The sequence below is a fragment of the Herbaspirillum autotrophicum genome (assembly GCF_001189915.1).
GTDB classification, from domain to species: Bacteria; Pseudomonadota; Gammaproteobacteria; order Burkholderiales; family Burkholderiaceae_D; genus Herbaspirillum; species Herbaspirillum autotrophicum.
Genome location: NZ_LFLS01000003.1, coordinates 1 through 57,671, shown reverse-complemented (window position 1 = coordinate 57,671; position 57,671 = coordinate 1). Strand labels below are relative to the sequence as shown.

The 57,671-nt window shown below is 57.5% G+C and carries 50 protein-coding genes (1 of these 50 running past the window's edge); 23 read left to right on the top strand and 27 right to left on the bottom strand.

From position 1 onward, the window contains the following. Window positions 1-463 carry the 5' end (the start) of a bifunctional [glutamate--ammonia ligase]-adenylyl-L-tyrosine phosphorylase/[glutamate--ammonia-ligase] adenylyltransferase gene (gene glnE / locus AKL27_RS02965; RefSeq protein ID WP_050461257.1) on the bottom strand. Its footprint begins 2,252 nt before the window's first position, so the window shows 463 of its 2,715 coding nt (coding positions 1-463); the start codon lies at window positions 461-463; the stop codon falls past the left edge of the window. 272 nt (window positions 464-735) lie between these two features. Here glnE and AKL27_RS02960 point away from each other — a divergent pair, with 272 nt between their 5' ends. Beyond that, complete coding sequence (locus AKL27_RS02960; protein ID WP_232310882.1) at window positions 736-4,815, top strand: YhdP family protein; 4,080 nt, start codon at window positions 736-738, stop codon at window positions 4,813-4,815. Between the two features lie 58 nt (window positions 4,816-4,873). On the opposite strand, the gene AKL27_RS02955 is transcribed toward AKL27_RS02960, so the two are convergent. From AKL27_RS02955 to AKL27_RS27510, 5 genes are all read right to left on the bottom strand, one after another. Further along, complete coding sequence (locus AKL27_RS02955) at window positions 4,874-6,373, bottom strand: TolC family protein (RefSeq protein WP_050461253.1); 1,500 nt, start codon at window positions 6,371-6,373, stop codon at window positions 4,874-4,876. Beyond that, window positions 6,363-7,706: an HlyD family type I secretion periplasmic adaptor subunit gene (locus tag AKL27_RS02950; RefSeq protein WP_050461252.1), complete on the bottom strand. Its 1,344-nt coding sequence runs from the start codon at window positions 7,704-7,706 to the stop codon at window positions 6,363-6,365. Before AKL27_RS02950 ends, AKL27_RS02955 begins: the two co-directional genes overlap by 11 nt. Then, window positions 7,703-9,868, bottom strand: coding sequence for a type I secretion system permease/ATPase (locus tag AKL27_RS02945; RefSeq protein WP_050461250.1), 2,166 nt, complete (start codon window positions 9,866-9,868; stop codon window positions 7,703-7,705). Before AKL27_RS02945 ends, AKL27_RS02950 begins: the two co-directional genes overlap by 4 nt. Before the next feature lie 246 nt (window positions 9,869-10,114). Then, window positions 10,115-10,279: a hypothetical protein gene (locus AKL27_RS27515; protein ID WP_157056769.1), complete on the bottom strand. Its 165-nt coding sequence runs from the start codon at window positions 10,277-10,279 to the stop codon at window positions 10,115-10,117. 34 nt (window positions 10,280-10,313) lie between these two features. Then, window positions 10,314-10,520 (bottom strand): hypothetical protein, encoded by a 207-nt coding sequence (locus AKL27_RS27510; protein ID WP_157056768.1) that lies wholly within the window; start codon window positions 10,518-10,520, stop codon window positions 10,314-10,316. A 41-nt stretch (window positions 10,521-10,561) separates the two neighbouring features. Between AKL27_RS27510 and AKL27_RS02940 the strand changes: the two genes are divergently transcribed. Further along, entirely contained in the window at window positions 10,562-11,089 is a 528-nt protein-coding gene (locus AKL27_RS02940; protein WP_157056767.1) for a hypothetical protein, read from the top strand. 35 nt (window positions 11,090-11,124) lie between these two features. Here the strand turns inward: AKL27_RS02940 and AKL27_RS02935 are convergent, their stop codons facing one another. Further along, window positions 11,125-11,415 (bottom strand): hypothetical protein, encoded by a 291-nt coding sequence (locus tag AKL27_RS02935; protein ID WP_157056766.1) that lies wholly within the window; start codon window positions 11,413-11,415, stop codon window positions 11,125-11,127. A 667-nt stretch (window positions 11,416-12,082) separates the two neighbouring features. Beyond that, window positions 12,083-15,208, bottom strand: coding sequence for a calcium-binding protein (locus AKL27_RS02930; protein ID WP_050461245.1), 3,126 nt, complete (start codon window positions 15,206-15,208; stop codon window positions 12,083-12,085). Window positions 15,209-15,550: 342 nt separating this feature from the next. On the opposite strand from AKL27_RS02930, the gene AKL27_RS02925 reads away from it, so the two are divergent. The 3 genes from AKL27_RS02925 to aroG all read left to right on the top strand — a co-directional run bounded on the left by AKL27_RS02925 (window position 15,551) and on the right by aroG (window position 19,237). Next, window positions 15,551-16,357, top strand: a complete 807-nt coding sequence (locus AKL27_RS02925; RefSeq protein WP_050461243.1) for a carbon-nitrogen hydrolase family protein — start codon at window positions 15,551-15,553, stop codon at window positions 16,355-16,357. A 34-nt stretch (window positions 16,358-16,391) separates the two neighbouring features. Then, a complete protein-coding gene (tldD, locus tag AKL27_RS02920) occupies window positions 16,392-17,852 on the top strand; it encodes a metalloprotease TldD (RefSeq protein WP_050461242.1) in 1,461 nt (486 codons plus the stop codon). Between the two features lie 314 nt (window positions 17,853-18,166). Next, a complete protein-coding gene (aroG, locus tag AKL27_RS02915; protein WP_050461241.1) occupies window positions 18,167-19,237 on the top strand; it encodes a 3-deoxy-7-phosphoheptulonate synthase AroG in 1,071 nt (356 codons plus the stop codon). A 90-nt stretch (window positions 19,238-19,327) separates the two neighbouring features. On the opposite strand, the gene AKL27_RS02910 is transcribed toward aroG, so the two are convergent. Next, window positions 19,328-19,813 carry a YajQ family cyclic di-GMP-binding protein gene (locus AKL27_RS02910; protein ID WP_050461239.1) on the bottom strand — a complete coding sequence of 162 codons (486 nt, stop codon included), beginning with the start codon at window positions 19,811-19,813 and terminating at the stop codon, window positions 19,328-19,330. An 80-nt stretch (window positions 19,814-19,893) separates the two neighbouring features. On the opposite strand from AKL27_RS02910, the gene murB reads away from it, so the two are divergent. Further along, window positions 19,894-20,919 carry a UDP-N-acetylmuramate dehydrogenase gene (gene murB / locus AKL27_RS02905; RefSeq protein WP_050461464.1) on the top strand — a complete coding sequence of 342 codons (1,026 nt, stop codon included), beginning with the start codon at window positions 19,894-19,896 and terminating at the stop codon, window positions 20,917-20,919. A 97-nt stretch (window positions 20,920-21,016) separates the two neighbouring features. Here murB and ppnP read toward each other — a convergent pair whose 3' ends face one another. The 6 genes from ppnP to AKL27_RS27505 all read right to left on the bottom strand — a co-directional run bounded on the left by ppnP (window position 21,017) and on the right by AKL27_RS27505 (window position 24,731). Then, entirely contained in the window at window positions 21,017-21,331 is a 315-nt protein-coding gene (ppnP, locus tag AKL27_RS02900; RefSeq protein WP_050461237.1) for a pyrimidine/purine nucleoside phosphorylase, read from the bottom strand. Between the two features lie 19 nt (window positions 21,332-21,350). Beyond that, a complete protein-coding gene (argG, locus tag AKL27_RS02895; RefSeq protein WP_050461235.1) occupies window positions 21,351-22,685 on the bottom strand; it encodes an argininosuccinate synthase in 1,335 nt (444 codons plus the stop codon). 59 nt (window positions 22,686-22,744) lie between these two features. Beyond that, window positions 22,745-23,143 (bottom strand): VOC family protein, encoded by a 399-nt coding sequence (locus AKL27_RS02890; protein ID WP_050461233.1) that lies wholly within the window; start codon window positions 23,141-23,143, stop codon window positions 22,745-22,747. Further along, on the bottom strand, window positions 23,140-23,403 hold the full coding sequence (locus AKL27_RS02885; RefSeq protein ID WP_083438838.1) for a DUF2798 domain-containing protein: 264 nt from the start codon (window positions 23,401-23,403) through the stop codon (window positions 23,140-23,142). Before AKL27_RS02885 ends, AKL27_RS02890 begins: the two co-directional genes overlap by 4 nt. Beyond that, window positions 23,400-24,314 carry an ornithine carbamoyltransferase gene (gene argF / locus AKL27_RS02880; protein ID WP_050461231.1) on the bottom strand — a complete coding sequence of 305 codons (915 nt, stop codon included), beginning with the start codon at window positions 24,312-24,314 and terminating at the stop codon, window positions 23,400-23,402. The genes AKL27_RS02885 and argF overlap by 4 nt, the downstream gene beginning before the upstream one ends. A 138-nt stretch (window positions 24,315-24,452) precedes the next feature. Further along, a complete protein-coding gene (locus AKL27_RS27505; protein WP_157056765.1) occupies window positions 24,453-24,731 on the bottom strand; it encodes a hypothetical protein in 279 nt (92 codons plus the stop codon). 57 nt (window positions 24,732-24,788) lie between these two features. Here AKL27_RS27505 and AKL27_RS02875 point away from each other — a divergent pair, with 57 nt between their 5' ends. Then, complete coding sequence (locus tag AKL27_RS02875) at window positions 24,789-26,927, top strand: TonB-dependent receptor (protein ID WP_050461227.1); 2,139 nt, start codon at window positions 24,789-24,791, stop codon at window positions 26,925-26,927. Window positions 26,928-27,001: 74 nt separating this feature from the next. Here the strand turns inward: AKL27_RS02875 and rsgA are convergent, their stop codons facing one another. Genes rsgA through AKL27_RS02860 form a run of 3 tightly spaced genes read right to left on the bottom strand, consistent with a single transcriptional unit; the run spans window position 27,002 to window position 29,528 of the window. After that, entirely contained in the window at window positions 27,002-27,898 is an 897-nt protein-coding gene (gene rsgA, locus AKL27_RS02870) for a ribosome small subunit-dependent GTPase A (protein ID WP_050461225.1), read from the bottom strand. Further along, on the bottom strand, window positions 27,895-28,254 hold the full coding sequence (locus AKL27_RS02865) for a 4a-hydroxytetrahydrobiopterin dehydratase (RefSeq protein WP_050461224.1): 360 nt from the start codon (window positions 28,252-28,254) through the stop codon (window positions 27,895-27,897). Before AKL27_RS02865 ends, rsgA begins: the two co-directional genes overlap by 4 nt. Beyond that, on the bottom strand, window positions 28,251-29,528 hold the full coding sequence (locus tag AKL27_RS02860) for a M48 family metallopeptidase (RefSeq protein WP_050461222.1): 1,278 nt from the start codon (window positions 29,526-29,528) through the stop codon (window positions 28,251-28,253). Before AKL27_RS02860 ends, AKL27_RS02865 begins: the two co-directional genes overlap by 4 nt. A 104-nt stretch (window positions 29,529-29,632) precedes the next feature. Between AKL27_RS02860 and orn the strand changes: the two genes are divergently transcribed. Together orn and AKL27_RS02850 are read left to right on the top strand one after the other, a co-directional pair. Further along, window positions 29,633-30,229, top strand: coding sequence for an oligoribonuclease (gene orn / locus AKL27_RS02855; RefSeq protein WP_050461220.1), 597 nt, complete (start codon window positions 29,633-29,635; stop codon window positions 30,227-30,229). Window positions 30,230-30,572: 343 nt separating this feature from the next. Next, complete coding sequence (locus AKL27_RS02850) at window positions 30,573-31,199, top strand: outer membrane beta-barrel protein (RefSeq protein ID WP_198155871.1); 627 nt, start codon at window positions 30,573-30,575, stop codon at window positions 31,197-31,199. A gap of 86 nt (window positions 31,200-31,285) precedes the next feature. Here the strand turns inward: AKL27_RS02850 and AKL27_RS02845 are convergent, their stop codons facing one another. Next, window positions 31,286-31,984, bottom strand: coding sequence for a UPF0149 family protein (locus AKL27_RS02845; RefSeq protein ID WP_050461217.1), 699 nt, complete (start codon window positions 31,982-31,984; stop codon window positions 31,286-31,288). 101 nt (window positions 31,985-32,085) lie between these two features. On the opposite strand from AKL27_RS02845, the gene AKL27_RS02840 reads away from it, so the two are divergent. Next, window positions 32,086-33,105: a serine/threonine protein kinase gene (locus tag AKL27_RS02840; RefSeq protein WP_050461215.1), complete on the top strand. Its 1,020-nt coding sequence runs from the start codon at window positions 32,086-32,088 to the stop codon at window positions 33,103-33,105. A gap of 27 nt (window positions 33,106-33,132) precedes the next feature. Beyond that, window positions 33,133-33,702: a DNA-3-methyladenine glycosylase I gene (locus AKL27_RS02835; protein WP_050461214.1), complete on the top strand. Its 570-nt coding sequence runs from the start codon at window positions 33,133-33,135 to the stop codon at window positions 33,700-33,702. A 94-nt stretch (window positions 33,703-33,796) separates the two neighbouring features. Here AKL27_RS02835 and AKL27_RS02830 read toward each other — a convergent pair whose 3' ends face one another. Next, window positions 33,797-35,230, bottom strand: a complete 1,434-nt coding sequence (locus AKL27_RS02830) for an NAD-dependent succinate-semialdehyde dehydrogenase (protein ID WP_050461213.1) — start codon at window positions 35,228-35,230, stop codon at window positions 33,797-33,799. Between the two features lie 150 nt (window positions 35,231-35,380). Next, the gene (locus AKL27_RS02825) at window positions 35,381-36,313 is read right to left on the bottom strand and encodes a LysR family transcriptional regulator (RefSeq protein ID WP_050461211.1); all 933 of its coding nucleotides are present in this window, start codon (window positions 36,311-36,313) and stop codon (window positions 35,381-35,383) included. Window positions 36,314-36,412: 99 nt separating this feature from the next. Between AKL27_RS02825 and AKL27_RS02820 the strand changes: the two genes are divergently transcribed. From AKL27_RS02820 to AKL27_RS02810, 3 genes are all read left to right on the top strand, one after another. Continuing rightward, window positions 36,413-36,994: a chromate transporter gene (locus AKL27_RS02820; RefSeq protein ID WP_050461463.1), complete on the top strand. Its 582-nt coding sequence runs from the start codon at window positions 36,413-36,415 to the stop codon at window positions 36,992-36,994. Beyond that, on the top strand, window positions 36,991-37,515 hold the full coding sequence (locus AKL27_RS02815; protein WP_050461209.1) for a chromate transporter: 525 nt from the start codon (window positions 36,991-36,993) through the stop codon (window positions 37,513-37,515). Before AKL27_RS02820 ends, AKL27_RS02815 begins: the two co-directional genes overlap by 4 nt. Window positions 37,516-37,579: 64 nt before the next feature. After that, a complete protein-coding gene (locus tag AKL27_RS02810) occupies window positions 37,580-38,239 on the top strand; it encodes a hypothetical protein (RefSeq protein WP_050461207.1) in 660 nt (219 codons plus the stop codon). A 52-nt stretch (window positions 38,240-38,291) separates the two neighbouring features. Here the strand turns inward: AKL27_RS02810 and AKL27_RS02805 are convergent, their stop codons facing one another. From AKL27_RS02805 to AKL27_RS02795, 3 genes are all read right to left on the bottom strand, one after another. Then, window positions 38,292-38,633, bottom strand: a complete 342-nt coding sequence (locus AKL27_RS02805; protein ID WP_050461205.1) for a zinc ribbon domain-containing protein YjdM — start codon at window positions 38,631-38,633, stop codon at window positions 38,292-38,294. A gap of 87 nt (window positions 38,634-38,720) precedes the next feature. Then, entirely contained in the window at window positions 38,721-40,985 is a 2,265-nt protein-coding gene (locus AKL27_RS02800) for an arginine/lysine/ornithine decarboxylase (RefSeq protein ID WP_050461203.1), read from the bottom strand. Between the two features lie 195 nt (window positions 40,986-41,180). Beyond that, entirely contained in the window at window positions 41,181-41,684 is a 504-nt protein-coding gene (locus AKL27_RS02795) for a dihydrofolate reductase (protein WP_050461201.1), read from the bottom strand. 370 nt (window positions 41,685-42,054) lie between these two features. Here AKL27_RS02795 and AKL27_RS02790 point away from each other — a divergent pair, with 370 nt between their 5' ends. The 4 genes from AKL27_RS02790 (at window position 42,055) to AKL27_RS02775 (ending at window position 48,960) form a co-directional block, all read left to right on the top strand. Further along, window positions 42,055-43,635 (top strand): glucan biosynthesis protein G, encoded by a 1,581-nt coding sequence (locus AKL27_RS02790; protein WP_083438836.1) that lies wholly within the window; start codon window positions 42,055-42,057, stop codon window positions 43,633-43,635. Next, the gene (gene mdoH, locus AKL27_RS02785; protein ID WP_050461200.1) at window positions 43,608-46,196 is read left to right on the top strand and encodes a glucans biosynthesis glucosyltransferase MdoH; all 2,589 of its coding nucleotides are present in this window, start codon (window positions 43,608-43,610) and stop codon (window positions 46,194-46,196) included. Before AKL27_RS02790 ends, mdoH begins: the two co-directional genes overlap by 28 nt. 30 nt (window positions 46,197-46,226) lie before the next feature. Further along, a complete protein-coding gene (locus tag AKL27_RS02780) occupies window positions 46,227-47,402 on the top strand; it encodes an efflux RND transporter periplasmic adaptor subunit (RefSeq protein ID WP_050461198.1) in 1,176 nt (391 codons plus the stop codon). 124 nt (window positions 47,403-47,526) lie between these two features. After that, on the top strand, window positions 47,527-48,960 hold the full coding sequence (locus AKL27_RS02775) for an efflux transporter outer membrane subunit (RefSeq protein ID WP_157056764.1): 1,434 nt from the start codon (window positions 47,527-47,529) through the stop codon (window positions 48,958-48,960). Window positions 48,961-48,966: 6 nt separating this feature from the next. Here AKL27_RS02775 and aqpZ read toward each other — a convergent pair whose 3' ends face one another. After that, the gene (gene aqpZ / locus AKL27_RS02770; protein WP_050461197.1) at window positions 48,967-49,665 is read right to left on the bottom strand and encodes an aquaporin Z; all 699 of its coding nucleotides are present in this window, start codon (window positions 49,663-49,665) and stop codon (window positions 48,967-48,969) included. Between the two features lie 492 nt (window positions 49,666-50,157). Here aqpZ and AKL27_RS02760 point away from each other — a divergent pair, with 492 nt between their 5' ends. Beyond that, window positions 50,158-51,132, top strand: coding sequence for a thymidylate synthase (locus tag AKL27_RS02760; RefSeq protein ID WP_050461195.1), 975 nt, complete (start codon window positions 50,158-50,160; stop codon window positions 51,130-51,132). 37 nt (window positions 51,133-51,169) lie between these two features. On the opposite strand, the gene AKL27_RS02755 is transcribed toward AKL27_RS02760, so the two are convergent. Then, on the bottom strand, window positions 51,170-52,093 hold the full coding sequence (locus AKL27_RS02755; protein WP_050461193.1) for a LysR family transcriptional regulator: 924 nt from the start codon (window positions 52,091-52,093) through the stop codon (window positions 51,170-51,172). Between the two features lie 183 nt (window positions 52,094-52,276). Between AKL27_RS02755 and AKL27_RS02750 the strand changes: the two genes are divergently transcribed. The 3 genes from AKL27_RS02750 to AKL27_RS02740 are packed head-to-tail and all read left to right on the top strand — an operon-like array spanning window position 52,277 to window position 55,255. Beyond that, entirely contained in the window at window positions 52,277-53,431 is a 1,155-nt protein-coding gene (locus tag AKL27_RS02750; RefSeq protein WP_050461190.1) for an ABC transporter substrate-binding protein, read from the top strand. Between the two features lie 35 nt (window positions 53,432-53,466). Beyond that, complete coding sequence (locus AKL27_RS02745; RefSeq protein WP_050461189.1) at window positions 53,467-54,222, top strand: class II aldolase/adducin family protein; 756 nt, start codon at window positions 53,467-53,469, stop codon at window positions 54,220-54,222. A gap of 43 nt (window positions 54,223-54,265) precedes the next feature. Next, window positions 54,266-55,255 (top strand): 2-dehydropantoate 2-reductase, encoded by a 990-nt coding sequence (locus tag AKL27_RS02740; RefSeq protein WP_050461187.1) that lies wholly within the window; start codon window positions 54,266-54,268, stop codon window positions 55,253-55,255. A gap of 28 nt (window positions 55,256-55,283) precedes the next feature. On the opposite strand, the gene AKL27_RS02735 is transcribed toward AKL27_RS02740, so the two are convergent. Beyond that, the gene (locus tag AKL27_RS02735) at window positions 55,284-56,180 is read right to left on the bottom strand and encodes a LysR family transcriptional regulator (protein ID WP_050461186.1); all 897 of its coding nucleotides are present in this window, start codon (window positions 56,178-56,180) and stop codon (window positions 55,284-55,286) included. A 181-nt stretch (window positions 56,181-56,361) separates the two neighbouring features. Between AKL27_RS02735 and AKL27_RS02730 the strand changes: the two genes are divergently transcribed. Further along, window positions 56,362-57,660, top strand: a complete 1,299-nt coding sequence (locus AKL27_RS02730; RefSeq protein ID WP_050461185.1) for an MFS transporter — start codon at window positions 56,362-56,364, stop codon at window positions 57,658-57,660. Window positions 57,661-57,671 lie beyond the last annotated feature (11 nt).

The following is a 57,671-nucleotide window of genomic DNA, read 5'->3' as shown; positions in this document are numbered from 1 at the left end:
CGTCTTCCGGATAAACGAAGATCAGATCGATGTCGGAAGACACATTCAGCTCACCGCCACCGAGTTTGCCCATGCCCAGCACGATCATTTCCTGCACGTCGCCGGACTCTTCGCCAATCGGCTGGCCGTGCACCGCGGTCAGATCCAGCATCAGCGCGCGCAAATGTTCTTGTACCGCGAAATCGGCAAAATCGCTCATGGTCCTGACCACTTCTGCCAGATCGGCCAGACCGCTCAGGTCGCGTTCGATCAGGGTGCAGATCACCAGATTGCGCAAGCGCCGCATGGCGGCATTGAGCGTGGCGCCGCCTGCGGTTTCCGTTTGTATCGCCCGGACAAAGAAATCCCGGTCCAGCGGCTGTACTGCCGACTGTTTTACCAGTCCGGCGCGTTTCGGATCGGAATTGGTCCAGCGGGAAAAGTAGCGGGAAGCGGCAGCACTGTTGAGGAGGGAATGAGTCACAGAGATCGTCAGGTTGGGTTGAATGAGATGGCGCTGTCTGCGACTGGCATCGGCAGCGGCGGCAAGCGGGATTGCCGGGCGCGAATCAAATGCCAGTTCAGGCGTCTTATAAGTGTTAACAGGGTCCGCAATTAGGTCAAAAGAGCGCTTCCATGCGATGATGTCATCCGTTTGTTTTATTCTACATTGAGTTTTTATTCTTGCCCTTGATGTCCGCAGATCAAAAAAACGCCTCGACCACGACCGCCCGCTTTGCGGCTTGCTGGCGAGTAATGCGAGACACGTTTTATCACGCCAACCGGGCCACCCGCTGCGTGCTGGCGATTACCTTCAAATTGCTGGTAGTCGGCTATTTTCTATTCTGCGCCTTGTTCCTGATGTTGCGCTACGTGATTCTGCCAGAGGTGGATCACTACAAGCCTGAAATTGAACAGATTGCTTCACGGGCAGTGGGGCGGCCGGTCACCATGGCGGCCATCGCCACGTCCTGGAGCGGCCTGCGGCCGCAACTGGCGCTGACCGATGTGGTGATCCACGATCAGGCCGGACAACCGGCGCTGAGCCTGCCGCACGTGTCGGCCACGTTGTCATGGAGTACATTGCTGGTCGGCAATCTGCGGTTCGAAAATCTGACCATCGACAATCCCGATCTGGCAATTCAGCGCAATGCCGCCGGCAAACTGTTTGTGGCCGGCCTGGCGGTCGATAACGGCGGGCACAGCGGTGCCGGGGCTGACTGGGTATTGTCGCAACGCGAAATCGTCATCAGAAACGGCAAGATCCGCTGGCGCGATGATTTGCGCAAGGCACCGGAACTGGCCCTCAATGATGTCACGCTGGTATTGCACAATAACTGGCGCAAGCATCAATTCGCCCTCAAGGCCACACCTCCGGCAGCCTTTGCCGCCCCGGTGGATATTCGCGCCAGTTTTTATCATCCCAGCTTTGCCTCCAGCATCTCCGATGTTTCACGCTGGAAAGGTACGCTTTATACCGATTTGCGCGATACCGACCTGAGCGTCTGGAAGGCCTATTTCGATTACCCGATCGACATCGCCCAGGGCCGGGGCTCGGTGCGTGCATGGCTGGACCTGGATCACGCCAAGGTCGCCAATTTCACCGCCGATCTGCACTTGTCGGATTTGTCGGCGCGGCTGGGCAAGGGACTGGAACCGTTGCAATTGAAGCAAGTCAACGGTCGCGTGTCTGCCAGCGAAGCAATGGGAGCGACGCCGCAAGACGGCGTACCCACATTTGGGGCCAACGGCCATGCCGTGACGCTGACCGACTTTTCGCTGCAAACCGATGATGGTTTCCTGCTGCCGGCCACCACCATCAGCGAGCGTTTTGAGCCGGCGACCAAGTTGCAACAAGAAAAAATGCGGGTGCAAGCCCGTTTTCTCGATCTGGAAACCTTGTCCAGTCTGGCTGCCCGCTTGCCGCTGACCGCATCGCAGCGGCAGTTGCTCAGTGATCTGGCGCCGCGCGGCCAGTTGAAAGACTTCAGTGTGCAATGGCAAGGCAGTTACCCGGATGTGGCGGCTTATCAGATTCGCGGCAGCTTCACCGGTCTCGGCATGAAGGCACAGGCACGACGGCCGGCGCAGGACAAGTTGCATGCCGCGGCACCGGCGATTCCGGGGTTTGCCAACCTGAGCGGACAGATCGACGCCAATGAAAAGGGCGGCACGCTGGGACTGGCAACCACCGACGCCGTATTCCGCTTGTCGGCCTATTTTTCCGATCCCGACATTGCGGTCGATAAACTCAACATGAATGCCCGCTGGACCTTTCAGAAAGACCAGCAATTGCTGTTTCAGATCGAGAACATGGACTTCGCGCAGGATGGACTGGCCGGCTCGCTGAGCGGGACCCATCTGATTCCGCTGCAAGGGAAATCGGTCGGCGCCATCGACATGAAGGGCCGCCTGAATGTACTGGACTTCAAGAAGGTCGGACGTTATTTGCCGGCGCAAACGCCGGTGCTGGTGCGCGACTGGGTAAGCAATGCGCTGGTGAATGGTCAATTGCACGATGCCGACGTGGTGCTCAAAGGCGATCTCGCCGATTTCCCGTTTCAACCGCTCAAGCCGGGCGATAAGCCGCGTGGCGAGTTCAGCCTCAATGGCAAGTTCGATGGCTTGACGATGAACTATTCGCCGTCGCATTTTGCGCTGGACGGCAAATCGCCGGAATGGCCGTTGCTGCAAGAAGCCAAGGGCACGCTTGCCATCAACCGCTCGCGACTTGAAATCAAGGCCGAGAGCGGCAAGACGCACGGTGTTGCCGTCAAGGATGTGAGCGCCGTCATTCCCGATTTGCTGGCGCATGAGTCCGTGCTGGAAATCGAAGGCAGCGCTGCCGGCGCCATGCAGGATTTCCTGCAATACGTGAGCGACAGTCCGGTGGCGCATTGGATCGGCAATTTTACCGAAGTCACCAAAGCCACCGGCAACGGCAAACTGCAATTGAAATTTCAACTGCCGCTGCACCACATGATCGATGCCAAGGTCGATGGCAATCTGCAATTCCTGAACAATGACGTCATGTTGCTGAACGGGCTGCCCACCATCTACAAGACCAGCGGCAAACTCGAATTCGATCAAAAGGGTTTTAATCTGAACGGTCTCAAGGGCCAGTTCCTGGGCGAGTGGGCCAATATTGCCGGCGGCACGCAACGGGATGGTTCGACGCTGGTCAAGGTGGATGGCGGCATGTCGGCTGAGGGGTTGCGCAAGAACTACAGCGAACCGGTGTTGCAACGCTTGCTGGAAAAACTCAGCGGTAGCACGCGGTATAACGCCACGATCAGCGTCAAGGGACACCAGCCTGAAATCATCGTGGAATCCGGTTTGCAGGGACTGGCGTTGAATTTGCCGGCACCGCTGGGCAAGACGGCGAGTGAAAACCTGCCGCTCAAGTTCGAACTGCTCGGTCTGGCCAGCGATGATCCGTTGGTCGAACGAGATGAACTCAAGTTATCGCTCGGGTCGGTGCTGGCCGCGCGTTATCAGCGGCAAAAAGCGCCGGGACGGCAAGCCGACTGGCGGGTTACCCGCGGCGGTATCGGGATCGAGCAACCGGCGCCGCTGCCCGACAGCGGGTTGATGGTGGCCGTCAATGCCAAAACTGCCAATGTCGATGAATGGGTCAGCTTCCGCTCAGCCGTAGTGGGCGAGGCTGACAGCAGCGAAGGCGGCGCTGCCTCGGGACTGAATGCCTATCTGGAACCGGATGCGCTGACGGTCAGGGCGACCGATCTGATCGTCATGGGCAAGAAACTCAACAACGTCGTGTTCGGTGCCTCGCATCAGCGGCGCACCTGGCAGGTCAATATCGATTCGGCGCAGATATCGGGTTATGCCACCTGGAACGAACCCAACCGTGGCCGTGGTCTGGGCAAGGTGACGGCGCGTCTGGCGGCGCTGAATATCCCGCAAAGCGCGGCGGCCGATGTCGGTGACATTCTGGAAGGCAATGGCACCACGACCCAGATTCCGGCGCTCGACATCGTGGCGGAAGATTTTCAATTGTTCGGCAAGAAACTCGGACGCCTGGAACTCAATGCCAACAACGTCGGCGTCAGCGTGGGCCGGGAATGGCGCATCAACCGCTTGTCGCTGGTCAATCCCGATGCCGAGTTCAAGGCAGCCGGCAACTGGATGGCGTTCGGCAACAGCAATACCTCGAATTTGACGTACGCACTGGATATCACTGATGCCGGCAAGCTGTTGGACCGGTTCGGCTTTCCGGGTGTAGTCAAGGGCGGCAAGGGCAAGCTCGATGGCGATGTCAGCTGGCGCGGTTTGCCGTTCTCCATGGATATCCCGACGCTGTCGGGACAGATTCACATGGATATCCACAACGGCCAATTTCTCAAGGTTGATCCGGGCGCGGCCAAACTGTTGGGAGTGCTGAACCTGCAAGCCTTGCCACGGCGTCTGATGTTCGACTTCCGCGATGTGTTCTCGGAAGGTTTTGCCTTTGACAATATCGTTGGTACGGCGTCCGTTTCGCAAGGTATCGCCAGTACCGACAATCTGAAAATGAGCGGCGTCACGGCCTCGGTATTGATGAACGGCTCAGCCGATATCGCCCGTGAATCGCAAAACCTGCATCTGGTGGTCATTCCCGAATTCAATCTGGGAACAGCGTCGGTGGTCGCATTGGCAATCAATCCGGTGGTCGGCGTCGGCACTTTCCTGGCGCAACTGTTTTTGCGCAACCCGCTGATGAAGTCGCTGACCTTTGAATACAATGTGACCGGGTCATGGAGTGATCCGGTGGTCGTCAAGCAAGAGCACAGCGGCACGGATGCCGGCGTTCAAGACAATGGCAAGTCCGACAAATAAGCGCTGCCGGTTGTTTCACGGCGCGGTTGCAGGCGCACTGAATGTTGCTGACGGAACGTCACTGCTGCGGGGCCCGGACATCATTGCGCCCGATCACCCCGGTATTGGCCAGCAGTTGCAGGCGGGCGGAACGCCACTCTGACAAACTTCTGATCCGTTCTTGCTGCGCGTCTGCCAGTGCCAGCTGCACGTTGAGCATGTCGAGAATATCTGCGATACCCCGGTCGTACTTGCGCCGTACGGTCTCCAATGCATCCTGAGCTGCCTCGATCAGTTTTTTGGACGTGTCCAGATTACGCAACGCGGCCACGGCATCAGCATGCGCCTTGGCGATTTCGCTCAATATCTGATTTTCGGTTTCCCGTACTTCCGTTTTTTTCTTTTCGATCCGGGCTTGTGCTGCGCGCACTTTGTAGGTACTCGCGAAACCATCGAACAATGGAATGTTGAGTGCCAGTCCGACCACCGATTCTTTTGAATGCACCGAAGACGCACTTTGACCGGGGCGGCCGTTGACGTAACGGCTGCCTGTAAAGTCCAGTGTCGGCAAACCTTCGGCACGCGCGGCAGTCAGATTCTCCCGCGCCGAGGCCAACTGCGCGCGCATCGCCAGCAACGCCGGATGCCGGTCCTGTGCCAGCGTCAGCCAAGCGCTCAGATCATGACGCAGCGCACTTTTCGCATCGACATAATCGGGCGCCAGGATCAGGCGTTGGGCGGCTGGCGATTGCACAGGAAAGCCCAAGGCAGTGACCAGAACCGACAACGATTTCCGGTATCGGCCAACAGCGCGGCTGCTTTCCAATTCCGCTTTGGCATGTGCGGTTCTGGCCTGCAAAGTATCGGTCCGGGCGCCGGCGCCGCGCGCTTCGCGCTTGCGGGCAGTCTCCCAGGTATGTTGCGCCAGGGTTTCGCTTTTTTCTTTGGCATCGTGATCCGCTTTCGCGGTTTGAGCGTCGAAGTAGGCACCAATGACATGCGCCAGGATTTTTTGCAGTACTGCATCATGGCTGGCCAATGCCGCTTCCAGTGAGGCATCGGCCGCACGGCGATTGGCACCGCGCGTACCGAAGTCGAGCAAACGCCACGTCAGCGTGAGGTAGCGGGAGTCGCTGGTGTGATCCGAATTGCCCGAAGAGTGCGATTGCGGATACGCGATTTTTTGGCGCGACCGGCTCATCCCCATGTTGAGCGCCGGCAGATAGGAGGCTCTTGCAGCGCCCACTTGCGCGGCCTGTATCTTGATGGATGCCCACGCACCTTGCACCTCCGGATGATGGCACAAGGCCAGATCGACGGCGACGGACAAGGTGAGCGGCTGGCCGTGGTCAAGATGGTCGTGCATGTCGGCAGCGCAACTGGCCGCTTGTGTATCACCGGGCAAGACTGTCGCTTGCTCCAGTTGTGGCGGCCTTGCCAGCAAGGGATCGGCAAAAGGCGTAGTCAACAAGTCGGCCCAGTCGCTCGCCCGGACATTGCTGCTGGCGCTGATCGCCGCACTCAACAGTATCGCGATCAGCCAATACCGGCAGTATGTCAAAGGGGAATCAACGTTCATGAAGCGCTTCCCGCTGATGCCGCATCAATGGCGAAAGCACATACGCGATGATGCGCCGGGTCCCCGTTTTTATTTCGACATTGACCGCCATGCCCGCCGTCAGGGGCACTGTCTTGCCATCGATCACGATGTCGCTGTTGTCGAGCATGATATTGGCAGAGTACATCAGACCCTGCTGTTCATCTTCCATGGCATCTTGCGAAACATGTTTGACGCTCCCATTGACGGTACCGTATCTGGTGTAGTCGAATGCATCGATCTTGACCCTGGCCTCCTGAGCAATGCTGATGAAACCGACATCCTTGTTTTTGAGAAATGCCTCGACTTCAACGATGTTTTCTTGCGGCACAATTTGCATCAGCGGTTGTGCAGCAGGTACCACACCGCCGACGGTATGCACCGTCAACTGTTGCACCGTGCCGTCCACCGGCGCCACCAGTTTCAGTAATCTGCTGCGTTCTCCTGCACGACGCTGATCTTGCGCGCTGGCAGCAATGATGCGGTTACCTTCGGTGATCGCATCATGGGCTTCTTTGCGGGTTTGCGCGAGCAGCGCTGCACGTTGATTTTTTACGTCCAGCAACAGACCTTCCAGATTTATTCTGGCCTGTTCTTTGTCGAGCCAGGCGTGCTGCGATACTGAACGATCCTGTACCAATGCGGCAAAGTCATCGGCCTGTTGCGCCACCAGCGGCAGCGCTCTGGTGTAGCGCGTGACTTCGCCGTCGAGTCGTTTCAGCCTGGCGTGAAAATCGCGATACAGGCCTTCCAGATGCTGTCTGGCGGCGTTCCATTGTTCTTTGCTGGCGCCTGCCACCGGAGGTAATGCCGGCAATTGCAGGCGATCTACGGCAGCATTCATCGATGTCGCGCGCGCTACTTGCAACCTTGCTTGCGTCACACTCTCCATGGCTTTGTCATGTTCGGCATCGCTGCTGCTGGAATCAAGTTCGATCAGCACCTCGCCGGCACGCACGCGTTGACCTTCGGTCACGTGCAGTGCCCGCACGCTGGCAACATCAATGGCTGCAATGGTTTTGGTGCGTGCCGTGAGGATGATTTTTCCGCTTGCATTGACAACAATATCAACCTTGCCAAAGACGGACCACAGCAACGTGCACACGACCAGTGCCATCAATATGCGTGCGGTCCAGCGCAAGGAAGGCGAGCCGGGGGTCTCTTGCAGGGCCAGGCCGGCAGGCAGGAATTCGGCTTCTTGTTTGTTGAAGAAGTCGGTCCGCATCGCATGGCGTCTGGTCCAGAAATGAAAAAAAACTGCGTGGTAGCGGTGCAGCAGTCCAATGGCGGCTTGCAGGCGGTGGCGCATGCTCATGGCGTCATCCCCGCAGGTGCAGGGGCGCCGGCACCCGCGGGGATGTGTCGTTGCGTGCTTTGCAAGTGGTACAGATGATGATAAATGCCATCGCCATTTTGCAGCAGTTCATCATGACTGCCGGTCTCGGCGATTTGTCCGCGCTCCATGACGATGATACGATGGGCATCGCGCACGGCACTCAGGCGATGGGCGATGATGAGAACCGTGCGACCAGTGCAAATCTGTCGCATGTTGTCCTGAATGATCTTTTCTGATTCGTAATCCAGTGCACTGGTGGCTTCATCGAAAATCAAAATGCGCGGATTGGTAATCAGGGCCCGGGCGATGGCGATGCGCTGACGTTGCCCGCCGGACAGACCGGTGCCGTTTTCACCCACCTGCGTGTCGTACCCCTCCGGCAGCTCGCAAATGAATGCATGCGCGCCTGCCAGTTTGGCGGCCTCAATGATGCGCTCGATCGGCAGCGCCGGATCGGACAGCGCAATGTTGTCTCGAATCGAGCGCGAAAACAGAAGATTCTCTTGCAACACGATGCCGATTTGGTGGCGCAGCGAGGCTGTATCGATGATCGCGATATCCTGGCCATCGATCATGACGCGGCCGCGATCCGGTATGTAGAGTCGTTGCACCAGCTTGGTCAGCGTGCTTTTGCCTGAACCCGAACGACCGACGATGCCGATGATTTCTCCCGCTGAAATCTTGCATTGCAGAGCGCGAATCACTTCCGGTGCGTCAGGACGATAACGAAATGACACGCGGTCGAATTCAATCGCGCCGGTCACGCGTGGCATACGTGTTTTATTGCCTGCAACCTCGGTGTTGGCATTCAGAATGTCGCCCAGCCGGCTCATCGAAATGCCGACTTGCTGAAAATCATTCCACAACTGCGCCAGCCGCAGAATGGGCGATGCCACCTGGCCTGCCAACATGTTGAATGCCACCAGTTCGCCCACGGTCATCTGGTTGTCGATCACCTGCAAGGCGCCCAGCCACATGATGACTGCAGTGGTCAGTTTGCCCACCAGACTGATGCCGCCATTGGCGACCAGACCGATGTTGGTGGTCGACAGACCGGCACTCACATAGGCTGCCAGTTGCCTGTCCCATGTCCGCTGCCAGCGCGGTTCCACGGCCATGGCCTTGAGCGTATCCATACCGCTTATTGTTTCGACCAGGAACGACTGATTTTCTGCGCTCTTGTTGAATTTGTCGTTGAGCCTGGCCCGCAGTAGCGGAGTGAATGCCAGCGACAGCGCCAGATAGAGCGGAATCGACAGCGCCACAATCAACGTCAGGGTCGGGCTGTACCACAGCATGACCGCGAAAAATACGAACGAAAACAATATGTCCAACACCAGCGTCATGGCATTGCTGGTCAGAAATGCGCGGATATTTTCCAGTTCGCGCACGCGCGCGACCGAGTCGCCCACCCGGCGCGCTTGAAAATAACTCAAGGGCAAGTGCAATAAATGTCCGAACAGCCGGGTGCCCAGTTCGACGTCGATCTTGCTGCTGGTATTGGCGAGCGCCGCACTGCGAATGGCGCTCAGCACGACCTCGAACAGAATCGCCGCTATCAGGCCGATGCCGATCACATTCAGGGTTTTCAAGGAGTGATGCACCAATACCTTGTCCATGACCACCTGAAAAAACATGGGGGTCACCAGCGCAATGATTTGCAACACAAACGAAATCAGTAATATTTCGCCCAGCGTTTTACGATATTTGATGACGGCCGGAATGAACCAGGTAAAGTCGAATCTGGACATGGCGCCGGCAAAGCTGGCTTTACTGGTGAAAAAGATCAACTGGCCGTTCCACAGGGTCATGAAACTATCGAGGGCGAGAATTTCGGGGGGCTGCCCCGGTCGTTGTATCAGTACCTGGAGTGACTCTGGCGTGCTGTCGATTTTGCCCAGCACAAAATAAGCACCGCTCTTGTCAATACCGATCGCCGGCAATGGCGCTCGCGCCAGCCGTGTGGGATGTTGCTGCACGCGCTTGGCTGTCAATCCTAGTTTTTTTGCCGCCAGCAGCACTGTTTCCGAGGTAAACGTGGCACTGCCAAATTGGTGGCGCAACTGTGTCGCGTCGGCACTGATGCCATGCAGTCTGGCCATCAGGATCAGGCACTGCAATCCGGTATCGGTATTGATCATGGGTGATGCTGCCGGCGCTACCGGCAGCTTGCAAGAAGTGTTGTTGATAGTGGATGGATGAAGATGCAACTACAACGGGCTGCGGTAGCGGCCACGTTGCTTTTCATGCAGGTCTTGGCCGCGACCACATTGCAGTCGCGGGCAGTCCTCCTGTTTTAATGCGGTCTCTATATGAGGTTAGTTGGCTTAAAGTTAGTTGTTCGGGCATGGCATATCCTTTCGAGGTGAAAAAAAGAGAGCGTCAAACTACGGCTGGTCGACAAAAGGCGCGTCGGCGTTAAACTGCAACGCCGATTCATCGGCGTTGAAACTCAAGATCAGATTTCGTAAGTTATGTTGTATTTCCCGCCACTGTGGCAGCTTGCTGCGGGTGTAGCGCACGTGAATCTCCGCCTGCATGTCAGGTGTCATGCAGAAAACTTGTTTGCACGAGGTGGCTTGTCTGTTAGGAAGATGCCGGCACATAAAACATATGGTCAGGATTTTTTTTTGATGTGCCGTCAGGCTGGTAGCCAGATAAATCAAATGTAACCGGGTCGAACGTCGGTGAATTCTGGCGTGCGTTATAGAAACTCACCGAAACGCCAATCAAAAGTGCCGCCAGAAATAGTGCGACAGGCAGGCCAATGAACCAAAGAAAAAATGTTTTCATGGTCGAAGATTGATGAGTGAAATCCGGAAGAGGATGAATATTTGCATGCTCTTCCGTTGATAAACCGACTCGATGGAAAAATCGCGAAAACTATCGCTATTTTTCTAGATGAATGTTTCTTGATTTCTGGATTTGATGATGCTGCTCGACGTGATGCGATCTTGTACGCGACGGCGATGTTGGCTGCGCAGAGGAATGTCCGGTTGCTGGCTGTGTGTGGAGGGCGAGAGGTCGGACTACGGCTGGCCGACAGAAGAGGCACCTGCATTCAACTGCAACGCTGCCTCATCGGCTTTGAAACTCAGGATCAACTGCCGCATCTTGTGTTGTATTTTCCGCCATTGCGGCAGCTTGCTGCGGAGGTAGTGTACGTGAATTTTCGCCTGCATGTCGGGTGTCATGCTGAGTCGTTGTTCACCCGAGGGGGCTTGCTGATCAAGAAGATGCATATTGTGACATCTAACGTAGGTATCCACGTCTTCCGGTGCATTGCGGTGGACAAAGCGCCTTTTATTTCAGGCGGGTGGATGATGCCGGGGGGATTTGCAAGCTTCGAATATAAGAGGTGACCTTCTTATCAATCTCCGGAATTTCAGAAAGTTCTCTAGGTGAACGAAAACCTGATTTCGATGCTGGAATTTATTTTTCTGAAGGCACGAAAAATACCTGGGCCATGAAGTGCAGGAATGGACTGCACGACGATATCTTCGTTATCAAATCCTTTGAAAAGATAATAAATGTACTGATCCCACGTCCCAACTACTTTGCCATTGAAAATTGTCATGCCCAAAGAAACTTCATGGGGGGGTCTGGACTCTATTTCTTTTAAATACCACGCTATTTTCTTGTTATAACCAACTGATCTTGTAACGAGAACACGCACGCTATCTTTCATCTTTTCTTTTTCCAACGTCTCGAAATTAGACAGGTCAAAGGTCAAAGAAAAAAATCATCTTTTCTCTTTTCGTATCCCACAGAAAAATCTCCCCAATATCTTGTCGGTACATAAAAATACATTCAGGATTTTTTTCTGATGTGCCATCAGGCCGGTAGCCAGACAAATCAAATGTGACGGGGTCGAATATCGGGGAATTCTGACGTGCGTTACAGAAACTCACCGAAACGCCAATGACAAGTGCCGCCAGAAATAGCGCGACAGGCAGGCCAAGGAATCAAAGAAAAAATGTTTTCATGGTCGAAGATTGATGAATGAAATCCGGAAGATGGTGAATATTGACAGGTTCTTTATCTGGCAAGCCGAGGGGATGAAAGAATCGCGAAAACTACTCATTTTTATCTGAATGAACATTCCGTGATTTCTGATTTTTGATGTCGCTTGGTGGAAAAAGGCGCTTTGATTGATGAGATGGCTGCCGGTTGATGCACGGCTCACCGTCGACGCTGCCGGTCAGCATCAACGGCGTTATGTCACCGCACAATGCGGTGGACGTTACGGCCGGAAAATGGCAACCTGAACTGTTCCTTTTGCGCAGTTGCATGCGAACACTCATCTGCCAGAATCTTGGCTGGTTTGTCCGCCGTTGCCATCCTTTGTCTTGTGCTCAGTGCGATATGCTCAGCAACAGCTGGTCGTTGACGCGCGGTTCGTTGTTCCGGTGCATTTGTGCCGCCGCCGGTGGTGCAAATGCGGCCATCGCCTGCACCAGTTGTTCGACCTCGGTGTGGTGTATCACCAGGCCGTCGGCAGTCTGAATCCGTTCCAGCTGATGCTGTTCACCCCGATACCAATCTTTGACGACAATTTGATCGGTGCTATCCATCACGTCGATGTGTAAATCGTCTCCGACATGTGCAAACCACAGTGCGCTCTGGTCGATGTCTGTCAATTGCAGTACGTCGGTGTTGCCGGTCGCGGCGTCATGCTCCACGATCAGATCCCGCCCATCGCCGCTGGCAAACATATAGGTGTCATTGCCGGCGCCGCCGATCAGCGTGTCGTTGCCTTTGCCGCCGGTCAGCACATTATCGGCACGGTTGCCGGCGAGGATGTTGTCGAGGTCATTGCCGTCGGCGTTGATATTCTCTTCCCGCAGTTTGACCGGCGCGATGGTATAGATGCTATAGCCGCCGTGAATGCGGGCGCGATTCCATTCGCTTTGGGTGACATAGCGGGTCATGTTGCCAACCTTGTTGCCGCCGGAATCGGCAACATAAAAGCCCATGGTGTAGCCGTTGGCTGCATTGCAGACAACCCCGGTTACCGTGACCATATGAATGCTGCTGCCATTGAAAGCACTGACGCTGAAGTCGTTGTCCGGCCCCAGCATGCTGGCATCGATAGTAGCGATGACACCGCGCCCGCCCTTGATGAGGTTGGTAATGATCTGGACCCGGTCGTTGGTGAGATCGGCCCGGATGCCGTAACTCTTGAGCAACGCCAGTTGTTGCCAGTAGTTGGAACCGCCACGCTGGTCATTGCTCGCGAATGCACTCGTTACGGTCCATTGACGGTCAATCGCGCGCTGCACCACATCGGCTTCCGACAGGTCGAGGCCGGCTTGTCGCGCCAGATTGGCTACCGAGGTCAGGCCGCAAGTTCCTTCGTAGCCTGCTACCGCATCGCCTTGCCGGTAGTCGAGTTCGAGCGCTTTGGGGGAGCCGTATACCAATACGTCGATACCATCGATATGACCTTTTTCTGGTTGCGAAAAATCTCGCAAGACCAGGTTTTCCAGATGCGCACCGAGGCTGTGACTGACGCGGCTGTTCACGGTATCGTTGCCGGCGTCGGCGAATTCAATCGTTTGATCGCCGGCATTGTCGACATAATAGGTATCGTTGCCCATGCCGCCGAGCATAATGTCGGCGCCGGTGACCCCGTCCAGAACGTTGTCGTGGCGGTTGCCGAAAATCCGGTTGTCGAGACTGTTGCCGGTGCCGTTGATGGCATATCCCTCCAGCAAGCGCAATTCTTCAACATTGGCATCAAGCGTGTAATCAACACTGCTGACGATGGTGTCAATGCCGGCGTTTGCTTGTTCCCGGATAACGGCATCACGGCTGTTGAGGATGTAGGTGTCATTGCCGTTGCCACCAGTGAGCAGGTCGTTGCCGGCAGTATGAAAATGATAGTCGATGGTGCGGGTACCGACGCCGTCGCCGTCAAGATCATGCTGCGCCTGTAATCCGGCCAGTTCGACGCCCCTGAGAATGCCGTCGCCATCGAGGTCGCGCATGGATAATTGCTGCGCGCTCAAACCAATGCCGGCGTTTTCCAGCAACTGCCAGGTCGCCGGATCAGCATTGAGGGCCGGCGGTGGTGTGCCTGATCCGCTTTCGCGGAAAACCGCAAGCGGACTCGCGAAAACGGGGGGGATGTAACTGGTCTTGTCAATCAGCAGGCCGGCATTCAGCAGGCGAGAGGTAGACCAGTCGGTGTAGTGTGCCCAGGCGTCGGCGTCAACGGCACCGCGGCGGTAGTGATCATGTATTTGTCTGTCGGCATCAAACATGCTGCCATGCGAAGTGCCGATGTCAACGCTGAATTTTCTGCTGTCATCCCGATGGGTGTTGAACTGTATGGCGATACGGTCAAATCTGTCGTCGCCATCGCGGTCGTCTTCAATGATCGCTATTTCAGGCGACAGTGCGGTGTGTATGATGAGCTGCTCATGCCAGTTATCGTTATTGTTGTCGATATATTCTGCTGTCACGTTGTCAGATAAGCGATACAGAACGTTCGCCAATGTGGTTTTGCGGTTTTCATATGGCGAATCGACCGCGCATCGCAATACCGGATCGCCATGCTGGCCGGCGACAATGGCGCCGTCGCTGTTGGTGAGGTAAGCGCTGGTGTAGAGTCTGGCATCGGCGCTGATATCGAATTTTTTGTCATCCGGGACATCGGCCAGCCTGTAACCGCGGTTCTGGAAATAGCCGGTCAGGCCTTCAAGCACATTGGCGGCAGTGCCGTTGTTATCTGCACCGCCACCAACACCCTCATGATTGCCGCGCAGCCATACCGTGGTAATGGGATAACTGGTGGAGTGCTTTTGTACGCGCAGATCGGTGCGCCGTTCATCTTCGGCATTGACTTGCAATATCGACTTGACGTTGGGTGGAATGCCTGAGCCGAGCGTCACCAAATGATTGACGGGGTCAATCAGGCTGAGTGCATCAATGAAAATGCTGCGCGGCGGCGCCCAACGCCGGCCTGCAGAATCTTGAATTCCCCGTTCGTAAACCAGTTGGGCGAACCGCACCGCAGCGGGGCTGCCCCGACCCAGGCCGGCTGCGGCTATGCCAATGTCAGAGGGCGAGGCACCGGGGTTGCGCTGCAGGTAACGGATGGCGGCGTGAGCAAATTCAGCGTAGGCTTTTTTCGCCGCGGCATTGACGGCATCGGTGGGGGCGGAGGCAGCCTGCAGTGATCCTCCCATTTCACCCCCGGTACCAACCCCGCGATAGTAGCCGGAGTGAATCGTGGTGTTGCCGGCGGCAGCAGCCCGCTGCGCTTGCGTAAACAGGTTGGCGATATTGGTCTGATAAGGTGCGCCGGCGAGGGTGAGCTGGTCCTTGTCCTGGTTGGTGCCGTCAAAGGCGGCAAAGAATTGAAATTTTCTGATGCCGACTGGATTCTTGTGCGCAGCCTTGATCATCGTGTGGCGCCGGAGTATCTGACTTTGCATTTGCTGGGCATTGAGGGTTTCGGTGACAGTGATGCTCATGGTTGGAATTCTCCTTGCGTTGATGGGTGATCGTTTTCAGAAATGAGGTGACTATCGGTTACTGCCTGTGGAATGCGGCGGGTATCTGGCGTGCAGCGGCTTGATTGCGATTGGTTGTCATTGTGGCAATCAACGGCATGGCATGGGTTGACCGGAGTAATTGCAATAAAGTTTCCTTGCGGAAATCAATTGTGCTGATAACAGGCGTTGACAGAAATTCGGGAGGCGATCACCTGAGAGCCAGTGGCGTATCATTCGACAAACGGTAGCCATGCCGTGAACGGGCTGAAGCTGGATATTTTCTTGTTTCGTCCACTTTTCAACACGATTGAGGTTTGGTACATGAACGACGCATTCAAGGTAGCCGCCATACAAATGGTATCGACACCCGAGGTCGAGCAAAACTTCAGCACTGCCCGTCGCCTGGTGGCCGAGGCCGCGGAGCAGGGCGCGACACTGGTGCTGTTGCCGGAATATTGGCCGCTCATGGGCTTGCACGAAAAGGTCAAGTTGGAGCATGCCGAACAAAACGCGGCCGGCAAGATTCAGTCATTCATGGCCGCACTGGCCCGCGAGCACGGCATCTGGCTGATTGGCGGTACCTTGCCGATGGCTTCGGATGAGACCGGCAAGGTGCTTAATACCTCGCTGGTTTATGATCCGGCCGGGCAACAGGTGGCGCGCTATGACAAGATTCACCTGTTCAGCTTTGTCAAAGGCGAGGAAGCCTATGATGAAGCGCGCACCATTACGCGCGGGGCTCAGGTTGTCACGTTTGATGCGCCATGCGGCAAGGTCGGGCTGTCAGTCTGCTATGACCTGCGGTTCCCCGAGCTGTACCGGGCCATGGGCGATTGCGCCCTGATCGTGGTGCCGGCGGCATTTACCTACACGACCGGCAGCGCGCACTGGGAAGTGCTGTTGCGTGCGCGCGCGATTGAAAACCAATGCTATGTGCTGGCGTCGGCGCAAGGCGGCAAACACGTCAATGGTCGCCGAACCTGGGGCCACAGCATGCTGATCGACCCCTGGGGTGAAATTATTTCGGTGTTGCCGGAGGGCGAAGGCCTTGTTATCGGTGATATTGAACCTCATCGTCTACAATACGTCCGTGACAGTTTGCCTGCGTTACAGCACCGCAAGTTATAAGGCCCAGTCCGGCCCAAACCGAAAAGTATCCACAATGAAACCATTTGAACCAAATCTCGGTGCCCTCAACATAGCGCGCGACGTCCTGCTGACGCCGTTTGGCCTGGATGAAGCCAAGCTGCTCAAAGCGCTTGGCACCATGTTTACCCATAAAGTCGATTACGCCGACCTGTATTTCCAGTTCACCAAGAGTGAAGGCTGGAGTCTGGAAGAAGGCATCGTCAAGACCGGCAGCTTCTCTATCGACCAGGGCGTCGGTGTGCGTGCCATCTCGGGCGACAAGACCGCATTTTCCTATTCGGATGAAATTTCCGAACAAGCGTTGCTGGACGCGGCGGCCGCGACCCGCACCATCGCCCGTCAGGGCGCTGGCAAGATCAAGATTGCCGGTACGGTGCAGCCGGTCGGTGGTCGTTCGCTGTATTTGCCGCATGATCCGCTCAATTCGCTCGATGCCACCGCCAAGGTGCAGTTGCTGGAGCGCATCGAGCGTATTGCCCGCGCCAAGGATCCGCGCGTGGTGCAAGTCATGGCCAGTCTGGCCGGTGAATATGATGTGGTGCTGGTGGCGCGCAGCGACGGCGTGCTGGCCGCCGATATCCGGCCGCTGGTGCGGGTGTCGATTACCGTGATTGCCGAACAGAACGGCCGTCGTGAAATGGGGAGCAGCGGTGGCGGTGGTCGTTACAGCTACGCCTACTTTGACGATGCCTTGCTGGAAAAATATGCTTCTGAAGCGGTGGCCACCGCGCTGGTCAATCTTGATGCGCGGCCGGCTCCGGCGGGTCCGATGACCGTGGTACTCGGCCCTGGCTGGCCCGGTATTTTGTTGCATGAAGCCATCGGACATGGCCTCGAAGGCGATTTCAACCGCAAGGGATCGAGCGTGTTCTCCGGTCGCATCGGCGAGCGCGTGGCGGCCAAGGGCGTCACCGTGGTGGACGACGGCACCATTGCCGACCGTCGCGGTTCGCTCAATATCGATGATGAAGGCAATCCGACCCAATGCACGACATTGATCGAAGACGGCATTCTCAAAGGCTACATTCAAGACACCATGAATGCGCGCCTGATGAATATGCCGGTGACCGGCAATGCCCGTCGTGAGTCATTTGCGCATCTGCCGATGCCGCGCATGACCAATACCTACATGCTGGCCGGTGACAAGGATCCGGAAGAAATTCTGGCCTCCGTCAAGAATGGCTTGTATGCAGTCAATTTCGGTGGCGGTCAGGTTGACATCACCAACGGCAAGTTCGTCTTTTCGGCCAGCGAAGCCTACATGATCGAGGATGGCAAGATTTCCTACCCGGTCAAGGGCGCCACGCTGATCGGCAACGGACCTGATGTGCTGAACCGGGTATCGATGATCGGCAACGACATGAAACTTGATTCCGGCGTCGGCGTTTGTGGCAAGGAAGGACAAAGCGTTCCGGTCGGCGTGGGGCAGCCAACGTTACGTCTGGATGGCGTGACTGTCGGTGGTACTGCATAAAACGTGCATGCAGCATTGGTTTGCAGGTGGCATATGCATCTAAAACTCATTTGTTGTTTGTTTTGTGAATTTTTGATGTCCTTGCTTGCCAAAAAGGCCAATTTGCTGCACTATCAGCTTTCTCGCACTTAACCCTGCCATGAACATGACTTTCGTCAACGCTTACTTTTTTTACTTTTACTTTAGCTATTCCAGCCCCACGGCGGTGAAAAGCGGTAAGCGTTCGTAAGCAGAGACCAAACCGAATTTCTAAAAAAACCGCCAGTGATGGCGGTTTTTTTTTACTTATTTCAGATTGCAATCAGGAGAAAAAGATGCCGCGCACCGACGATCTACGAATCAGAGAAATGAAAGAATTGACTCCCCCTTCGCATTTGATCCGCGAATTAGGCAGCACCGAAAAAGTCGAAACCACGACTGCTCAGTGCCGCACTGCACTGCATCGCATTTTGCACGGCCAGGACGACCGCGTCATGGTGGTGATCGGCCCTTGTTCGATTCACGATACCAAGGCCGCCATGGAATATGCGCGCCGTCTGGTAGTGGAGCGTGAACGCCTGAAAGGTGAACTGGAAATCGTGATGCGGGTGTATTTCGAAAAGCCGCGCACCACGGTCGGCTGGAAAGGCCTGATCAATGACCCGTACATGGATAACAGCTTCCGCATCAACGATGGTCTGCGTACTGCGCGTGAATTGTTGCTCAATATCAATGAACTGGGTTTGCCGGCCGGCACCGAATTCCTCGACGTCATCAGCCCGCAGTATGTGGCCGATCTGATCAGCTGGGGCGCCATTGGTGCCCGTACCACGGAATCGCAGGTACATCGTGAGTTGGCATCCGGCCTGTCATGTCCGGTCGGCTTCAAGAACGGCACGGATGGCAACGTCAAGATCGCCGTCGATGCCATCAAGGCCGCTTCGCAGCCGCATCATTTCCTGTCGGTGACCAAGGGCGGCCATTCGGCGATCGTGTCGACCAGCGGCAATGAAGACTGCCATATCATTCTGCGCGGTGGCAAGACGCCCAACTACGATGCCGTCAGCGTCGACGCGGCGTGCAAGGATATCGCCAACAACGGTCTGGCATCGCGTCTGATGATCGATGCCTCCCATGCCAACAGCTCCAAGAAGCCGGAAAACCAGATTCCGGTCTGTGCCGATATCGCCAATCAGATCGCTGCCGGCGACACCCGCATTGTCGGTGTGATGGTGGAGTCGAATCTGGTGGCCGGTCGTCAGGATCTGGTGCCGGGCAAGGAATTGACCTACGGCCAATCGGTGACCGATGGCTGCATCAACTGGGAAGAAAGTATCGCGGTGCTGGACGGCCTGGCAGAAGCCGTGCGTCAGCGTCGTCTGATCGGCGATAAAGACGACGTTTGATGTTGTCGGTGACAATGCAAAAGGGCGGACATGGGATGTCCGCCCTTTTTTTGCATGCATCGCCGGCAGTGGCCGGCGAACGGGGTGTGTTCAATCGCGGAAGTTGTTGAATTCCAGCGGCAAATCCTTGATTTCCTTGCGCAGCATTGCCATTGCCGCTTGCAGGTCATCGCGCTTGGCGCCGGTGATGCGTACCGCATCGCCCTGAATGCTGGCCTGGACTTTCATCTTGCTGTCTTTGACCACGCGCACGATCTTCTTGGCATCTTCAGTTTCGATGCCGTTTTTCACCTTGATGACTTGCTTGACCTTGTCGCCGCCGATTTTCTCGATCTTGCCATGGTCGAGGAAGCGCACGTCAACATTGCGCTTGGTCATCTTGTTGGTCAGGACGTCACGTACCTGGCCCAACTGGAATTCGGAGTCGGCGTAGGCGGTCAGGTCACGCTCTTTCTGTTCGACACGGGCGTCACTGCCTTTGAAATCGAAACGGGTCGTGATTTCCTTGTTGGCCTGATCGACGGCATTCTTGACTTCGACCAGATTGGCTTCGGAGACGGTATCAAATGATGGCATGGTGATTTCCTTTGCGTGCAGACAGCTTCAAAGCCGTGATTTTAACGGACAACGGTGGCTGCGGCTATAATCCTGCCCTTATGTTTCCGATTCCATTACAACGCGACTTTTCGTTGCGCAGCCTGAATACCTTCGGTATCGAGGCTCAGGCACGCGCCTACCTGCCGGTGGCCGGCGCCGATATCTTGCTGGCGGTCAAGAACAGCCCCGAGCTGGCGGCATTGCCGCGCCTGATTCTGGGCGGTGGCAGCAATCTGCTGCTGACGCAGGATTTCCCGGGACTGGTGTTGCACATGCGCAGTACCGGCATGACTGTCATCGACAGCGATGAGGATACCGTCCATGTCCGCGCGGCGGCCGGCGAGAGCTGGCACGGGCTGGTGATGTGGACGCTGGCGCAGGGTCTGGGCGGGCTGGAAAATCTGGCGCTGATCCCGGGCAGCGTGGGCGCGGCGCCGATCCAGAATATCGGGGCCTACGGCGTTGAACTCAAGGATCGCTTTCACAGCCTGACTGCTTTCGACTTCATCAGCGGCGAAATGCTGACGCTGGATCGCGCGACTTGTCGCTTCGGTTATCGTGACAGCATCTTCAAGCATGCATTGCGCGACCGCGCCGTGGTGCTGGACGTCACGTTTGCCTTGCCGAAAAAATGGCAGGCCAATATGCATTACGCCGACGTCATGCAAGAGTTGTCGCAGCGGCAAATCACGGCGCCATCGCCGCAAGATATCGCCGCTGCCGTGATCGCGATTCGTACCCGCAAGCTGCCTGATCCGGCGCAGATTGGCAATGCCGGCAGTTTCTTCAAGAATCCTATCGTGTCGGCAGCGCAGCGCGACAGCTTGCTGGCGCAGTATCCGCAACTGGTGAGTTATGTGCAGCCGGATGGCGGCTATAAACTGGCGGCCGGCTGGCTGATCGATCAGTGCGGCTGGAAGGGCAGGTCGCTCGGCGCTGCCGGTGTTTATGAAAAGCAGGCGCTGGTGTTGGTCAACAAAGGCGGCGCGACCGGCAAGGAAATCGCCGCGCTGGCGCAGGCGATTCAGGCGGATGTGCAAGAAAGATTCGGCGTCAGGCTGGAACCGGAACCGGTCTTTATCTGAGCCCTGCCGGTATCAGATATCAGGAAAGCAGAAAACAAAAAACGCGGCCAGGATTTCCCGGGCCGCGTTTTTTGCGTGATGACGAATGAATCAGCGATCAGCCGAAATGGCAGACGTAATCCAGTGTTTCCGTTACTTCAATATCGAAGCTGGAGTTGCCCGGTACATTGAAGCTGGTGCCGGCGGCGTAGGTATTCCATGCTTCTTCACCCTTGAGGCGCACCTTGCAGCTGCCGCCGTTGATTTCCATGATTTCCGGCGCGCCGGTGCTGAAGGTCAGCGCTGCCGGCAGAATCACGCCCAGCGTCTTCTTGGTGCCGTCGGCCAGAATCACGGTATGCGAAACGCATTTGCCGTCGAAGTAAACATTGCCCTTTTTGAGGACGGTGACGTTGTCAAATTGAGTGGTCATGTCTTTTCTTTGTGATGGATTATTTGTTGTCTTTGTCGAGCAGCGGCAGCGACACCGCAGTGCTGGTCGCCAGCAGGCCGGTGCTTTGATAGATCGCCAGTTTCTGACGGGTATCGCTGATATCCAGATTGCGCATGGTCAGTTGACCGATACGGTCTTGCGGCGAGAACGGACCGTCGCCCTTTTCCATGGTCAGGCGTTCCGGCTGATACGTCAGATTGGCGGACTCGGTGTTGAGGATCGAGTAATCGTTGCCGCGACGCAGTTCGATGGTGACTTCGCCGGTGATGGCGCGCGCTACCCAGCGTTGTGCCGATTCGCGCAGCATGATGGCTTGCGAATCGAACCAGCGACCCTGATACAGCAGGCGACCGAGGCGACGACCGCTTTCGCGGTATTGCTCGATGGTGTCTTCATTGTGGATGCCGGTAACCAGGCGTTCGTATGCGATGAACAGCAGCGCCAGACCCGGTGCTTCGTAAATGCCGCGGCTCTTGGCTTCGATGATGCGGTTTTCGATCTGATCGCTCATGCCCAGACCATGACGGCCGCCAATGCGATTGGCTTCGGTCAGCAGATCAACCAGGTTTTCGTAGACGACGCCGTTGAGTGCCACCGGACGGCCTTCTTCAAAGCGGATCGTTACTTCTTCGCGTTTGACTTCAACATCGTCGCGCCAGAATGCCACGCCCATGATCGGTTGCACGATCTTCATGCCGGAATTCAGATGCTCCAGATCTTTCGCTTCATGCGTGGCGCCGAGAATGTTGGAGTCGGTGGAGTAGGCTTTTTCGACCGACATCTTGTAGTCGAAACCGGATTCGATCATGAATTCCGACATTTCCTTGCGGCCACCCAGTTCCTGAATGAAGCGGTCATCCAGCCACGGCTTGTAGATGCGCAGATTCGGATTGACCAGCAGGCCGTAGCGGTAGAAGCGTTCGATGTCATTGCCCTTGAAGGTGCTGCCATCGCCCCAGATGTCGACGTTGTCTTCACGCATTGCTGCCACCAGCATGGTGCCGGTCACGGCGCGGCCGAGCGGGGTGGTGTTGAAGTAAGTGACGCCGGCGGTCGAGATGTGGAATGCGCCGCTTTGCAGGGCGGCAATGCCTTCGGCCACCAGTTGTTCGCGGCAATCGATCAGGCGTGCCAGTTCAGCACCGTAGGCCATCGCCTTTTTCGGGATTTCGTTGTAATCCGGCTCATCAGGCTGGCCCAGGTTGGCAGTGTAAGCGTAAGGGATGGCGCCCTTTTTGCGCATCCAGTGCAGCGCAGCGCTGGTATCGAGGCCGCCCGAGAAGGCGATGCCGACTTTTTCGTTGACCGGAACGGATTGCAGGATATTGGACATGATCTTCGGCTTGGGTTGGAGTGACAAATAGGTTTTACTTCGGGAATGCTGTTGCTTGACTACGCCGGTTCGTGGCAGACCACTTCGATGTTGTGACCATCGGGATCGAGCACGAATGCGCCATAGTAATTCGGGTGGTAATGCTCGCGGATGCCCGGTGCGCCATTATCGGTGCCGCCGGCTTGCAGCGCGGCGGCGTAAAAGGCATCAACCTGCGCCCGGTTGCCCGCGCGAAATGCAAAATGGATCGTGACGTTGTGCGCCGGCTTTTGCGCGGTAGCCTGGGTAACCCAGAAGTCGGGCTTGGGCGCTTCGCCAAAACCGGCGACATCGGCGTGACCGGTAACCGACGCCGGCAACTCCATGACCAGGGTATAGCCGACGGGCGCCAGCGCGCTTGCATAGAATGCCTTGCTGACGGCGAAGTCAGTGACGGTGATTCCGGTGTGATCGATCATGGTTGTTTCATTTCAGGTTGGGATGCAGTTACCGTTACCGTCAGCAGGCCGACCACATGTCGTACCTTGCCGGCAAAAATCAGCACGCAGACAAATGCCAGTGGCCATGCAATGACGAAAGTGAAGGCCCAGCGCACATGAAATCTGTGGTCGAAACCGGTGTTGATCAGCGTAATCAGCGCGGTCATGATGAAGGCCATGACCATCGACATCAGCAACGCAAACAACACCGGCGCATAACGTAACGGCAGTTTTTTCATGACACCTTGCCGAGTACCAGATATTCCAGCAATGCTTTTTGTACGTGCAGCCGGTTTTCGGCTTCGTTCCAGACCACCGATTGCGGGCCGTCGATCACTTCGGCAGAAACCTCTTCGCCGCGATGCGCCGGCAGACAATGCATGAACAGGGCATCGGCCTTGGCACGCGCCATCTTGGCACTGTCGACGATCCAGCCATCGAAGGCTTTCAGGCGGGCCGCATTTTCATCTTCGTAGCCCATGCTGGTCCACACATCGGTGGTGACCAGATCGACGCCGTCGCAGGCATCGCCGGGATTGGCGAACACGGTGTAGCGCTGATTGCGCGGCGACACCAATTGCGGATCGATGTCGTAACCCTTGGGCGTCGATACATTGACGTGAAAGCCGAATACTTCAGCCGCCTGCAACCATGAATAGAGCATGTTGTTGGCATCGCCGATCCATGCCACCGTCTTGCCCTGAATCGAGCCGCGCTGTTCGATATAGGTAAATACATCGGCGAGCACCTGACAGGGGTGATGTTCGTTGGTCAGGCCGTTGATCACCGGTACCCGCGAATAGGCGGCAAAGCGATCAATGATTTCCTGACCGAAGGTGCGGATCATGATGACGTCGCACATGCGCGACATCACCTGGGCTGCATCTTCAATCGGCTCGCCACGGCCAAGCTGACTGTCGCGGGTATTCAGATAGATCGCAGCGCCGCCGAGCTGGTGCATGCCGGCTTCGAACGACAGGCGGGTGCGCGTCGAGTTCTTTTCGAACACCATGACCAGCGTGCGATCCGCCAGCGGATGGTAGGGCTCGTAATTCTTGAACTTACGTTTGATGACACGGGTACGCTCGATCACGTGCTCGTATTCATCAAGCGTAAAGTCGGAAAACTGCAGGTAGTGTTTGATTGCCATAAATGAAAACGGCGGCCAGTGAGGCGCCTGCCGCCGGTTGTTGTAACTGCTTCAATTATAAGGGATTTCAGCCAAAAAGATAGGCTGCGCGGGTTTGCAGCACGCGCTGCAAACCGCATGCGCCGGTGATGCTGGCAGTTACCGGCGATGCGGGAACGGCTGCGGTGCCGCCAACCGCGCGGCAATCGGGGCCGGGTGGCGATGACTTGCGCCGGGTCGCGTCACGGGACTGTGGTCATCACCCGCGAGCAAGAGGAATGTCAGCGGCGTCAGATTGTTGCCTCTCTGATATCTGAATTTCCACAAAGAAATGTCAATCTGAAAACCTTCGACTTTTATCCGTATATTGCTCGCATTTTGATTCGACCGAAAACGATTGTTTCGGACTATCGTTTTGGTAATGAGAATCGTTGTCATGTTGAATCCTAGAATACGCTTCCTTTTATTCTCAGGTCTGTATCAACGGCCATCATCATGTCCCGATATTCTCGTCAAACCCCGCATCTGAAAACTTCCTGCTCATTGGTGTTTTGTTCTCTGTTATCCGCGCTGCCGGCCGCCATGGCCGACGACACTGCGGACACCGCCTTGCCCAGTGTCGAAGTGCGCAGCAAGCGCAGTCCGCATGACCCGCGTGCGGCCACGGTCAGCACCGCCACCAAGACGGACGTCGATGCGCGTTATGTGCCGCAGACCATCAACAGTGTCAGTGTGGAGCAGGTTGCTTCCTATGGTGGCCAGACTTTGGCTGACGCCTTGAGCGGTGTACCGGGCATTTCAAACAACTCGGATACGCGCTTCGACAGTTTCAAGATACGCGGCTTTTCCAGCGCCGCCGACGTGTTGCTTGATGGTGTGCGCGATGATGCGCAATATGTGCGCAACCTCGGCAATATCGAACGGGTGGAAGTGTTGAAGGGACCGGCGGCGGTATTGTATGGTCGCGGCAGCGGCGGCGGCGTGATCAACCGCATCAGCAAGCAGCCCGGTCATGATGTGCAAAGCAGTGTGCGCATGATCGCGGGCAGCTATGGCCGTATCGGGGCAGCGGCCGACATCAATCAGGTCTTTTCTGAAGAGTGGGCGTTGCGCATCAATGCCGGTCGTGAACATGCAGACAGTTTCCGTAACGGTGTTGACAGCACACGGCAATATTTCGCGCCATCGATCAAGTGGGATAACCATCGCACCAGTTGGCTGCTGCAAGCCGAATACAACGAATTCGAACGGGTGCCGGATCGCGGCATGCCGGCCGGCCGTCGTGCCAATGGCCGCTATTACTTACCGCCGGCCGCAATGACGACCACCTACGGCGCGCTAGGCCGTGATTACATCAAGGATACCGCCACGAGCCTGCGTTCGACGTTCGAGCACCGGCTCAACGAGCAATGGAAAATTCGCAACGTGCTCAGTGTGCTGAATCTGGACAGTCGCTTTGATAACACGTTTGCCGGCGGCCTGACTGGTTCCGGCAACAGCATGGTAACCCGGTCGCGTTTTCTGCAAGACCTCAGGCAACGCAATCTGCAAGGCAATCTGGAACTTGATGGCAAGCTGAGTACGGGCAGTGTTGAGCATCAGCTTTTATTCGGTGCGGAATACAGCGATGAAAAGCGTCATCCGCGTTTGTGGCGTGCGGATGCAAGTAACGTTTCCTTGCTCGCACCGAACAACACGCCCGACAGAGGTCCCGTTCCAATTGTCAATTCCAACAGTATTCATAAGGCAAAAGGTTATGCTTTGTATGCGCAGGACCTGATCAGTTTGTCGCCGCAATGGCAAGTGCTGGCTGGTCTACGCTGGGATCGGTTCGCAGTTGATTCCGTCAGCCTGCGTAACAATGGCCGCGCGCAGCGTACGACGTCGGCTCTGAGCCCGCGTCTGGGCGTGGTCTGGTCGCCGCTGGCAGATCACAGCTTTTATGCGTCGTACAGCAAGAACTTCATTCCTTCAGGTGGCGTGGATACTGTTGGTCTCGATACCGATCCGTCCAGCAGCAGCGTCAATGCACTTGATCCACAGTTCAGCCGACAACTCGAAGTTGGTGTCAAGAGTGATTGGTTCGACAAGCGGATGAGCACGACATTGTCGGTGTTCCAGCTTGATTTGTATAACCGCCGCACTAAAGTCTCTGCGAATCCGGATATTTTTATGCTGACCGGCCTGGAGCGCAATCGCGGTATCGAACTGGGCGTCAATGGTCAACTGGCAAGCAACTGGTTCATTCGCAGCGGCTTCAGCGTGCAGAACGCCCGGATCCTTGAGGCGAAATCCTGTGCCGGCTGTGGCAGCAATGTACAAGGCAAGCGTTCTGCCGGTGTCTCCAGCGCCAATGGCAGCCTGTTCATCAGCTACGCACAGGTGCAGGGGTTCTTTGCAGAAACCGGCCTGGTCTATGAGGGGGCGCGTTACATCGACAACAACAACCTGCTCGACTTGCCAGCCTATACGCGTTGGGATGGCAAGCTCGGTTACCGTTTCCAGAAAGCCGAAGTGACCTTTGCCGTGACCAATCTGACGGATCGCCGTTATTACGTGACTGCGACCGGTCTGTCGCAAATCATGCCGGGATCGCCTCGCAGCGGGGTATTGAATCTGACTTACAAGTTCTGATCTGTGGCATCGATAAAAAAGCCGCTCCGTTTAATCGGGAGCGGCTTTTTTACATGCCGGGGGCGCCGGTGCAATCAATACAGCTTTTGCGACGACTCATGCAGCAACTGCACATACAAGGCATGCCGCATCGGCGCAATCTCGCCAGCCTTGACTGCATCCAGTACTGCGCATTGCGGTTCGTTGAGGTGATGGCAGTTATAGAATTTGCACTTGCCCAGATATGGCGAGAATTCACGGAAGGCGCGCTCCAGCATGCCTTCGCTCAACTGATACAGGCCGAATTCCTGGAACCCCGGCGAATCGATGATGGCCGTGTCTTCATCCATGAAATACAGGCGCGTGAAGGTGGTGGTGTGTTTGCCGGTGTCGAGCGCGGCTGAAATTTCGCGGGTGGCAATCGCCGCATCCGGAATGATCAGGTTGATCAGCGTCGATTTGCCCATGCCGGACTGACCGATCAGGATGGTCGATTGTCCTTGCAGCAGCGGCATGAACGCTGCGCGCGTGGCTTCCGGGGTAGCGACGGCCGATACTTCATGCACCGGATAACCGATGCGGGTGTACATCTCCAGCCGCTTGCGGGTTCTGGGCAAGGCTTCGGTGATGTCGGTCTTGTTCAGAATGATATGGACACTGACGCCGGCCGATTCCGCTGCGACCAGTGCACGCGATACCAGATCATCGGTAAAGCCGGGTTCGGTGGCCACCACGATGAACAATTGCGTGACGTTGGCGGCCAGCAGTTTGGATTTGTATTGATCGGAACGGTACAGCAGCGTCTTGCGCTCCTGAATGCTTTCGATCACGCCCTGATTGGCCGACGTGCGTTTCAGATTGACGCGGTCGCCGACCGCCACATCGCTTTTCTTGCCGCGCGTGACGCATTGCAGTTTTTCTGCGCCGAGTTGAATCAGATAATGCCGCCCGTGGGCGGCAATCACGGTGCCTGTTTCTGTGCTCAAGCTCATGTGGGGGAAAAGGATTGCTGAAAAATGGCATCGACCTTGGCGGCGCAGATGAAGTCGTTGACCGACAGGCCGCCTTTGCCCTGGTTGACGCTGTGGGTGTCGAAGCTGACGCTGCAACGGTTGTAGGTAACGATCAGTTCGGGATGATGATCCTGCACATGAATCACGTAGGCGATGGCGTTGATGAAGGCCAGGGTTTCATAATAGTTCTGGAATTCAAATATGCGCACCAGCTTGTTGCCGGTGATATGCCAGCCGTCGAGTGCGGACAATTGCTGCTGTGCTTCGGCATCCGGCATGGCAACGGTTTGCGGTTCGCAGTTCTTGACCAGCAAATCTGAAGTGGAAAAAGTCATTGCGTGGCTCCCTGATGTGCTGCATTAAGCTTGCCGATACGGATCGTGGCAGGCGGGTGTGAATCATAAAAGGCGGAGTGCAACGGATCGGGTGTCAGCGTCGACGCATTGTCTTCGTACAGCTTGACCAGTGCCGATACCAGGTCTTCGGCATTGGTGTGCTGCGCGGCAAAGGCATCGGCCTCGAATTCATGTTTGCGCGATGTCAGTGATGACAGCGGTGACAGCAGGAACGTGAATACCGGCAAGATCAGCATGAACAGGATCAGCGCCATGGCGTCATTGCTGCCGAACAGCAAGGGGTTGACGCCGAGACCGGTATAAAACCAGACCTGGCCCTTGAGGTAGCCGAGCAATGCCAGGAACAGCAGCGAAATGGCAAACATCACGCTGACGCGCTTGACGATGTGCTTGAGCTTGAAATGGCCCAGTTCATGCGCCAGCACGGCTTCGATTTCATGCGGCGCCAGACGCGCCAGCAAGGTATCGAAGAAGACAATCCGCTTGCCGGAACCGAAACCGGAGAAGTACGCATTGCCGTGCGCGCTGCGCTTGGAGCCATCCATCACGAACAAGCCTTTCGACGCAAAACCGACGCGTTGCATCAGGGCCTCGATACGGGCCCGCAGATTGTCGTCTTCGAGCGGCGAGAATTTGTTGAACAGCGGGGCGATCACGGTCGGGTACAACACCAGCATCAGCAACTGGAAACCGCTCCAGACCAGCCAGGCATAGATCCACCACAGCGCGCCCGACTTGTCCATCAGCGTCAGGATGACCCACAGCAGCGGCAAGCCGATGGCGGCGCCGATCAGGGCATTTTTGATGGTATCGGTGAAAAACAGGCGGCGGCTCATCTTGTTGAAGCCGAAATGGGCTTCCATCACGAATTGCCGGTAGTAATCGAAGGGCAGGTCGATCAGGCCGGAAATCAGCGCAAAGGCGCCGATCAGGCATAACTGATAGGTCATGCCGGGGCCATCGAGCCACTGCAGCAACAGGCTCGACAGCAGTTGCAGCCCGCCCAGCAGGGTGAAGCCGATCAGTACGGCGGCATTGACCAGCAACACCAGCAAGCCGAATTTGGTTTTGGCAACAGTGTAATCGGCGGCCTTGCGGTGGGCTTCCAGCGGTATGCGGGCGGCGAATTCTGCTGGTACCGCCTGGCGATGCGCCAGTACGTGGCGGATGTGGCGCGAGCCCAGCCAGAACCTCACCACCAGCGTCAGCAGCAGAAAAGCGACAAACAAAACTGAAAACGAGAGTGAATACATGCTTTCCCTGTGAGAAAATGGCGAACGTCAAAACCGTGACAAGAATTCGATGAACGCCACGAATGTTTGTCTGAAAACGGTTTATCAATAAAGAAAGAACAATTATGTCACAAGCTACCGCTGCCAACGCTGGCGCAACGACTGCTGCAATCCCTGCGCGTCCGAATGAATTCAACCTGGTCTGGGTCGATATGGAAATGACCGGGCTCGATCCGGACACCGACCGCATCATTGAAGTTGCCGTGGTGGTGACCGATTCCGAATTGAATATTCTGGCCGAAGGTCCGGTATTTGCGATTCATCAGGCCGATGAGATCATGGATGGCATGGATGCCTGGAACAAGGGTACCCATGGCCGCTCGGGTCTGATCGAGCGCGTCAAGACCTCGACCACCAGCGAATCGGATGCCGAACTGGCGCTGATCGAATTTCTGAAGCCTTACGTGCAATCGGGCAAATCGCCGATGTGCGGCAACACCATCTGTCAGGATCGGCGCTTCATGGCGCGCGGCATGCCGAAACTGGAAGCCTACTTCCACTATCGCAATCTGGATGTGTCCACGCTCAAGGAATTGTGCAAGCGCTGGAAGCCGGAACTGGCGAGCGGCTTCAAGAAGCACCAGAAGCACACGGCGCTGGCCGACATTCTGGAATCGATTGAAGAACTGCGCTATTACCGCGAACATTTCATCAAGGCCTGACCATCGCAGTGCGGTTGCCGCTTGCGGCAGCCCGCCACCGTAACTGTTTATCCGTACCTCGTGACGACATCGCCCGCTTGCGGCCGATGTCGTTTGCATTTGGTGCGTCCTGATCCGCAGCCGGCGAAGGCCGGGTTGCGTCTCTGCCACACTTCCGGCACTTTCCTGTACGCCGCTTCCCGTGGCCGTTTCAGGCTATCCCGAAAGGGCTTTTTTTCAACATTTCTTCTATTGTTGGTGCGGTAACCGCTTGGTTAAATCGCAGCCTGGCATGTGCCAAACAGGCGCGGCATCGGATGTGATGCGGCGTGATCAACCGGTTGTGTTTCCCGTAGGAAAAATCATGAAAAAATCTATTCGCAGTATGTTGGTGGGAGTGTGTTCGATGGGGATGTTGTCGGTGGCAACGTCCGCACTGGCACAGGAACGCAGCGGCTTTTACGTCGGTACCGGGATCGGCTACTCGGTCAACCTGCTGGAGAATGACAATGTCTACTCCAAAAACGGCACCGAAAAAAGAACCGATACCGGGTTCAAGTTTTACGGCGGTTACCAGTTCAATAACAATTGGGCAATTGAAGGCCAGTATCTGAATATCGGCACCTATGCGGGCGATACCAAGAACCGGACGCCGAACAACATGCATATCACCGCCAAGGCTTCCGGGTTTTCCGTGGCCGCAGTCGGCATGCTGCCGCTGGGTCAGAGTTTTGCATTGTTCGGCAAGGCCGGCGCTATCCTCAAGACGGTGGATGCTTCTGAATACAACGACCTCAAGACCCTGCGGCGCGAAGTGAAGTCGACCAAGACCAGCGCCTTGCTGGGCGCCGGCGTCGAATTCAAGGTGACGCCGCAACTGGTATTGCGCGCCGAGTATGAATATCTGGGCAAAACGCCGTTGAGCACCAACGATAACGGTCCGCAACTGCGCAACGACATGGTGTCTGTCGGCGCGCGTTATACGTTCTGATGCTGTTCCGCGCAGTCGTGACGTAAAAAAGAGCCGGATCTGGCATCAGATCCGGCTCTTTGCATGACAACGACAGTACCGGCTGTTTATTCTTCAGCTTGTCCGGCACCGCAGCACTTCTTGTATTTTTTGCCGCTGCCACAGGAACAGACATCATTGCGTCCGGGCTTGGGCGTCTCGTGGCGCACGGTTTCCACGGCCGACTTGCGGTGTGGTAACCAATAGCGATAAATGTGCGGAATCGCCGATTCGATTTCTACCGCCAGCTTGTGGGTTTTGACCGGGTCTTCGATCAGCGGCAATTCCTCTTCTTCCAGTTCCTCGGAACCGAGCAGATAAATCGGCCGCATCAGCGGCGCCAGATTGGAATGGAAAATCGGATCCCATTCCCTGGCCCGCAATTGCAGGCCTTCCCAGAAACCCCAGGCCCAGGCTTCGCCGTCGAGCAGCGGTTTGCCTTCCCATTCGCGTTCGCAGAACAGCGGTTCGTATTCCTTGGGCGCGACTTCCAGCGTGATCGCGATTTCATTCATGGTGCGCGCGATGAAACCGGTGATGCGTTCGGCTTCCTTGGCGTTCTTGAACTTCGGCGTGTCTTCCGGCTTGCTGCCCCAGACGCGCGGCAGCCATTCGGCCATCAGCACTTCTTGCGGGCCGATCACCAGTGCCGTCAAAAAGCCATGCAGCGTATCCATGGTCATGGCGTCGTCGGCGCAGCGGTCAGAAAGCAGGAAGTCGTCGAGTTCGTCGAATTCTTCGTCGGAGAGTGGTTGGTCCAGTTGCATGATGTGATCCGTGATACAGATAAAACCGCAGTGTAATTCCAATCGCTGCGGGACGCGAGGATTGTTGTGATGCCGACTGACTGAGCACGTACAATACGGGCATGACAATTGGCCCCCCCGTTTCTGCCGCCGCCCTTGTGCCGGTGAGCTCGTTTGCCGGACTTTCACCGGATACCGTACTGGATGCGCTCGACAGCGTAGGTCTGCATGGTGACGGTCGTTTGCTGGCGCTCAACAGTTATGAAAACCGCGTTTATCAGGTCGGCATGGAAGAAGGGCCGCCGCTGATCAGCAAGTTTTACCGGCCCCAGCGCTGGAGCGATGCCGCGATTCTGGAAGAGCATGCCTTCGTGCAAGAGCTGGCCGATGCTGAAATACCGGTGGTGCCGGCCAGTGTGCTTGACAACGGTTCCAGCCTGCAGCAGTTTCAGGGTTTTCGTTTTGCCACCTTTGCCCGTCACGGTGGCCGTGCGCCGGAGCTTGGTGATCCGGCCACGCTGGAATGGCTGGGGCGCTTCATCGGCCGCATTCATGCGGTTGGCGGCTTGCGCAGTTATACGCAGCGGCCGACGCTGGATATCGTCAGTTTCGGCGAAGAGCCGCGCGCTTATCTGCTGCAACACGATTTCATTCCACCGGATTTGCTGAATTCCTGGACTACCACCGTCGATCAGGCATTGGCCGGCGTGCGGCGCTGCTTTGAACGCGCCGGCGAGATTCGCCAGTTGCGCCTGCACGGCGATTGCCACGTTGGCAATGTCTTGTGGACCGATGCCGGACCGCACTTTGTGGATTTCGACGATAGCCGCACTGGCCCGGCAGTACAGGATTTGTGGATGCTGCTGTCCGGCGAGCGCGGTGAAATGGTGCGGCAACTGTCCGACTTGCTGGCGGGGTATGAGGATTTTTGCGACTTCGAGCCGCGCGAGTTGTATCTGATTGAAGCCTTGCGGACCTTGCGCCTGTTGCACTATTCGGCGTGGCTGGCACGACGCTGGGATGATCCGGCATTTCCGCCGGCCTTCCCGTGGTTCAATACCCAGCGTTACTGGCAAGACCGCATACTCGAATTGCGGGAACAGATTGCCTTGATGGATGAGCCGCCGCTGTGGCCTATCTGATTGAAATTTTTGTCTTGAAGGAAGCGTATGTCTGAGCTGGTGCGTTGCGGGTGGGTCAATCTTGCCAATCCGCGATATGTGACTTATCACGATGAAGAGTGGGGCGTGCCTTGCCACGATGAAACCCGCCTGTTTGAAATGCTCAACCTGGAAGGCGCGCAAGCCGGCCTGAGCTGGGAAACCGTGCTCAACAAGCGCGACACTTATCGCGCTGCCTTCGATCACTGGGATGTCGAAAAGATTGCCCGTTACGATGCGCGCAAGGTGGCTAAATTGCTGGCCGATCCCGGCATCATCCGCAACCGTCTCAAGGTCGCCGCCACCATTACCAATGCCCAAAGTTATCTGCGTCTGCGCGAAGAGTTCAGTGGTCTCGATGAATTCCTGTGGGCCTATGTCGATGGCAAGCCGTTGCGCAACAAATGGAAGAGTCTGTCCGAATGTCCGGCCAAGACGCCGTTGTCGGATCGCTTGTCGAAAGACCTGAGCAAGCGCGGTTTCAAGTTCGTCGGTTCGACCATCATGTATGCCTACATGCAGGGCGTGGGCATGATTGACGATCACGTCACCGGCTGTTTTTGCAAGAAGAAAAAATAGTGCAAAAGCAAGTGGCTGCGTGCACGTAAAAAAGGGTGGCGCGAAGCCACCCTTTTCATTTGCCTCCGCCTGATTCAGCGAATCAGGCCGGGCTTCAGATATCGAGCTGCGAGACGAACTTGGTATTGAGGTAAGCCTCGACCGCCTCGGTGCCGCCTTCTGAACCGTAGCCACTATCCTTGATGCCGCCGAACGGTACTTCCGGCAGCGCCAGACCCAGATGGTTGATGGTCAGCATGCCGCTTTCGACGCCGCTGGCCAATGCATGGGAAGTCTTGGCCGAGCTGGTGAAGGCATACGCTGCCAGACCGAATGGCAGGCGATTGGCTTCGCTGATCACTTCTTCCAGCGTGTCGAAGGAGTTCACCAGCGCCAGCGGGCCGAACGGTTCTTCATTCATTACGCGTGCGCTCAGCGGAATGTTGGTCAGCACGGTCGGCTCAAAGAAAAAACCCTTGTCGCCGATACGCTTGCCACCCAGACGCAATGTGGCGCCATGCTCGACGGCATCGGCGATCAGCGATTCCATGGCCGGGATGCGGCGCTTGTTGGCCAGCGGACCCATGGTGGTGCCGGCGGTGCTGCCATCGCCGACCTTGAGTGCCGCAGCGGCGGCGACAAACTTCTCGACGAACGCGTCGAACACATTTTTTTGGATCAGGAAGCGGGTCGGTGCCACGCATACCTGACCGGCATTGCGGAACTTGGCAATCGCCAGATTCTTGACAGCGGCATCGATGTCGGCATCGTCGAACACGATGGCCGGTGCATGGCCGCCCAGTTCCATGGTGGCGCGCTTCATGTGCAGGCCGGCCAAGGCGGCCAGTTGCTTGCCGACCGGGGTGGAACCGGTGAACGAAATTTTCTTGATCACCGGATGCGCGATCAGGTATTCCGAAATTTCAGATGGCACACCATAGACCAGATTGACCACGCCGGCCGGGACGCCTGCGTCAGCAAAGGCACGGATCAGTTCGGCCGGCGATGCCGGGGTTTCTTCCGGCGCCTTGACGATGATGGAGCAGCCGGCAGCCAACGCGGCCGACAATTTGCGCACCACTTGATTGATCGGGAAATTCCATGGCGTGAATGCCGCGACCGGACCGACCGGCTCCTTGATTACCATCTGATAGGCGCCGGGTACGCGGGCCGGCACCAGGCGACCGTAGGTGCGGCGGGCTTCTTCGGCAAACCAGTCGATGGTGTCGGCGGCGCCGAGCGTTTCGCCTTTGGCTTCAGCCAGCGGCTTGCCTTGTTCCTGCGTCATCAGTTGCGCGATTTCCGCGGCGCGTTCGCGCAGGATGTTGGCTGCCTTGCGCATGATTTTCGAGCGTTCGAATGCAGAAGTATTGCGCCAGATTTCAAACCCTTTTTGCGCCGATGCCACGGCGGCATCGAGATCTTCGCGGTTGGCATGGGCAATGTTGCCGATCACGGCTTCAGTGGCCGGATTGACAACGCTCAGGGTGCGTCCGGATACGCTCGGTTGCCATTGGCCGTTGATGAATAATTGGACATCTTTGTACATGGGGACTCGCTTTAACAAGGGGAGTGGGGAAACACGTCGGCGCAGCAAAACAGACGGCGCATACGGCAACAGAAGATGGCGGTATTTATACCATGGCTGGAAAAATTGCGTCGGCGCCGCCCTCGGTTGGCGCAGTTCTGCCCGGCAATTTCAGGTCGCCGATTTTTTGTTTTGCGCGGCACATTTTCTGATTTCGGTAATCATCCTGAGTACCACGCCGGACGGCGGTACATCGCGATATGCCAGATGCAGCGGTGCATGCAGGCCGGGGGCCTGATCCAGATTCAGATAAGTGACCTGTTCCATCGCCACGTGGCGCACCGATGCCGGCACGATGGCAATACCGAGTCCGGAGGCGACCAGACTCAGTGTTGACAGATTTTTGGTGACCTCTTGTTCGACGCGCGGACTGAAGCCGGCCACGGCACAGGCGGCAATGATGGCATCGTATAAGCCGGGACCGCTGGGACGGCGGGTGAGAATGAAATGTTCGTGTGCCAGCGCCGCCAGCGCAATGCCTTTGCGGCGGCCGCGCGCCAATGCCAGCGGGTGTGCCGACGGCAGTGCCACCACCATTTTTTCTTGCAAAACCGTTTCGATTTTCAAGTCGTGTTCATTGCCGACCGGCGACCGGATGAAGGCGATATCGACCCGGTTGTGACGCAAGGCATCCACCAGTTCGGCGGTATTGCTTTCTTCTACCGTCAGCGCCACTTCCGGTGCGCTGTGACGAAAGGCGCGGATCACGGAGGGTACGAACGGATGCAGCGCTGATGATTCGGTGAATCCCAGCACGATCCGGCCGCGCTCTCCGCGCGATACGCCGCGTACCGTGTCCACGGTTTGTGCCATCTGCGCCAGAATCGTCCGCGCATCCGTCAACAGCGCCTGACCGCTGTCGGTCAGCTCCATGCCGCGCGGCAGGCGTCGGAACAGTTGCGTTCCCAACTCTTGCTCCAGGGCGCGGATTTGCTGGCTCAGCGGTGGTTGCTGAATGCCGATGCGCTGCGCCGCCCGCGTCAGATGGCCTTCTTCGGCCACGGCAACGAAGTAGCGCAACAGTCGCAGATCGATAATTGACATATTGAAAATGTATGAATTTGATGTAATTCATATATTAGACAAAATAAAGGGGCAAGAGTAGCCTTTCGACATGGAAGGAAACACACGATGGAAACGGCAATGATCAGCAACGACAATAATCCCGCAGGAAGCGCAGCGCAGCTTCTGGCACCGCCGCCAACCGTGAAGCAATTGTTTTTCGGTTTTCTCGGGCTGGGATTGACGGCCTTTGGCGGCGCCTTGCCGCTGGCACACCGGATGATCGTTGATCGCCATCGCTGGCTCAATGAGGCTGAGTTTGCCGAGTTGCTCGGTCTGTGTCAGTTTTTGCCGGGTGGCAACATCATCAATCTGTCGGTCGCGCTCGGCATGCGCTTTCGCGGCGTCAAAGGCGCATTCGCCTCCATCATGGGTCTGATCGCCGCGCCATCGGTGATTGTCATCATGCTCGGCATTCTGTACGAGCATTATCAAAACGATCCGCATATCAAACATCTGTTTGCCGGACTGGCGGCTGCCGCTGCCGGTTTACTGGTGTCCATGGCGGTCAAGATTGCGATGCCCTTGCGCAAGAGTCTGCCACTGGCGGTGCTGGCGATCCTTTGTTTTGTCGCGATTGCCATCCTGCGCTGGCCGCTGTTGTGGACCATGCTGGCGATGACGCCGATCAGTATCCTGGTCACATCGAGGATCAAAAAATGATACAGACACTGATTGCCCTGGCGCTGATTTTCTCGGAACTGTCAGTATTGGCTTTTGGCGGCGGCAATACCATCCTGCCGGAAATGCAGCGCCAGGTGGTGGAGATTCATCAATGGATGTCGGCCGAAGAATTCAGCGCCCTGTTTGCACTGGGGCAGGCGGCGCCGGGACCAAATCTGATGGTGGTGACGCTGGTCGGCTGGCACGTGGCCGGCTGGGCCGGCATGCTGGTGACCACGCTGGCCAAGTTCGGACCGTCCTCGATCCTGACCATCTTCGCCCTGCACGCATGGGAGCGCTTCAAGGACAAGCCATGGCGGCGCGTGGTGCAAGCCGGCCTGTTGCCGGTGACGGCCGGGCTGGTGGCGGCCAGCGCGGCGCTGATTGCGCATGCTTCGGATACCAATTTGTTACTGGCGGCGATTACCGCGGTCACCGCCGCGCTGGCGATCAAGACCAAAATCCATCCGCTGTGGCTGTTGTTCGGCGGCAGTATGGTGGGTTTGCTGGCATTAAGCTGATCTTCATTCTGGCGCTGCGACCTTATGCTAACGTGCTGCGATCTTGTTTCACGCAAACCCAGACATGCAAGCACTGCAAGGAAAATCCCGGCTGTTGGTGATCATCGTGTTGGTGGTGGCGCATCTGATGCTGATCCGGGCTTTGCGCAACGTCACCGCTGCGGCGCCGGTGTCTGAAGTGGTCGGCAAGGAGGCTCGTCTGCGGGCGTCGTGGTTGCCGTTGCGCCTGATCCAGCCGCAATCCGCACCGGTACCGCAGCAGCGACCACCGATGCCGCGTCCGTCGATATCGGCATCAACCGTTCCATCTGTCCCTGTGACTTCGACCGCCATCAGTGCCGGGCGTACCGCACCAGCACCAGATGCGGCAATCAGCAGCGCTGCGGGCAACATTGCGGGCGGCGTGGCAGGCACACTGGAACCGGACGATTTGCTCAGTGCGGCGCGGCGCAGTGCAGGTAATGTCGATCGTGAATTGCGGCGGGCCTCGCCATCATGGCCGGGCCATATTGCGCAGAGTGAGGACAACCGGCTGGCGCGCGGTATTGCAGCGGCAGGGCGGTCACCGCATGAAATGCGCGAAGTGAAACGCTATGCGGATGGGCGCACGGTGACCAGCGTCGGCAGCGGTGTGCATGCTTATTGCATATTGAACGGTACGCTGCCGGGATTGGACCCGATGCAGGAAGGGCGACAAACCAGAATGGTGAGTTGTCCCGACTGAGTGCCGTTGCCGCTGGCCGGGCAACGGCACCAATAGTGCGTTCCTGTTTGCCTCAGGCTTTTCTGAGGTAGCAAGCCTTGAGCATGAAATTGCCGGCATCCATCTTGCAGTCGACTTCGTGATCGCCGCCGACCAGACGGATACTCTTGACCTTGGTGCCCATCTTCAGCGTGATGGATGAACCCTTGACCTTCAGATCCTTGATCAGCACCACGGCGTCGCCGTCGCTGAGCACATTGCCGTTGGAATCTTTGACGACATCATCGCTGCTGTCATCGCTGGCGGCAGCAGCCGTCACCGGCCATTCGTGACCGCAATCGGCGCAGACGTAATTGCTGCCATCGGGATAAGTGTTTTCCATCGCGCATTGCGGACAGACTGGTATGGCGGACATGGTGACTCTCGGGTAATAAGAAAAACGGAAGGGAAAAACAATGCCAGCACCGGAAGAATTCTCCCGGTGCCGTGTCAGGCGGAGTAATTACTGTTTGACGCAATCCACGAAGTAATCGCGGCGGCCATTGACTTCACGTTTGACCAAACCGTGAACGTCGGTTTCGAAGCCAGGGAATTTCTCGTTGAAGTCGCGTGCGAATTTCAGATAGTCAACGATGGTCTTGTTGAAAATCTCACCCGGGATCAGCAGCGGAATGCCCGGCGGGTAAGGTGTCAGCAGGATCGACGTGACACGGCCTTCGAGTTCGTCAAGCGGCACGCGATCAATTTCACGATGCGCCATCTTGGCAAATGCGTCGGATGGCTTCATCGCCGGTTGCATGTCGGACAGATACATTTCCGTAGTCAGGCGGGCGACGTCGTAGGCGCGATAGGTTTCGTGAATCTGCTGGCACAGATCGCGCAAGCCCAGACGTTCGTAACGCGCGTTGCGGCCTTGGTTGGCGGCCGCGAATTCCGGCAGGATGCGCCAGATCGGCTGGTTCTTGTCGTAGTCGTCCTTGAACTGTTGCAGCGCGGTCACGAGCGTATTCCAGCGGCCCTTGGTGATGCCGATGGTGAACATGATGAAGAACGAATACAGACCGCACTTTTCGACGATCACGCCGTGTTCGGCCAGATACTTGGTCACGATTGAGGCCGGAATGCCGGTCTCGCTGAACTTGCCTTCGAGCGACAGGCCCGGGGTGACGATGGTGGCCTTGATCGGATCGAGCATGTTGAAGCCCGGTGCCAGATTGCCGAAGCCGTGCCAGTCGTCCTCGGCCTTGATGACCCAGTCTTCCCGGGTGCCGATGCCGTCCGCCGAGAAGCTGTTCGGACCCCACACCTGGAACCACCAGTCGAGACCGAATTCCTGATCGATCTTCTTCATGGCGCGGCGGAAGTCGAGCGCTTCGAAAATGCTTTCTTCCACCAGCGCAGTACCGCCCGGCGCTTCCATCATGGCGGCAGCGACGTCGCACGACGCAATGATCGAATATTGCGGCGAGGTCGAGGTATGCATCAGGAAGGCTTCATTGAAAGCGTCCTGATCGAGTTGCACGGTTTCCGATTCACGCACCAGAATCTGCGAGGCTTGCGACAGGCCGGCCAGCAACTTGTGGGTCGACTGGGTCGAGAAGATCATCGACTTCTTGGCGCGCGGGCGATCCTTGCCGATGGCGTGCATGTCCTTGTAGAAATCATGGAACGTGGCGTGCGGCAACCAGGCTTCGTCGAAGTGCAGGGTGTCGATTTCGCCATCCAGCATTTCCTTGAGCGTTTCCACGTTGTACACCACGCCGTCGTAGGTCGATTGCGTGATGGTCAGAATGCGCGGCTTCTTGTTGACGGCTTCGCGCGCAAACGGATTGGCTTCGATCTTGCGACGGATGCTTTCCATCGTAAATTCTTCCAGCGGAATCGGACCGATGATGCCGAGGTTATTGCGGGTCGGCATCAGGAATACCGGGATCGCGCCGGTCATGATGATCGAGTGCAGAATCGATTTGTGACAGTTGCGGTCAACCACCACGATGTCGCCCGGGGCCACGGTCGAGTGCCAGACCATCTTGTTGGAGGTCGACGTGCCGTTGGTGACGAAGTAGCAATGGTCGGCATTGAAGATGCGCGCGGCATTGCGTTCGGAATCGGCGACCGGACCGGTATGGTCGAGCAGTTGGCCGAGTTCTTCGACGGCGTTGCAGACGTCGGCGCGCAGCATGTTCTCACCGAAAAACTGGTGGAACATCTGGCCGATTGGCGACTTCAGGAAGGCGACGCCGCCCGAGTGACCGGGACAGTGCCACGAGTAGGAACCGTCCTGCGCGTAATGCACCAGTGCGCGGAAAAACGGCGGCGCCAGACCATCGAGATAAGACTTCGCTTCGCGGATGATATGGCGCGCCACGAATTCCGGCGTGTCTTCAAACATATGGATGAAGCCATGCAATTCGCGCAGGATATCGTTGGGGATATCGCGCGAGGTGCGGGTTTCGCCATACAGATAAATCGGGATGTCGGCATTCTTGTGGCGGATTTCGCCGACGAAGGCGCGCAGCGACTTCAGTGCGAAGTCGGTTTCCTCGGACGAGCCGGCACCGAATTCTTCATCGTCGATCGACAGGATGAAGGCGGAAGCGCGCGATTGCTGCTGGGCAAATTGCGACAGATCGCCGTAGCTGGTGACGCCCAGCACTTCCATGCCTTCTTGCTGGATCGCATCGGCCAGCGCGCGAATGCCGAGACCGGAAGTATTTTCCGAGCGGAAATCTTCATCAATGATGACAATAGGGAAACGGAATTTCATTGGACACTCCACATCTGCGCCTGGGCAAAAAGCTTGCGCGCTTGAAAAACAGATTGTCGGGGGCTGGACAGCAGCGCTGATCCGGGCAGCCGGCAACCGCGGAAAAAGGAAAGCCGAATTTTCGCAGATATCAAGGATATATGCGCGAAAACGGGGCGTTTATTGGTAGCAAACAGGTAAAAACAACAAGTGACGTCAGCGTCTTTCGTATGTCACAAATGCGTAGTCAAATCCCTGGGCTTCGCTGTGATGCGTGGTACGCCCGGTTTCTTGCCAGACTTGCAGGTCCAGCGGCGGGAAAAAGGCGTCGCAATCGAAGCGCTGGCCGATTTCGGTAATGATCAGACGGTGCGCCAGCGGCAGCGCTTCGGCATAAATCTGGGCGCCGCCGATGATGAAGGCTTCGCTGCCGGCGACCAATGCCGCCGCTTGCGTTAGCGACGTACAGCTTTCCACGCCGGCATGTTGCCACGCCGGATTGCGGGTGATGACGATATTACGCCGGTTCGGCAGCGCACGGCCGATGGAATCGAACGTCTTGCGTCCCATCAGGATCGGATGGCCGGAGGTGGTGCGCTTGAAGTGCGCCAGATCTTCCGGCAGATGCCAGGGCAAGGTATTGCGGATGCCAATGCCGCCGGCCTGATCGGTGGCAACAATGATGGTAAGTGCCGCCGAAGCGGTAGTTGTAGGAGACATGCGCGTTGTTCTGTAGGATTGCCGGAGTCTGGCCGCAGCCAAAAACATAATGTTACAGGACTGACGGTGTTTGGTAGGGGTTAAGAGGAACTTTCTGGAGAGTAATCGCCCTTATAGAGTGATAAATGTACTGGAGAACGGTCCGGAACCGGATCGGAGCACCAGTCACAGGGCGGCAAAATATCAGCTGCGGGAACGGGATGTTGCATGTCTGGAAGGAAACGGGGAGGACGCGGCAGCCGCTCAAATGGCATGTCGGATGGCTCTCTCCAAACAACTTGCGCAACATTAGGTAAACTAACGCCATCTTTCGACACGCCGAAAGCGGCGTGATCGGACAAGAAAAAACTGCATGTCAGACGGAAATCCAATGTTTTCAATCGCGTATCGACGGCCTGCCGGTGGCAGCCCCGTCAAAATCTCCCATGCTGTGGGACGACACATCACGTCAGCGGCAGTTGCCGCCTTGCTGATTCTGCATGGCGCACCAGGCTTGGCATTCGACTTCAACGATGTGGCCGCGCGCGCCAAAGCGCTGGCCGGCAAGTCGTACCGCAAGCCGGCTGACCGCATGCCCAAGGAAATCAAGGAATTGAGCTATGAACAGTCGAACGGCATTCATTTCAAATCGGAACGTTCCTACTGGCGCAACGAGAAGCTGCCATTCGAGCTGAGCTTCATTCACCCCGGCGGCGCGTTTGTGGAGCCGGTCAAGATCAATGAAGTGGTCGGCGGCGCAGCGCGCGAGATCGCTTTCAACCCGGCCCTGTTCGACTATGGCCGCAACAGTCTGGATGCCCGCCGCATCCGCAATGCCGGCTTTGCCGGCTTCCGCATCCGCTACCCGCTCAATTCGGCCAAGGACAAGGACGACGTCCTGACCTTTCTCGGTGCCAGCTACTTCCGCGCCATGGGCAAGGGGCAGGGTTACGGCATTTCAGCGCGCGGACTGGCCATCGACACCGCATTGTATTCAGGCGAAGAATTCCCGCGCTTTGTCGAATTCTGGCTGGATCGTCCCAAAGCCGGCGACAAGGAATTGACCGTCTACGCCTTGCTCGATTCGCAACGCGCCACCGGTGCTTACCGTTTTACCTTGCGGCCCGGCACCGATACGGTGATCGACGTCAAGGCGCAGTTGTATCTGCGTAGCAATGTCACCAAGATGGGTATTGCGCCGCTGACCAGCATGTTTTTCTTTGGCGAAAACCAACCATCCCAGCCGGGCGACTTCCGCCCCGAGGTGCATGATTCGGATGGCCTGTCGATGCAATCCGGCACCGGTGAATGGATCTGGCGGCCGCTGGTCAATCCGAAGCGCCTGCTGATCACCTCGTTCAGCTTCGACAACCCGCTCGGCTTCGGACTGATGCAGCGTGACCGCCAGTTCTCCAGCTACGAAGATCTCGACTACCATTATGAAAACCGTCCGAGCCTGTGGATCGAACCGAAGGGCAAGTGGGGTTCGGGGCAGATCGAGCTGGTACAGATTCCGACCCCGGATGAAACCAACGACAATATCGTCGCCTACTGGCTGCCGAAGGCAATGCCGAAACCCGGCCAGCCGTTCAATGTCGAATACCGCATGTACTGGCAACGCGAAACCGAACGCAAGCCGCCACTGGCGTGGGTGGCGCAGACCCGCATCGGGCATGGCTATCGCGCCAAGGCCGACGATACCATCGGCATGTCGATTGATTTCGATGGCGCGACATTGAAGAAACTGCCGGCCAGTGCCAGGATCGAAGGTACGGTGGAGAGCGACAGCAATGGCAAGATCGTCAGCGTCAACACGCGTCGCAATGAAGTCACGGGTGGCTGGCGCATGGAAGTCAAACTGCGTCGCAATGAAGATAACAAGCCGGTTGAACTGCGTGGATTCCTGAAGAATGCAGCAGCCAACGGCGCAACCTTGTCAGAAACGTGGAGCTACATATTACCCCCCAATTGAGGCAGGCCAGCGCCGCTTCGCAACAGGTCGACCGCTATCTGGAACGACTGCCGCTGTCGGCGCAACAGCGGCTGGAAATCGAGACGCGGGTCAGTGCACTGGCGTCGGGGGACGCCATGCAGGACGTACATCGGGTGCTGGCGGCAGCGCAGGCCGGCTCGATTGCGTCGCTGGCGACGGATGACAATCCGGCACTGCAGTCGATTGCCACCCGTTTGCGCCTGATCTGGCCGCCGCACGATGATGGCAGCACCGCGTTGCCGCTGTGCGCCGCGCCCGATGATGACGGTGCCCATGTTGCCGTGGCGCCGCCGCTCAACCGGCGTTCCATGGTGCCGCGCCCCTGGGGTGAGCTGAACCCGTTCGCGCGCTGGGTCGATGAAGCCAACCGCAAGTTTGATCGCCGTTCGGCGCAACGCCGCGGCGTGCCGGAAACCGAACCGGGTTTCATCGAAGATGAAATCGAACAACAGACGCTGCCCCAGGATGCCGCCAGCCAGGACCAGCCGGATGCACCCGATCCGCGCGGTTACTGGCAGCACAGCGGTAACGTGCGCCGGATTACCTTGCTGTTGCTGATGCTGATGCAGACCGCGCTGGCCACCTATTTCATGAGCGAGGTATTGCCCTATCACGGTGAAAAGCCGCTGGAGATGGTCATCCTGGCGTTGTTCGCCTTGTTGTTCTGCTGGGTCTCGGCCGGTTTCTGGACCGCCATGACCGGCTTTCTGGTCTTGATGCGCGGCACCGATCCCTATTTGATTTCACGCGAAGCGGCCGGACCGAAATGGATTGCACCGGAAGCCCGTACCGCGATTGTCATGCCGATCTGCAACGAAGACGTGGCGCGGGTGTTTGCCGGTTTGCGCGCCACTTACGAATCGGTCCGCCGCAGCGGCGACCTGGAACGGTTCGACTTCTTTGTGTTGAGCGACAGCGGGGATGCCGACATCTGCACCGCCGAGGCTGCGGCATGGGCCAGCTTGTGCAACGAGGTCGATGGCTTCGGCAATATTTTCTACCGTCATCGCCGCCGCCGGGTCAAACGCAAGAGTGGCAATATCGATGACTTCTGCCGTCGCTGGGGCTCCGATTATCGCTACATGCTGGTGCTCGACGCCGACAGCGTGATGAGCGGCCAATGCCTGTCTACGCTGGTGCGGCTGATGGAAGCCAATCCCGGTGCCGGTATCATTCAGACCGCGCCGCGCGCGGCCGGCCGCGACACCTTGTATGCGCGCATTCAACAGTTTTCGACGCGGGTCTATGGCCCGTTGTTTACTGCCGGACTGCATTACTGGCAACTCGGCGAGTCGCATTACTGGGGCCACAACGCGATCATCCGGCTGGAACCCTTCATGCGCCATTGCGCGCTGGCGCCATTGCCTGGCGAAGGCACGCTGGCAGGACCGATCCTGTCGCACGATTTTGTTGAAGCCTCGCTGATGCGGCGTGCCGGCTGGTCGGTCTGGATTGCCTACGATCTTGATGGCAGTTATGAAGAGATGCCGCCCAATCTGCTCGACGAATTGAGTCGCGACCGTCGCTGGTGCCAGGGCAACCTGATGAACTTCCGGCTGTTTCTGGCGCGCGGCATGCATGTGGTGCACCGCGCGGTATTCGTGACCGGCGTCATGGCCTATGTGTCGGCGCCGTTGTGGTGTCTGTTCCTGGCCTTGTCGACCTTGTTGCTGGCCACGCATACACTGGTTGACCCGCAATATTTTGTCGAGCCGCGGCAACTGTTTCCGATCTGGCCCGAATGGCATCCGGAAAAAGCGCTGGCATTGTTTTCTGCTACTGCCACGATTCTGTTTTTGCCCAAGATACTCAGCGTGCTGCTGATCATCAACAAGGGTGCGCGGGGCTTTGGTGGCGCATTGCGCGTCACCTGCAGCATGTTGATCGAGCTGTTGTTTTCGATGTTGCTGGCGCCGGTGCGCATGCTGTTCCACACGCGTTTCGTGCTGGGTGCATTTTTGGGCTGGGCCGTGGGCTGGAAGTCGCCGCCGCGGGCTGATAACGAAACTGGTTGGGGCCAGGCCATTCAGCGCCATGGCGTACATTCGGTGATCGGCGTGGTGTGGGGGGTGCTGGTGTACTGGCTCAATCCTTCGTTCGTCTGGTGGTTGTTGCCGATTGCCGGTGCGCTGACATTGTCGGTGCCGTTATCGGTGCTGTCGAGCCGGGTCTCGCTGGGACGCGCCTTCCGTCGTGCCGGCTTGTTCGCGATTCCGGAAGAAACCGATGTGCCGCGCGAATTGCGCGAAACCGTCGCCTATCTGGAAGCGACGCCGGCGCTGCCAGGGTTCGTCGACGCGGTGGTGGATCCCGGTTGCAATGCCTTGTTGTGCGCCACCGCGCATGAACATCCGGCCGCGGCCCGGCTGCCGGCCAGTCATGCTGCCGGTGAAGCCTTGTTGCGACGGGCGCTCAATGCCGGCCCGCATGGCTTGTCGGCCAAGCAGAAACTGACCTTGCTGACCGATCCGCAATTGCTGTCGCGTTTGCATCTGGCGGTGTGGTCGGCACCACAAGTGCATCCGGCATGGATGGCTTGATGAATCTGAACAGAACTTGAAGAGAATGACATGACCCAGGAATTACCCGGACCCGATGAACGCTTCATGCCGCCTGCCGAACCGCGCACCAGCCGGCGCACGGTATGGGCGCTGGCGGCGACCTCGCTGTTGCTGTGCATCGCGGTCGCGGTCTGGTTCGGTTACCGCGAACGCCATCCGACGCCGGTACCGGTGGTGCTGGAAACCGTCAAGGCCGAAGTCGCCGATATCGAGCAGGTAGTGAATGCCACCGGCAATGTCGCCATGCAGAGCTATGTCGATGTCGGTGCCAAGGTATCGGGCCAGATTTCTGACGTCTCGGTCGGCATCGGTGAAAGCGTCAAGGAAGGGCGGCTGCTGGTCACCATTTCACCGGCCGTGGCCGCCGGCCGGGTAGAAAACAACCGGGCGCAGCTGGCGCGTCTCAAGGCCGAACTTGCCGGCCAGAATGCCCAGCTCGATTTTGCGCAATTGCAGTTTCAGCGGCAGACCCAATTGAAGGCAGAAAATGCCACGCGCGAAGAATCGTTTGAATCAAGCCGGATGGGCATGTATTCGGCAGCGGCCAAGGTGGATGCCATCAATGCCCAGATTCAGCAGATGGAAGCGGCGATGAAAGAAGATGAAGCGATTCAGAAGCAGACCCGCGTCGTGGCGCCGGTCAGCGGTGTGGTGGTGGCGTTGTCGGCGCGCGTGGGGCAGACGCTCAATGCCAATCAGGATGTGCTGATGCGGATTGCCGACCTGAGCAAGATGAGCGTCCAGGCGCGCGTGGCAGAAGAAGATGTGACGCGTTTGCACAAGGGCATGATTGCCTACTTCACCACGCCCGGTTATCCCGGCAAGCGCTGGGCCGGCAAGTTGCGGCAAATCATGCTGCTGCCGGCCGATGATTCAGGCAAGCAAGGCAAGAAAGCCTACTACACGGTGTTGTTCGATGTCGCCAATCCGAGTCGCGAACTGATGGCCGGCATGACGGCCGATGTCTACTTCGTGCTGGAAAAAGCCGACGATGCGGTGACGATCCCGGTGGCGCTGGCAGTCAAGCCGGACCGCGAAGGTTTGCAGACCATCAAGGTCAGGCTGGAGGACGGCAAGCTCGAAACTCGCAAGGTCAGGCTCGGCGTGCGCAACGCCGACAAGGTGCAAGTGCTGGCCGGCCTGAAGGCGGGGGAACAGGTGGTGTTGCCGGTGCGCGAGCGTTAAGCGGGTCGGCGGTCTGGATTCAGGCGGCAGGCCGGCGTCCGGTTTACAATGCACATCGACTACACTCCGCATGCGCATCGAATGATGCTGCGATTCCGGCAGATTTCCTGCAACCGACAAAGCAATGAACGTATACCGCAAAATGGCATCAGCGCCGTACCTACCCCGACCCTCGACGATAGCGCTGGCAATGGCGCTGTTGTTGTCCGGCTGCGCCGCGACGCAAGTCGATATCGAGCCGATTCCGGCGGTCGAATTGCCGCAAAAGTGGAGCACGGCCGCCGACGAAGAGCAATTGCGGCCGGATGTGGGCTGGTGGAAACATTTCGGCAGTTCTGAATTGAGCATGCTGGTCGACGAAGGCCAGCGCAATAATTTCGAGATTGCCGCAGCCGTCTCGCGCGTGCAGCAAGCCGAAGCGCAAGCCCGGATTGCCGGTGCGCCGTTGCTGCCGGATGTCGATATCGCCACCTCCGCCAACCGGGAATTCCCGCTCGGCGGCGGCACCGCCACCACCTCGGCCAGCGGCATGCTGGAAATCGGTTATGAAGTCGATTTCTGGGGCAAGAACCGCGCCGGTGTGGCGGCTGCCGAAGCCTCATTGCGCGCCAATGTATATGACCGCGAAACGGTGGCGCTGACCGTCACCAGCGGCATTGTCTCCACCTATCTGCAAGTATTGTCGCTGCGCGACCGGCTGGCGATTGCGACCCAGAACGTTGGCAACGCCGAGCGCGTGCTCAAGCTGGTGGAAGCGCAAAGCCGCGCCGGCGCTGCCTCGCCGCTCGATCTGGCGCGTCAGCGCTCGGCCGTGGCCGGTCAGAAAGCAGCGATTCCCGATCTGAAACAGCAAGAGCGCGATGCCCAGGTGGCGCTGGCAATTTTGCTGGGCCGGCCACCGCAAACCTTCAGCGTTGCCGAGCATGGACTGGCCGATATCCTGATGCCGAAGATCGCCCCCGGTCTGCCGTCTGAATTGCTGGCGCGCCGTCCTGATATCCGTCGCGCCGAAGCACGGCTGGCCGAAGCCAATGCCAATGTTGCCGTGGCGCGCGCGAATCTGTTTCCGAGTATTCGCCTGACCGGTTCTACCGGCGCCCAGAGCAATGCCTTGCTGTCGTTGTTTGACGGTCCGAATTTGCTGGCCAATCTCGGTGCCTCGCTGACCGCGCCGATTTTTGATGGTGGCCGCCTCGCCAACAAGCGCGATCTGGCGATTGCCCAGAAGCAGGAACTGGTGCAGGTGTATCGCTCGGCCGTGGTGACGGCACTGTCGGATGTGGAAAAAACGCTGGGCAGTATTCGCAGCCTCGAAGAACGCTACCGTCTCAAGAGTACGGAAGTCGAACAGGCGCGGTTTGCGTTTGAATTATCGGAAATCCGTTATCGCGTCGGTGCCGAAGATTTGATGACGGTGCTGGATACCCAACGCAATCTGTCGGAAGCGCAAAACCAGCTGGGACAGATCAAATTGCAGCGCCTGCAAGCGACGGTGTCTCTGTACAAGGCGCTGGGCGGCGGCTGGCTGGATGATGTCGGCAGCCATGCCGCGTCATAGAACGTTTCAGTTCTTCTCGGTAATGAACGGATACACCACGCCGGCCGCGATCGCGCCGATGATCGGTGCTACCCAGAACAACCACAATTGCTGCAAGGCCCAGCCGCCGACAAACAGTGCCGGACCGGTGGAGCGCGCCGGATTGACCGAGGTATTGGTGACCGGAATCGAGATCAGGTGGATCAGGGTCAGCGCCAGACCAATCGCAATCGGGGCAAAACCGGCCGGGGCACGTTTGTCGGTGGCGCCGAGGATGACGATCAGGAACATGAAGGTCAGCACCACTTCCGTAATGAAGCCCGCCGTTTGCGAATATCCGCCCGGGGAATGTTCACCGTAACCGTTTGCCGCAAAGCCGCTGGCCACCAGATCGAAGCCGGGTTTGCCACTGGCGATGCACGCCAGAATCGCGCTGGCAATGATGGCGCCCACGACTTGCGCAATGATGTAAGGAATCGCGTCTTTGGCCGGAAAGCGGCGACCCACTGCCAAACCGATGGTGACCGCCGGGTTGAAGTGGCCGCCCGAGATATGTCCGAGTGCAAAAGCGCCGGTCAGTACCGTCAACCCGAACGCCAGCGCGACGCCGGCAAAACCGATACCAAGGTTGGGGAAGCCGGCTGCCAATACTGCACTGCCGGTGCCACCCAATACCAGCCAGAATGTTCCCAGCGTTTCCGCTGCCAGTTTCTTCGCGATGCTCATGTTATTTCCTTTTATAAAAGCACTGACCAAGCCGGTGGTTCGTCACCCCGGCAACGATTGCCACTTCCAGACCATCATCCACGCGGAACACCTTGCTGCTGAACAAGGTTTTACTCTTGTTACGGTAATTCGTGGTGCATTCCGGTGCCAGACATTGAAAAATTGCAGTCTGTTTTTTCTGCAATAAAAGATCTTCACAGCTAAAAATCTACATTATTGCGATAAAAATAATATTATCTTTTTATCAAATCATTTCTATCCGGCCGGATTTTACTCTCAAAGCATTCGTTTCAAATAGTGTTTTTTCGATAATGTTTTTTGACCTTCCGACGGTGCCGGAAAATACTTTTTCCTGCCGGAAAATCGGGCATGCGCTTATCCGGTATTTATTTTCCAGTGGCAACGCGGCAGGCGCAGGCGAGTGTCACCGGCAGCCGACTTAAACGGTATACTCGACCCCGATTACAACATTGGCGCGCTGGAGAAAACCACATGAAGCAATACCTCGACCTGGTACAGACCATTCTGCAAGAAGGCAGCTGGCAAGAAAACCGTACCGGCATCCGTACGCTGAGCCTGCCCGGTGCGATGCTGCGCTTTGATTTGAAAAAAGACGGCTTCCCGGCCGTCACCAGCAAACGGCTGGCGTTCAAGTCGGTGGTGGGCGAACTGGTCGGTTTCTTGCGCGCGACACGCAGCGCCGCTGAGTTCCGCGCGCTCGGTTGCAAGGTGTGGGATCAGAATGCCAATGAAAATGCCGAATGGCTGGCCAATCCTTACCGCATGGGTGAAGACGATCTGGGACCGGTGTACGGCGTGCAGTGGCGCGCCTGGCCAGCCTATAAATTGCTGGCGGCAGACCAGAGCGCGCAGATCGCCGATGCCGGCAAACGCGGTTTCCGGCTGGTCGCCAGCGTCAACGACGAAGGTCAGGAAAAAGTCTTGATGTACAAGGCCATCGATCAGTTGCGCGAATGCCTCGACACCATCATGAAAAATCCCGGCAGCCGCCGCATCCTGTTCCATGGCTGGAATTGCGCCGAGCTGGATGCGATTGCACTGCCGGCTTGCCATCTGCTGTATCAATTCCTGCCGAATGCCACCACCAGGGAAATTTCCTTGTGCCTGTATATCCGCAGCAATGATGTCGGCCTCGGTACCCCGTTCAATCTGGCGGAAGCGGCGGCGCTGCTGCATCTGGTCGGTCGCCTGACCGGTTACACGCCGCGCTGGTTTACCTACTTCATCGGCGATGCGCACATTTACGAAAACCATCTCGACATGCTGCACGAGCAATTGAAGCGCGATCCGTATCCGGCGCCGCAACTGGTGATCGCTGACCGCGTGCCGGCCTTTGCCGATACCGGTAAATACGAACCGGAATGGCTGGAAAAAGTCGAACCGGGCGATTTCTCGCTCACCGGCTATCAGCACCACGCGCCGTTGACGGCGCCGATGGCAGTCTGATGCGCGGATGTTCACCGGCCTGACGGCCACCGCGTCGTCAGGTTTTGCTCATACTCTTGTTCCAGCGCGGCAGCCATGCTGCCAGATGCTCGGCAAAGCCTTCGGCTGCCGGTGAGGTCGCGCGCCGCGCCGGCTGATACAGGCAGATGTAGCGCATGATTTCCGGATCGACCACGCGGCGCATGGTCAACCCCAGCGGTTTGGCCAGCGCCTGCACATAGGCCGGCGACAACGTGGCGGCCAGGCCGGCGCGCGCGATGCCGAGCGCGGTGGTCATGTTGTCGACGATGTCGATGGCGCTGATGCGTTGTTCCTGCGGCTGGCCCATGCTCATCTGGGCGACATTGCGCTCGTGATCGCGGCCGGCCGCCACCAGTTGGACATCGCGCAAGTCACGCCAATGCAGGCGCCGTTTTTTTGCCAGCGGATGGTCCGGCGCACACCACAATACCCAGGCACTCTCACACAACAATTGACGGTGGACGTCGTCCCCGGTCACGCGGTCAGGACCGACGGCGAGATCGGCGTCGCCATTGGCGACCATATCGACAAAGCGTTCGACCGCAGCATCGCGGATACGCACCACCACTTTCGGATGCAGGGCGTTATAGGCGCGGATCGCTTCCGGCAGCATGACACTGGCCAGCACCATCGGCGCCGCAATGCGTACCACGCCGGCGGCGCGATTGCGGACGTCTTCGGCAATCGATTCGGCCTGCCGCAAATGCTTGAGCGCGGTTTCTGCCGAGCCGAGGAATTCCTTGCCGGCCGAGGTCAGCGCCACCGAGCGGGTGCTGCGGTCAAACAGACGAAAGCCGACGGCATCTTCCAGTTCGCTGATCAATTGGCTGACCGCCGACGGACTCAGCGCCAGACGCTGGCTGGCGGCGGTAAAGCTGCGCATTTCGGCGATTACGATGAAGGCATCGAGTTGACGCGGGGTAAATCTGAGCTGGGCCATGGATGCTGTTGTTGAATGAACAGGGTAATTATGAAGCAATGCTTAAAAATACTACCAAATTCATCCATTGTGTTGCAACAGTGAAGTCAGGCATCCTTGCGTTGCTGGCATCGTGCATGCGTGGTTTTGTTGCGTGCATGCCAAGACACATAACATCATTCAAAAAAATCAACGGAGACAGACATGGCGTTTGCAAGATATGCAGGGCGGTTGAGCGTGGCAACGATTGCGGTAGTGCTGGCAATGCAGGCACAGGCGCAAATCAAGGTTGGCGTCGTGTTATCGGTGACCGGCCCGGCAGCATCGCTGGGCATCCCGGAAAAAAACACCATCAGTCTGCTGCCGCGCGACATCGGTGGCAAATCGGTCGAATACATCGTGCTCGACGACGGCTCTGACACTACTGCCGCAGTCAAGAATACGCGCCGTCTGACCTCCGACAAGGTCGACGTCATCATCGGTTCTTCCACCACGCCGAATTCACTGGCGATGATCGATGTTGCCGCCGAAACGCAAACACCGATGATTGCCGTTGCCGCCAGCGCCAAGATCATCGAGCCGATGGATGAAAAACGCACCTGGGTATTCAAGACGCCGCAAAACGATTCGCTGATGGCCAGTGCGCTGGTGGAGCGGATGGTGGTCGACAAGGTGAAAACCGTCGCCTACATCGGCTTCAGTGACAGCTACGGCCAAGGCTGGAACAGTGAATTCGTCAAAGAAGCCGGTGTGCATAAACTGAAAATCACGGCCAGCGAAGGCTATGCCCGCAATGACACCAGCGTCACCGGTCAAGTGCTGCGCATCATTGCCAGCAATCCCGATGCGGTGCTGATCGGCGCCGCCGGCACGCCGGCGGTACTGCCGCAACGCACGCTGCGCGAACGCGGTTACAAGGGCAAGATTTACCAGACTCACGGCGTTGCCAATAATGACTTCCTGCGGCTGGGCGGCAGAGATGTCGAAGGCACCATGTTGCCGGCCGGCCCGGTGCTGGTCGCGGCGCTGCTGCCGGACAGCAATGCCAGCAAGAAGGCCGGTATCGATTACACGCAAAAATATGAAGCCGCATTCGGTGCCGGCAGCGTCACCACGTTCGGCGCGCACGTCTGGGATGCCGGCCTGCTGTTGCAACGGGCCTTGCCGGAAGCCCTCAAGGTCGCCGCACCCGGCACCAAAGAATTCCGCAAGGCCTTGCGCGATGCCATGGAAAACGTCAAGAACCTGACCATTTCACATGGCGTCATGAACACCACGCCGACCGATCACAACGGTCTCGACAACCGGGCCCGCGTCATGGTCAAGATCGAAGGCGGCCACTGGGTCTTGCTGCCATGATGTCCACTCACTCCGCCGCTGTAAAGAAAACCAGTATGCCTGCCTTGAATACCAACGACATTTCCGCCGCCGAATGGGCGGTGCGCACCGAGCTTGCCGCTTGCTACCGCATCTTTGCCCATCTGGGCTGGGTCGAACTGATCTATAACCACATCACGGTACGGGTACCGGGTGAGCAAAAGCATTTTCTGATCAACCCGTTCGGTTTGCGCTACGACGAAGTGACGGCATCCAATCTGGTCAAGATCGATTTGCACGGCAATGTCATCGGACATTCGGACTGGCCGGTCAATCCGGCCGGCTTTACCGTGCACCGTGCGATTCATGAAAGTCTGGAACACGCACATTGCGTGATGCACACGCACACCACTGCCGGCATGGCGGTGGCGTGCAGCCAGGATGGGCTGTCGCTCAGCAATTTCTATTCGGCGCAGTTGTACGGGCAGGTCGCGTATCACGATTTCGAAGGCATCACCGTGCATGACGACGAGACGCCGCGTTTGCTCAAGAACATCGGCAACAAGCGCGCCGTGATCTTGCGCAACCATGGCTTGCTGGCCTTGGGCAGTTCGATTCCGCGCGCGTTTGCGGTGTTGTGGCTGTTGAACCGGGCCTGCGAGATTCAGGTGGCATCGACCTCGATGGGGGCGGTGCGCATGATTGCTCCCGAAATCCAGCAAGCCTGCGCCCGCGATTCATTGCAGTTCAATGAAAAATTCGGCTCCGGGCAAGATGTGTTCGACGCCTTGACGCGACTGATCGACAAGATTGATCCCTCTTATAAAGAGTGATGCAGGACAGGGTTTTCCATTTTTATACTGAGCAGGCAGCAACATGAAGATAGCAATTTACGGACTGGGCGCAATCGGCGGCTTGATCGCCGCCCGGCTGGCGCAAGCCGGACATGAGGTCAGCGCCGTGGCACGCGGCGCCACTCTGCAAGCCTTGCGCGAGCACGGCGTGCGGCTGGCCGGTGCCGATGGCGTCAAGGCATTTCCGATTCACGCCGAAGCAGAGCCGGCTGCGCTGGGTGTGCAAGACATTGTGGTGCTGGCGGTGAAGTCGCCGTCGCTGGCCGATGTCGCGCACAAGATTGCGCCGCTGATTGGCCCCAGGACGTTGGTCATTACCGCCATGAACGGCGTGCCATGGTGGTTCTTCGAAGTCGAAGGCAAACCATTGCAAGGTACCCGTCTGCGCTCGATTGATCCCGACGGCGTGTTGTCGCGCGTGATTCCGTCGGCGCAAGTGATCGGTTGCGTGGTACATATTGCCAGCGCCTCGCCGGAGCCGGGTCTGATCAAGCCGGGCTTTGGCAACAAGCTGATTCTGGGTGAACCGGGCGGCGGCGATTCGGCGCGCTTGCAAGGCGTGGTCGAGGTCATGCGCGGCGCCGGTTTCGAGATCGACAGTGCGGCCGATATCCGTCGTGATATCTGGTACAAGCTGTGGGGCAACATGACCATGAATCCGGTATCGGCCATCACCGGCGCTACCAGCGACATGATTCTTGATGATCCGCTGGTCAAGCAGTATTGCCAGAATGCGATGCAGGAAGCAGCGCGCATCGGCGAGCAGATCGGCTGCCCGATTGAACAGAGCAGTGAAGAACGCAACGCCGTCACGCGCAAGCTCGGTGCCTTCAAGACCTCGATGCTGCAAGATGCCGAAGCCGGCAAGGCACTGGAAATCGATGCGCTGGTATGCGTGGTGCGTGAGATCGGTTTGCTGACCGGTGTGGCGACGCCGACCATCGACAGTCTGCTCGGTCTGGTGCGTCTGTTTGGCCGCAGCCACGGCCTGTATCCGAAAGCGGATTGCTGACGCTGACGGCATCAGCAGCGCAGGCCGCTCACGCCAGATCTTGAGCGGCCACGGTTAACGCATCGGCAAAGCGGCGTGCTGCATAAGTCATGTGGTCGCCTTTGCGGGTGATGATGGCCAGTGCCGTGGCCGGGAATTTTTCCCGCAGCGGCACGATCTTCAAACCATGGCGCTGGAATTCCCGTGCCGCCAGCGGTCGCGCAAACACACTCACCATATCCGAATTACTCATCAGGGCCAGCGCCACTGTCAGTGACTGGCAGCGGATGATGTGATCCGGTAGCGCCAATCCATTCATCTCGAATATCGAACGCAGCAACAGCCGGCTGCCCTGGGTCGAACCCGGTACCAGCCAGGTCGCTTCGGATAATTGGCGCAATGATTTGCTGTTGGCATATTTGTTATCGAGGCGGGCACCGATCACGTTGTCCATCAGGCAAATGAAATTGATGTCGAACTCATCGTCAACACTGCCCGGCGCCAGATTGGCGACCGCGAAATCCAGCGTGCCATCGCGCAGACGTTCGTAGGCGAATGACAGCGAGGCTTCCAGAAACTCGACTTCGGCATTGGGTAAACTTGCCTGAAATTCCTTGAATGCCGGCGGCAGCACAGTCAGCGCTGCGGTCGAGCTGACCGCCACCGCCACGCTGCCGGTGCTGCCATCGCGAATCTGCCCGAGGGCCTCGCGCGTGCGTTGCGTTTCATGTATCAGCAAGGCCGCCCGGGTCTTGAGCAAGACCCCATATTCAGTCAATTCAACACCACTCGACGAACGATGAAACAAGGGCACGCCGAGGTCGCGTTCGAGGTCGTGCATGGCCTTGGTGATGGCCGGTTGTGTCAGGTGCAGGGCACGTGCCGCAGCGCGGATGCTCTTGTGTTCAATGACGGTGAGAAAGGCTTGTAAATGATTGAATTTCATGTCGTCTCGATGATAATTTTTATTGATCGCATATCAAAAAATATGGTCTTTTGTTTATCGCAACGATTATATAGGATGCACTTCAGCAGGCGATCACGATACACAACACGATGCGCAAAAAGCGCACAAAAAAACAAGGCGACCGGATCTCTTTCCGGCGCTCAACATTGAAGGAGACACCATGAACAGTATGGCCACCACTGCGCCGGCACATGCCGTCGCCGGCAAGTCCGGAGCACGGCGCACGATTGCCGCCATGACCATCGGCAACGCCTTGGAATTTTTCGATTTCACCGTATTCAGTTTCTTCGCCATCACCATCGGCAAATTGTTTTTCCCCAGCATGAGCCCATACGGCCAGTTGATGCTGGCGGTCGCCACCTTTGGCGTCGGCTACGTCATGCGGCCGGTCGGCGGCGTCATCATCGGCGCCTATGCCGACCGCAAGGGACGCAAGGCGGCGATGACGCTGACCATCAATCTGATGGCGCTCGGCTGTCTGCTGATCGGACTGGCACCCACCTATGCACAAGCCGGTTTGTTCGGTCCCTGCCTGATCGTATTCGCGCGCTTGCTGCAAGGTTTTTCCGCCGGTGGTGAAGTTGGTGCATCGACCACCATGCTGATCGAATTGTCGACGCCGCGCACCCGCGGATATTTCGCCAGCTGGCAATTCGCCAGCCAAGGCCTGGGCGTCACTGCCGGTGCCGTGACGGCGATGATTCTGAGCGGCGTGTTGTCGGTCGAGTCACTCGAAAGCTGGGGCTGGCGCGTGCCGTTTCTGCTGGGCGTGGTGATCGCGCCGATTGGCGCCTATATCCGTCGTCATCAGGCCGAAACCCTCAAGCTGGATCAGCGCGTACCGGAACGCAGCACGGTATCAATCGTGTTCCGCGATCACTTCAAGAGTGTGGTGCTGGGCACGCTGCTGACGCTGGGCAGCACCGTGACCGCCTATACCATCACCTTTTACATGCCGACCTTTGCGATTCGCGAACTGGGTCTGTCGACGTCGAATGCCTTGCTGGCAGGTACCTTGTCGGGACTGATGACGTTTCTGGTATCGCCGCTGGCCGGCAAGCTGACCGATCAGGTCGGGCGCAAGCCGCTGATTCTGTTCGGCCGTATCGGCGTGCTGCTGCTGGTCTATCCGTGTTTCCTGTGGATGATCGGCAGCCCTGGTCAGGCCAGTCTGATGGTGTCGGTGATTGCCTTGAGCATCTTGCTGGCGATCATGACTTCGTCGGTCATCACGGTGATCCCGGAAATGTTTCCGCAGGCGGTGCGCGCCACCGGCATGTCCATCGTCTACAGTGTCGGTGTGGCGATCTTCGGCGGCTTTCAACAATTGGTAGCCACCTGGCTGATCTCCTTTACCGGCAACAAGCTGGCGCCGGCTTTTTATTTGATGGCTTGTCTGCTGGTGTCGACGTTCTCGCTGATCTGGATCAAGGACCGTACCGGTCAGGTCTTGCATTGAATCATCCGTGG

Excerpts from the sequence above, each read along its gene's own strand:
- AKL27_RS27510 (WP_157056768.1), bottom strand. The coding sequence starts at position 10,520 with ATGAAAACATTTTTTCTTTGGTTCATTGGCCTGCCTGTCGCACTATTT.
- AKL27_RS02925 (WP_050461243.1), top strand. The coding sequence starts at position 15,551 with ATGAACGACGCATTCAAGGTAGCCGCCATACAAATGGTATCGACACCC.
- AKL27_RS02930 (WP_050461245.1), bottom strand. The coding sequence starts at position 15,208 with ATGAGCATCACTGTCACCGAAACCCTCAATGCCCAGCAAATGCAAAGT.
- AKL27_RS02755 (WP_050461193.1), bottom strand. The coding sequence starts at position 52,093 with ATGGCCCAGCTCAGATTTACCCCGCGTCAACTCGATGCCTTCATCGTA.
- argF (WP_050461231.1), bottom strand. The coding sequence starts at position 24,314 with ATGGCAATCAAACACTACCTGCAGTTTTCCGACTTTACGCTTGATGAA.
- AKL27_RS02960 (WP_232310882.1), top strand. The coding sequence starts at position 736 with ATGCGAGACACGTTTTATCACGCCAACCGGGCCACCCGCTGCGTGCTG.
- AKL27_RS27515 (WP_157056769.1), bottom strand. The coding sequence starts at position 10,279 with ATGACACCTGACATGCAGGCGGAGATTCACGTGCGCTACACCCGCAGC.
- AKL27_RS02740 (WP_050461187.1), top strand. The coding sequence starts at position 54,266 with ATGAAGATAGCAATTTACGGACTGGGCGCAATCGGCGGCTTGATCGCC.
- AKL27_RS02760 (WP_050461195.1), top strand. The coding sequence starts at position 50,158 with ATGAAGCAATACCTCGACCTGGTACAGACCATTCTGCAAGAAGGCAGC.
- AKL27_RS27505 (WP_157056765.1), bottom strand. The coding sequence starts at position 24,731 with ATGACAACGATTCTCATTACCAAAACGATAGTCCGAAACAATCGTTTT.
- AKL27_RS02730 (WP_050461185.1), top strand. The coding sequence starts at position 56,362 with ATGAACAGTATGGCCACCACTGCGCCGGCACATGCCGTCGCCGGCAAG.
- AKL27_RS02875 (WP_050461227.1), top strand. The coding sequence starts at position 24,789 with ATGTCCCGATATTCTCGTCAAACCCCGCATCTGAAAACTTCCTGCTCA.
- AKL27_RS02815 (WP_050461209.1), top strand. The coding sequence starts at position 36,991 with ATGATACAGACACTGATTGCCCTGGCGCTGATTTTCTCGGAACTGTCA.
- AKL27_RS02825 (WP_050461211.1), bottom strand. The coding sequence starts at position 36,313 with ATGTCAATTATCGATCTGCGACTGTTGCGCTACTTCGTTGCCGTGGCC.
- AKL27_RS02820 (WP_050461463.1), top strand. The coding sequence starts at position 36,413 with ATGATCAGCAACGACAATAATCCCGCAGGAAGCGCAGCGCAGCTTCTG.
- AKL27_RS02955 (WP_050461253.1), bottom strand. The coding sequence starts at position 6,373 with ATGAACGTTGATTCCCCTTTGACATACTGCCGGTATTGGCTGATCGCG.
- AKL27_RS02810 (WP_050461207.1), top strand. The coding sequence starts at position 37,580 with ATGCAAGCACTGCAAGGAAAATCCCGGCTGTTGGTGATCATCGTGTTG.
- AKL27_RS02865 (WP_050461224.1), bottom strand. The coding sequence starts at position 28,254 with ATGACTTTTTCCACTTCAGATTTGCTGGTCAAGAACTGCGAACCGCAA.
- AKL27_RS02735 (WP_050461186.1), bottom strand. The coding sequence starts at position 56,180 with ATGAAATTCAATCATTTACAAGCCTTTCTCACCGTCATTGAACACAAG.
- argG (WP_050461235.1), bottom strand. The coding sequence starts at position 22,685 with ATGTCCAATATCCTGCAATCCGTTCCGGTCAACGAAAAAGTCGGCATC.
- AKL27_RS02840 (WP_050461215.1), top strand. The coding sequence starts at position 32,086 with ATGACAATTGGCCCCCCCGTTTCTGCCGCCGCCCTTGTGCCGGTGAGC.
- AKL27_RS02790 (WP_083438836.1), top strand. The coding sequence starts at position 42,055 with ATGTTTTCAATCGCGTATCGACGGCCTGCCGGTGGCAGCCCCGTCAAA.
- AKL27_RS02850 (WP_198155871.1), top strand. The coding sequence starts at position 30,573 with ATGAAAAAATCTATTCGCAGTATGTTGGTGGGAGTGTGTTCGATGGGG.
- ppnP (WP_050461237.1), bottom strand. The coding sequence starts at position 21,331 with ATGACCACTCAATTTGACAACGTCACCGTCCTCAAAAAGGGCAATGTT.
- AKL27_RS02835 (WP_050461214.1), top strand. The coding sequence starts at position 33,133 with ATGTCTGAGCTGGTGCGTTGCGGGTGGGTCAATCTTGCCAATCCGCGA.
- orn (WP_050461220.1), top strand. The coding sequence starts at position 29,633 with ATGTCACAAGCTACCGCTGCCAACGCTGGCGCAACGACTGCTGCAATC.
- AKL27_RS02935 (WP_157056766.1), bottom strand. The coding sequence starts at position 11,415 with ATGAAAGATAGCGTGCGTGTTCTCGTTACAAGATCAGTTGGTTATAAC.
- AKL27_RS02775 (WP_157056764.1), top strand. The coding sequence starts at position 47,527 with ATGAACGTATACCGCAAAATGGCATCAGCGCCGTACCTACCCCGACCC.
- AKL27_RS02805 (WP_050461205.1), bottom strand. The coding sequence starts at position 38,633 with ATGTCCGCCATACCAGTCTGTCCGCAATGCGCGATGGAAAACACTTAT.
- AKL27_RS02780 (WP_050461198.1), top strand. The coding sequence starts at position 46,227 with ATGACCCAGGAATTACCCGGACCCGATGAACGCTTCATGCCGCCTGCC.
- murB (WP_050461464.1), top strand. The coding sequence starts at position 19,894 with ATGTTTCCGATTCCATTACAACGCGACTTTTCGTTGCGCAGCCTGAAT.
- rsgA (WP_050461225.1), bottom strand. The coding sequence starts at position 27,898 with ATGAGCTTGAGCACAGAAACAGGCACCGTGATTGCCGCCCACGGGCGG.
- AKL27_RS02860 (WP_050461222.1), bottom strand. The coding sequence starts at position 29,528 with ATGTATTCACTCTCGTTTTCAGTTTTGTTTGTCGCTTTTCTGCTGCTG.
- AKL27_RS02800 (WP_050461203.1), bottom strand. The coding sequence starts at position 40,985 with ATGAAATTCCGTTTCCCTATTGTCATCATTGATGAAGATTTCCGCTCG.
- AKL27_RS02745 (WP_050461189.1), top strand. The coding sequence starts at position 53,467 with ATGCCTGCCTTGAATACCAACGACATTTCCGCCGCCGAATGGGCGGTG.
- AKL27_RS02795 (WP_050461201.1), bottom strand. The coding sequence starts at position 41,684 with ATGTCTCCTACAACTACCGCTTCGGCGGCACTTACCATCATTGTTGCC.
- aqpZ (WP_050461197.1), bottom strand. The coding sequence starts at position 49,665 with ATGAGCATCGCGAAGAAACTGGCAGCGGAAACGCTGGGAACATTCTGG.
- AKL27_RS02890 (WP_050461233.1), bottom strand. The coding sequence starts at position 23,143 with ATGATCGATCACACCGGAATCACCGTCACTGACTTCGCCGTCAGCAAG.
- tldD (WP_050461242.1), top strand. The coding sequence starts at position 16,392 with ATGAAACCATTTGAACCAAATCTCGGTGCCCTCAACATAGCGCGCGAC.
- AKL27_RS02945 (WP_050461250.1), bottom strand. The coding sequence starts at position 9,868 with ATGATCAATACCGATACCGGATTGCAGTGCCTGATCCTGATGGCCAGA.
- AKL27_RS02750 (WP_050461190.1), top strand. The coding sequence starts at position 52,277 with ATGGCGTTTGCAAGATATGCAGGGCGGTTGAGCGTGGCAACGATTGCG.
- aroG (WP_050461241.1), top strand. The coding sequence starts at position 18,167 with ATGCCGCGCACCGACGATCTACGAATCAGAGAAATGAAAGAATTGACT.
- AKL27_RS02950 (WP_050461252.1), bottom strand. The coding sequence starts at position 7,706 with ATGAGCATGCGCCACCGCCTGCAAGCCGCCATTGGACTGCTGCACCGC.
- AKL27_RS02885 (WP_083438838.1), bottom strand. The coding sequence starts at position 23,403 with ATGAAAAAACTGCCGTTACGTTATGCGCCGGTGTTGTTTGCGTTGCTG.
- AKL27_RS02910 (WP_050461239.1), bottom strand. The coding sequence starts at position 19,813 with ATGCCATCATTTGATACCGTCTCCGAAGCCAATCTGGTCGAAGTCAAG.
- AKL27_RS02830 (WP_050461213.1), bottom strand. The coding sequence starts at position 35,230 with ATGTACAAAGATGTCCAATTATTCATCAACGGCCAATGGCAACCGAGC.
- AKL27_RS02845 (WP_050461217.1), bottom strand. The coding sequence starts at position 31,984 with ATGCAACTGGACCAACCACTCTCCGACGAAGAATTCGACGAACTCGAC.